This window comes from Enterobacter sp. R-1.6.2, assembly GCF_035064085.1.
GTDB classification, from domain to species: domain Bacteria; phylum Pseudomonadota; class Gammaproteobacteria; order Enterobacterales; family Enterobacteriaceae; genus Enterobacter; species Enterobacter asburiae_B.
Genome location: NZ_JASEYI010000027.1, coordinates 1 through 57671 on the forward strand (window position 1 = coordinate 1; position 57671 = coordinate 57671).

At 56.4% G+C, this 57671-nt stretch carries 43 protein-coding genes (1 of these 43 running past the window's edge); 28 read left to right on the top strand and 15 right to left on the bottom strand.

Annotation, left to right across the window (positions count from 1 at the left end; genetic code table 11):
* Nucleotides 1–443: 443 nt before the first annotated feature.
* Together QMN93_RS21835 and QMN93_RS21840 are read left to right on the top strand one after the other, a co-directional pair.
* On the top strand, nucleotides 444–7061 hold the full coding sequence (locus QMN93_RS21835) for a hemagglutinin repeat-containing protein (protein ID WP_323630731.1): 6618 nt from the start codon (nucleotides 444–446) through the stop codon (nucleotides 7059–7061).
* The gene (locus QMN93_RS21840; protein ID WP_033146464.1) at nucleotides 7061–7513 is read left to right on the top strand and encodes a hypothetical protein; all 453 of its coding nucleotides are present in this window, start codon (nucleotides 7061–7063) and stop codon (nucleotides 7511–7513) included. The genes QMN93_RS21835 and QMN93_RS21840 overlap by 1 nt, the downstream gene beginning before the upstream one ends.
* Before the next feature lie 209 nt (nucleotides 7514–7722).
* On the opposite strand, the gene QMN93_RS21845 is transcribed toward QMN93_RS21840, so the two are convergent.
* The 5 genes from QMN93_RS21845 to QMN93_RS21865 form a co-directional block, all read right to left on the bottom strand.
* Nucleotides 7723–8793, bottom strand: a complete 1071-nt coding sequence (locus tag QMN93_RS21845; protein WP_023333294.1) for an ABC transporter ATP-binding protein — start codon at nucleotides 8791–8793, stop codon at nucleotides 7723–7725.
* Nucleotides 8786–10555: an iron ABC transporter permease gene (locus QMN93_RS21850; RefSeq protein WP_064673492.1), complete on the bottom strand. Its 1770-nt coding sequence runs from the start codon at nucleotides 10553–10555 to the stop codon at nucleotides 8786–8788. The genes QMN93_RS21845 and QMN93_RS21850 overlap by 8 nt, the downstream gene beginning before the upstream one ends.
* 80 nt (nucleotides 10556–10635) lie before the next feature.
* Complete coding sequence (locus QMN93_RS21855) at nucleotides 10636–11724, bottom strand: ABC transporter substrate-binding protein (RefSeq protein ID WP_023309072.1); 1089 nt, start codon at nucleotides 11722–11724, stop codon at nucleotides 10636–10638.
* 168 nt (nucleotides 11725–11892) lie between these two features.
* Complete coding sequence (locus tag QMN93_RS21860; RefSeq protein ID WP_075202213.1) at nucleotides 11893–12588, bottom strand: response regulator; 696 nt, start codon at nucleotides 12586–12588, stop codon at nucleotides 11893–11895.
* On the bottom strand, nucleotides 12572–14212 hold the full coding sequence (locus tag QMN93_RS21865; RefSeq protein ID WP_167819074.1) for a sensor histidine kinase: 1641 nt from the start codon (nucleotides 14210–14212) through the stop codon (nucleotides 12572–12574). Before QMN93_RS21865 ends, QMN93_RS21860 begins: the two co-directional genes overlap by 17 nt.
* 176 nt (nucleotides 14213–14388) lie before the next feature.
* Here QMN93_RS21865 and yjdI point away from each other — a divergent pair, with 176 nt between their 5' ends.
* A complete protein-coding gene (gene yjdI / locus QMN93_RS21870; RefSeq protein WP_008499689.1) occupies nucleotides 14389–14619 on the top strand; it encodes a 4Fe-4S mono-cluster protein YjdI in 231 nt (76 codons plus the stop codon).
* Between the two features lie 10 nt (nucleotides 14620–14629).
* Nucleotides 14630–14902, top strand: a complete 273-nt coding sequence (locus QMN93_RS21875; RefSeq protein WP_008499687.1) for a GNAT family N-acetyltransferase — start codon at nucleotides 14630–14632, stop codon at nucleotides 14900–14902.
* A 27-nt stretch (nucleotides 14903–14929) separates the two neighbouring features.
* Here the strand turns inward: QMN93_RS21875 and QMN93_RS21880 are convergent, their stop codons facing one another.
* Nucleotides 14930–15541, bottom strand: coding sequence for a LysE family translocator (locus tag QMN93_RS21880; protein ID WP_064673494.1), 612 nt, complete (start codon nucleotides 15539–15541; stop codon nucleotides 14930–14932).
* A gap of 115 nt (nucleotides 15542–15656) precedes the next feature.
* Between QMN93_RS21880 and QMN93_RS21885 the strand changes: the two genes are divergently transcribed.
* Nucleotides 15657–16127 carry an Lrp/AsnC family transcriptional regulator gene (locus QMN93_RS21885; protein ID WP_064673495.1) on the top strand — a complete coding sequence of 157 codons (471 nt, stop codon included), beginning with the start codon at nucleotides 15657–15659 and terminating at the stop codon, nucleotides 16125–16127.
* A 37-nt stretch (nucleotides 16128–16164) separates the two neighbouring features.
* On the opposite strand, the gene QMN93_RS21890 is transcribed toward QMN93_RS21885, so the two are convergent.
* Both QMN93_RS21890 and QMN93_RS21895 read right to left on the bottom strand, forming a co-directional pair.
* Entirely contained in the window at nucleotides 16165–17394 is a 1230-nt protein-coding gene (locus QMN93_RS21890) for an amino acid permease (protein ID WP_193139916.1), read from the bottom strand.
* Nucleotides 17395–17513: 119 nt separating this feature from the next.
* A complete protein-coding gene (locus QMN93_RS21895) occupies nucleotides 17514–17975 on the bottom strand; it encodes a multidrug/biocide efflux PACE transporter (RefSeq protein WP_032660189.1) in 462 nt (153 codons plus the stop codon).
* A 105-nt stretch (nucleotides 17976–18080) separates the two neighbouring features.
* Here QMN93_RS21895 and QMN93_RS21900 point away from each other — a divergent pair, with 105 nt between their 5' ends.
* From QMN93_RS21900 to QMN93_RS21925, 6 genes are all read left to right on the top strand, one after another.
* On the top strand, nucleotides 18081–18947 hold the full coding sequence (locus tag QMN93_RS21900) for a LysR family transcriptional regulator (protein ID WP_047650217.1): 867 nt from the start codon (nucleotides 18081–18083) through the stop codon (nucleotides 18945–18947).
* A 93-nt stretch (nucleotides 18948–19040) separates the two neighbouring features.
* Nucleotides 19041–20219 (top strand): acetyl-CoA C-acetyltransferase, encoded by a 1179-nt coding sequence (locus QMN93_RS21905; protein ID WP_038417283.1) that lies wholly within the window; start codon nucleotides 19041–19043, stop codon nucleotides 20217–20219.
* Between the two features lie 235 nt (nucleotides 20220–20454).
* A complete protein-coding gene (kduI, locus tag QMN93_RS21910) occupies nucleotides 20455–21291 on the top strand; it encodes a 5-dehydro-4-deoxy-D-glucuronate isomerase (protein ID WP_193139914.1) in 837 nt (278 codons plus the stop codon).
* 63 nt (nucleotides 21292–21354) lie between these two features.
* Nucleotides 21355–22116, top strand: coding sequence for a 2-dehydro-3-deoxy-D-gluconate 5-dehydrogenase KduD (gene kduD / locus QMN93_RS21915; protein ID WP_064673498.1), 762 nt, complete (start codon nucleotides 21355–21357; stop codon nucleotides 22114–22116).
* A gap of 313 nt (nucleotides 22117–22429) precedes the next feature.
* Entirely contained in the window at nucleotides 22430–23845 is a 1416-nt protein-coding gene (locus QMN93_RS21920) for a sugar porter family MFS transporter (RefSeq protein ID WP_032660200.1), read from the top strand.
* 131 nt (nucleotides 23846–23976) lie between these two features.
* Complete coding sequence (locus tag QMN93_RS21925; protein WP_096150338.1) at nucleotides 23977–24669, top strand: aspartate/glutamate racemase; 693 nt, start codon at nucleotides 23977–23979, stop codon at nucleotides 24667–24669.
* Here the strand turns inward: QMN93_RS21925 and QMN93_RS21930 are convergent.
* Nucleotides 24664–25590 (bottom strand): LysR family transcriptional regulator, encoded by a 927-nt coding sequence (locus tag QMN93_RS21930; RefSeq protein WP_033146451.1) that lies wholly within the window; start codon nucleotides 25588–25590, stop codon nucleotides 24664–24666. The genes QMN93_RS21925 and QMN93_RS21930 overlap by 6 nt on opposite strands.
* 121 nt (nucleotides 25591–25711) lie before the next feature.
* On the opposite strand from QMN93_RS21930, the gene lysA reads away from it, so the two are divergent.
* Entirely contained in the window at nucleotides 25712–26974 is a 1263-nt protein-coding gene (gene lysA / locus QMN93_RS21935) for a diaminopimelate decarboxylase (RefSeq protein WP_182382648.1), read from the top strand.
* On the opposite strand, the gene QMN93_RS21940 is transcribed toward lysA, so the two are convergent.
* Complete coding sequence (locus QMN93_RS21940) at nucleotides 26944–27981, bottom strand: LacI family DNA-binding transcriptional regulator (protein ID WP_033146449.1); 1038 nt, start codon at nucleotides 27979–27981, stop codon at nucleotides 26944–26946. The genes lysA and QMN93_RS21940 overlap by 31 nt on opposite strands.
* Nucleotides 27982–28210: 229 nt before the next feature.
* On the opposite strand from QMN93_RS21940, the gene QMN93_RS21945 reads away from it, so the two are divergent.
* A complete protein-coding gene (locus QMN93_RS21945) occupies nucleotides 28211–28687 on the top strand; it encodes a GNAT family N-acetyltransferase (protein ID WP_069303922.1) in 477 nt (158 codons plus the stop codon).
* Here QMN93_RS21945 and galR read toward each other — a convergent pair.
* The gene (galR, locus tag QMN93_RS21950; protein WP_023309052.1) at nucleotides 28648–29664 is read right to left on the bottom strand and encodes an HTH-type transcriptional regulator GalR; all 1017 of its coding nucleotides are present in this window, start codon (nucleotides 29662–29664) and stop codon (nucleotides 28648–28650) included. The two genes, QMN93_RS21945 and galR, sit on opposite strands and share 40 nt — an antisense overlap.
* Before the next feature lie 623 nt (nucleotides 29665–30287).
* Between galR and aas the strand changes: the two genes are divergently transcribed.
* Together aas and lplT are read left to right on the top strand one after the other, a co-directional pair.
* Nucleotides 30288–32447, top strand: coding sequence for a bifunctional acyl-ACP--phospholipid O-acyltransferase/long-chain-fatty-acid--ACP ligase (aas, locus tag QMN93_RS21955; RefSeq protein WP_048979860.1), 2160 nt, complete (start codon nucleotides 30288–30290; stop codon nucleotides 32445–32447).
* Nucleotides 32440–33633, top strand: coding sequence for a lysophospholipid transporter LplT (gene lplT, locus QMN93_RS21960; RefSeq protein WP_047060028.1), 1194 nt, complete (start codon nucleotides 32440–32442; stop codon nucleotides 33631–33633). Before aas ends, lplT begins: the two co-directional genes overlap by 8 nt.
* A gap of 93 nt (nucleotides 33634–33726) precedes the next feature.
* Here the strand turns inward: lplT and QMN93_RS21965 are convergent, their stop codons facing one another.
* The 3 genes from QMN93_RS21965 to mutH form a co-directional block, all read right to left on the bottom strand.
* A complete protein-coding gene (locus QMN93_RS21965; protein WP_023309049.1) occupies nucleotides 33727–34767 on the bottom strand; it encodes an NADP(H)-dependent aldo-keto reductase in 1041 nt (346 codons plus the stop codon).
* A gap of 131 nt (nucleotides 34768–34898) precedes the next feature.
* Nucleotides 34899–35117, bottom strand: a complete 219-nt coding sequence (locus QMN93_RS21970) for a YgdI/YgdR family lipoprotein (RefSeq protein WP_008499668.1) — start codon at nucleotides 35115–35117, stop codon at nucleotides 34899–34901.
* 128 nt (nucleotides 35118–35245) lie between these two features.
* Nucleotides 35246–35938 (bottom strand): DNA mismatch repair endonuclease MutH, encoded by a 693-nt coding sequence (gene mutH, locus QMN93_RS21975; RefSeq protein ID WP_033146444.1) that lies wholly within the window; start codon nucleotides 35936–35938, stop codon nucleotides 35246–35248.
* A 683-nt stretch (nucleotides 35939–36621) separates the two neighbouring features.
* On the opposite strand from mutH, the gene rppH reads away from it, so the two are divergent.
* The 12 genes from rppH (at nucleotide 36622) to recD (ending at nucleotide 54938) form a co-directional block, all read left to right on the top strand.
* A complete protein-coding gene (gene rppH / locus QMN93_RS21980; protein WP_013098553.1) occupies nucleotides 36622–37152 on the top strand; it encodes an RNA pyrophosphohydrolase in 531 nt (176 codons plus the stop codon).
* Between the two features lie 12 nt (nucleotides 37153–37164).
* Nucleotides 37165–39411 (top strand): phosphoenolpyruvate--protein phosphotransferase, encoded by a 2247-nt coding sequence (gene ptsP, locus QMN93_RS21985; RefSeq protein WP_023309047.1) that lies wholly within the window; start codon nucleotides 37165–37167, stop codon nucleotides 39409–39411.
* Between the two features lie 193 nt (nucleotides 39412–39604).
* Nucleotides 39605–40480: a prolipoprotein diacylglyceryl transferase gene (gene lgt, locus QMN93_RS21990; RefSeq protein ID WP_048979864.1), complete on the top strand. Its 876-nt coding sequence runs from the start codon at nucleotides 39605–39607 to the stop codon at nucleotides 40478–40480.
* 6 nt (nucleotides 40481–40486) lie between these two features.
* Nucleotides 40487–41281 carry a thymidylate synthase gene (thyA, locus tag QMN93_RS21995; RefSeq protein WP_014885081.1) on the top strand — a complete coding sequence of 265 codons (795 nt, stop codon included), beginning with the start codon at nucleotides 40487–40489 and terminating at the stop codon, nucleotides 41279–41281.
* A gap of 184 nt (nucleotides 41282–41465) precedes the next feature.
* Complete coding sequence (locus QMN93_RS22000) at nucleotides 41466–41930, top strand: prepilin peptidase-dependent protein (protein ID WP_182383921.1); 465 nt, start codon at nucleotides 41466–41468, stop codon at nucleotides 41928–41930.
* A complete protein-coding gene (locus QMN93_RS22005) occupies nucleotides 41921–42481 on the top strand; it encodes a prepilin peptidase-dependent protein (RefSeq protein ID WP_182382647.1) in 561 nt (186 codons plus the stop codon). The genes QMN93_RS22000 and QMN93_RS22005 overlap by 10 nt, the downstream gene beginning before the upstream one ends.
* Nucleotides 42478–42879 (top strand): DUF2509 family protein, encoded by a 402-nt coding sequence (locus tag QMN93_RS22010; RefSeq protein WP_182382646.1) that lies wholly within the window; start codon nucleotides 42478–42480, stop codon nucleotides 42877–42879. Before QMN93_RS22005 ends, QMN93_RS22010 begins: the two co-directional genes overlap by 4 nt.
* Nucleotides 42864–43187: a prepilin-type N-terminal cleavage/methylation domain-containing protein gene (locus tag QMN93_RS22015; RefSeq protein WP_023309042.1), complete on the top strand. Its 324-nt coding sequence runs from the start codon at nucleotides 42864–42866 to the stop codon at nucleotides 43185–43187. Before QMN93_RS22010 ends, QMN93_RS22015 begins: the two co-directional genes overlap by 16 nt.
* 12 nt (nucleotides 43188–43199) lie before the next feature.
* On the top strand, nucleotides 43200–46574 hold the full coding sequence (recC, locus tag QMN93_RS22020; RefSeq protein WP_182382645.1) for an exodeoxyribonuclease V subunit gamma: 3375 nt from the start codon (nucleotides 43200–43202) through the stop codon (nucleotides 46572–46574).
* Between the two features lie 140 nt (nucleotides 46575–46714).
* Nucleotides 46715–49582 carry a pitrilysin gene (gene ptrA / locus QMN93_RS22025; protein WP_182382644.1) on the top strand — a complete coding sequence of 956 codons (2868 nt, stop codon included), beginning with the start codon at nucleotides 46715–46717 and terminating at the stop codon, nucleotides 49580–49582.
* Nucleotides 49579–53121 (top strand): exodeoxyribonuclease V subunit beta, encoded by a 3543-nt coding sequence (gene recB / locus QMN93_RS22030; RefSeq protein ID WP_182382643.1) that lies wholly within the window; start codon nucleotides 49579–49581, stop codon nucleotides 53119–53121. Before ptrA ends, recB begins: the two co-directional genes overlap by 4 nt.
* Nucleotides 53118–54938, top strand: coding sequence for an exodeoxyribonuclease V subunit alpha (gene recD / locus QMN93_RS22035; RefSeq protein ID WP_182382642.1), 1821 nt, complete (start codon nucleotides 53118–53120; stop codon nucleotides 54936–54938). Before recB ends, recD begins: the two co-directional genes overlap by 4 nt.
* A gap of 54 nt (nucleotides 54939–54992) precedes the next feature.
* Here the strand turns inward: recD and argA are convergent, their stop codons facing one another.
* Complete coding sequence (gene argA, locus QMN93_RS22040; RefSeq protein WP_023309037.1) at nucleotides 54993–56324, bottom strand: amino-acid N-acetyltransferase; 1332 nt, start codon at nucleotides 56322–56324, stop codon at nucleotides 54993–54995.
* A 227-nt stretch (nucleotides 56325–56551) separates the two neighbouring features.
* On the opposite strand from argA, the gene amiC reads away from it, so the two are divergent.
* A protein-coding gene (gene amiC, locus QMN93_RS22045; RefSeq protein ID WP_029740496.1) for an N-acetylmuramoyl-L-alanine amidase AmiC crosses the window boundary here: on the top strand, nucleotides 56552–57671 show its 5' portion. 134 nt of this gene lie beyond the right edge of the window; 1120 of the gene's 1254 nt are visible here — the first part of the coding sequence; it begins with the start codon at nucleotides 56552–56554; its stop codon lies beyond the right edge, outside the window.

A 57671-nucleotide genomic window follows, 5' to 3' on the forward strand; every position in this document is an offset into this window, starting at 1 on the left:
ACCTGTGGATGCAGCGGGATGCGGCGGGGAATGCCAACAGCCAGGTGGTGAACACGTCGGGGAATATTGAGACGCAGGGTGGGGATATTACGGTTAAGACTGCCAGCCTGTTAAATCAGCGTGATGGATTAACGTCAACCACAACAACAAGTGCGTCGCCAGCGTATGGTTGGGTTGGGCAGGCAACTGTTGACATACCTGTGTCGGTTCTCGGAATCGATACGCTTGTTCGGGATAAATACAGCACTTATACCCATGACGGTTCAGGTACATGTGGGGGAGTTCCCTGTTTCTTGTATGAGGATACCCATTACTATTACAAACCAATTACAGGCTATGAAACACGTAAATATGCACTAAATCAGATAGCGCAGGTTGTAAATGCTGAGGGTGGAAGCGCTCGTATTTCTTCCGGGCGTAACCTGACTATCACTGCCGCAGAGTTGAACAATCAGGCGAGTGCAATCCTGGCGAATAGCAATATTACGCTTGCAGGAAACACGCTGAATAATCAGAGCTATCAGAGCGGAACTTATACAGAATATGCTGTATATAAATATGTAAGCCCCTCATATGGCGGGGGTTCTCCTGGCTCCTACTCTCCAACCCATCGCAATACTTACTACGACAATGACGTAACCTATGTATTAGATGGGCATGTCACAGAAAGTGAAAATGGTGAAACATACCGCGCCGTCATCCAGGCGGGCGGTAACGTCACCGCGAACTTCACCAGCAACATCAGTAACACCAGTACCACCGCCAATGCGGGCGGCGTCAGTAACGTTATCTCCACCCCGTCGCTGAACACACTCAGCAACCAGACCATCGGCAGCGGTGTGCAAAAACAGGGGCTGAGCGCTACCGGCACCGTGGCGGTGAACTCACCGCAGTGGAACGATCGGCTCCAGGGGGCGCTGCAGCAGCTTAACGGCGGTGGCGCGCTGGAAAACGGCGGCGCGTCCGGCACGCCTCTCAGCAACATTGGCACCACGCAGAAAGGCAACGCGAACCTCGGCCAGCTGGGCACGCTGGCGAACGCCGGGGTCACCACCGCCGATCTCCGAACCGCGCAGGGCGGCGCCGTCGGGCACTATCAGGGCCAGCGCGTCGACACCAGCGCTTACCCGCTGCCGTCGGGCAACAACGGCTATTTTGTCTTCTCCGACAACCCGAAAAGCCCGTACCTGATCGGCATCAACCCGAAACTGAACGGTCTCGGACAGCTTGATCCCGCCCTGTTTGCCGATCTAAACGCGATGCTCGGGATCAAACCGTCGTCCACGGCGCCGCAGGAGACGCGGCTGGCGTTTACCGACGAGAAGCAGTTCCTCGGCTCGTCCTATATGCTCGGGCGCCTCAACCTGAACCCGGACTACGATTACCGCTTCCTCGGCGATGCGGCGTTCGATACCCGCTACGTTTCCAATGTGGTACTCAACCAGACCGGTAACCGCTACCTGAACGGCATCGGCTCCGATCTGGATCAGATGCGCTATCTGATGGACAACGCCGCGGCGGCGCAGCAGTCGCTGGGCCTGCAGTTTGGCGTCTCGCTGACCGCCGATCAGATTGCCGCGCTCGACCACAGCCTGCTGTGGTGGGAGAAAGCTACCGTCAACGGCGAAACGGTGATGGTGCCGAAACTCTACCTGTCGCCGAAGGACGTCACCGTCAACAACGGCAGCGTGATCGCGGGCAAGAACGTCACCCTGAAGGGCGGCAGCATCACCAACGGCGGCAGCTCGCTGCTGGCGAAAAACAGCCTGACGCTCGACAGCCAGAACAGCATCAGCAACCTCAGCAACGGCCTGATGAAAGCGGGCGGCGACCTGAACCTGAGCGCCATCGGCGATATCAATAACATCAGCTCCACCATCAGCGGCAAAACGGTCGCGCTGGAGAGCCTGGACGGCAGCATCAACAACCTGACGCAGGTTGAGCAGATTGATATCAACGCCGGCGGGAAGTACGGCAACATCGGCCTGAAGGACACCCTGCTGGGCAACACGGCGTCGATTACCGCGCAGGATGGCCTGTCGCTTGAGGCGGGAAAAAACATCACCGTCACCGGGGCGAACCTGGCCTCCGGCGGCGATATGCTGCTGAACGCGTGGGGCGATATTGCCGTCAACGCGAATCAGATCAACGACGCATTCAGCTCCAGCCGGGAGAAAACCAGCCGTTCCTCCGTCACGTATCAGGGAAGTAACGTCAGTGCGGGCGGCAACCTGCTGGTGAATGCCGGGCATAACCTTGACGTGACCGCCAGCGACCTGAAGGCGGGCGGCAGCGCGGGGCTGAGTGCAGGCAACGATCTGAACCTGAACGCGGCACAGACAAGCGAAAGCAGCCGGAAAGGGAAAAGCGAGTCCCACAGCACCGGGCTCGACCGCACCACGATTTCCGCAGGCGATAACCTGGTCCTGAAGGCCGGGCAGGATATCAACGCCCGGGCCGCCGCGCTGGCAGCGGAGAAAAGCGTCGGGCTGCAGGCGGATCGCGACGTGAATCTGGCAGCGGAAGAGACCACGCAGGGCGACAGTTATAAATCAGGCCGTAAAAAAGTGATTAACGAGTCGGTTCGCCAGTCGGGAACCGACATCACTGCGGGCGGGAATGTGACTGTTATCGCCGGACGGGATGTAACGGCACAGGCTGCAGATGTCTATGCCGCAGGCAATACAGCCGTGGCCGCCGGGCGGGATATCACCCTTTCCACTGAGACGGAAAGTGACTATGCGTACCGGGAGGAGAAAAAGACGTCCGGTGGGTTCCTCAGCAAGAAAACCACTCACACCATCCACGAAGAGACGCATACGCGTGAGAAAGGTACGCAGCTTTCCGGCGACAACGTTGCTCTCCGGGCTGGTAACAACCTGACGGTGCAGGGCTCATCAGTTGCCGCTGAGCGCGATGTGGCCCTGAAGGCTGGAAATGATCTGACCGTGGAGGCAGCAACCAACACCGACACGTACTACGACATGAAGAAGACGAAGAAATCCGGCGTTTTCTCCAGCGGGTCGGGATTGGGTATCACCATCGGGTCGCAGTCTTCAAAAAGCACCCGACAGGGGGCAAATACGACGCAGAGCGATGCCCGCAGCACGGTGGGCACTGCTGGCGGTAATGTCATCATCAGCGCCGGAAATGACGTCCAGTTGAGCGCGGCAGATGTGGTTGCCGGAAGAGCGAAGGATGATTCCTCCCGCAAAACCGGCCATATCGATATCACTGGCGACAGCATTGCCATCCTTCCTGGACGGGATACGACCACTGAGTCCATGAAGCAGGAGTCCAAATCGTCTGGCGTCACGGTCAGTGTGAAAGCGCCATTTGAAGACACTGTGCGTAACGTGCGCGATATCGTTCGTGGTAAGGGCAACAGTGGCAACAGCACCGTCGATAAAGTGAAGGGGCTGGGGGCGGAAGGCGGTGCGCTCGCGCTTGACGGACCAGGCCAGATGATGGCTATTTCCGCAGGAAGCACCCGGTCTTCCTCTGAGTCGCACTACGAGGGCGAGTTTAACAGCGGCAGCCATCTTGCCGCCGCAGGCAATATCCAGATGACTGCCACCGGTAAACAGGGAGGCAGCAACAGCGGCAATATCCTGATTGCCGGGAGCCAGGCTAAGGCCGGTGAAACGGTGATCCTCGATGCGAAACGCGACGTTGATATCACCACCTCCACAGACAGCGAGAAATACGGCAGCAGCACTAAAAATAGCGGCTGGAATCTTTCGAGCGACCTGAGCGCCGGAAGTGCTGTTCGCGCCATCTCGGGTGGGGGTTCCCACGGCAATCAACTCCTGCCGGGTGGGATGAGCAAGGCGGAGAGCAACAGTAGCGGCACCCGGACCACACAAAACGCGTCGGTCATTCAGGGCTCAGATATTTACGTTAACAGTCGTGACGGCAGCGTGAATATCAGCGGCAGCCTGATGACCGCCACGGACGATCTTCTGCTGTCAGCCACAAATGGAGATATCTCCGTTTCTGCCGGACGCGATACATCGCGCAGTGAGAGCAGCGGCAGCAGCAAATTGCTGGGGACTCTGGGAGGCGATGGTTACAGCGCCACGGCAGGCTACCGCCATGAAAAAAACAGCAGTCGGGAAGATAGCAGCCTCGAAAACGGATTGCGCAGCCAGCTAAGCAGCAAAAACGGTAGCGTTGTCGCGCAGGCCGGTAACGATCTCTCCCTGTCAGGTACGGATATCCGTGCTGGTAAATCGGTCTCACTCAGTGGCGAAAATGTCCTCATGGGGGTGAGCCGGGATACCCGTGACGGTGAAAACCACAGCAGCAGCGCCCAGTATGGTGTGACGGCATCTGCTGGGGGCTGGGCTGTTGAGGCTGCTAAAGCCGCAGAGACGGCTGCCCGCAGCGCAGAAAACGGCGATGATCCACGGCTGACCGCCATCAGAACAGGCCAGTCGGCGGCAACCGCGGCGCAGGGCGCTATGTCGGACTCGTCGCTCATCAAGGCTAAAGTGTCTTTAACGGCGGGGACGTCATCTCAGGACAGTCGTTACCACAGTACCGACACGCAGGGCACCACCATTAATGCCGGCGAGAATGTCTCTGTTCGTGCCGGAAATGACATTGCCGGTATGGGGGTACAGATCGCGGGTAAACACGTGGCGCTGGATGCGGGGCGGGATATTCTGCTGTCTGCCTCCCAGAACACAACCCACTCTGAGAGTAAAAACAGCGGCAGCCAGTTCAGCGTCGGTGTCGGTGTGAGCCTGATTGGTGCGCAAAACGGCATCTCGGTGGAACTGGGAGCGTCACAGCATAAGGGCAAGGAAAACAGCCAGTCGCAGCGCAATACGAACAGCGTTGTCCATGCTGATGAACAGCTTACGGTGAACAGCGGACGCGACACCACCCTGAAAGGTGCGGAGCTGGAAGGTAACCGTGTGGTGGTCAACACCGGGCGCGATCTCACCATCAGCAGCGTGCAGGATACGGCCAGTTATGACAGCAAGCAGTCTTCGTCAGGCGCGTCCCTCAGCCTGTGCATACCGCCGCTGTGTTATGGTGCGTCTTCCGGTAGCGTCAGTGCATCGGGTGAGAATATCACCCAGAATGGTAAGAGCGTCGCTGAACAGAGCGGGATATTCGCAGGCAAGGGCGGCTTTGCTGTCACCACCGGAAATCATACCCAGCTTGACGGCGCGGTGATTGCATCCACGGCGTCTGCAGATAAAAATAGCCTCGACACGGGTACGCTGGGTTTCAGTAATCTCCACAACGAGAGCCAGACCAGCGGCAACGGCTATACGGTGGCGCTTTCCGGCAGCGCGGGCGGCAGCGGAAACGGTGAAAACCGCAACCTGGCACCGGCCATCGGTACGGGCCAGGCAGAAGAGAGCCACACCGGCACGACCTCATCAGCGGTGAGTGGCGGTAGCATTGTCATTCGCAACCCGGCGGGACAGAAACAGGATATTGCTGACCTGAGCCGTGATACGGCTGACGCCCACCACGGCGTGGACGTGAACGGTGATGTGCAGAAGGTCAGGGATAACCTGGCGGTCCAGAGCGAAGGCGCGGCCCTGGCTACCTCTGCGCTGGATGCTTACGGCAAGTATGCGGAGCAGAAAGCGCGGGAATCCAATGCGGCGCTGGGCGCGAAGCTGGCGTCAGAAGGAAAACTGCAGGGCGATACGCCGCAGGAGCAGGAAGCGTTCCTGAAGACGCAGCCCGGATATCAGAATACCGAATACGGTCCGGGGAGTGCCTTCTGGACGAAGGGCAGCGCAGCGGCAGGATTACTGGCAGGTGCGCTTGGCGGTAACCTGAAGGCAGGCGCGGCAGCGGGGGCGGCCCCTCTGCTGGCGACCCTGGTCAAGGAGCAGAAAGACCCGACAGCCCGTGCCGCGCTGCACGGTATTGTGGCTGCGGCGCTGACGCAGCTGAGTGGCGGGAGCACTGCGGATGGCCTGAAGGCCGGTGCTATAGGGGCCATTACGGCCTCGGCGATGACCGACCATCTGGTCAGTGCGCTGTATGGAGATAAAAAATCCAGTGACCTGACGCCAGAGGAGAAACGGCTGGTCAGTAGTCTCGTGAGTATCGCGGGTGGTCTGGCGGGCGCTGCGGTGACGGATGGTAGCGTCTCCATGGCGGCGATGGCGTCGGAAACGGCGAAGGTGGAGGTTGAGAATAACTCGCTGAGTGTCGTTATACAGGGCGGTAAACTGGCTGCACGGGGATGTCTGAAAATTTCTGCTTGCCGTGATCGCCTGGTTGCCAGTGGTCTGGGTGCTTTACTGGGGATTGGTGCATCCACATCAGCAATGGATACATTGTCACAAGATGAGCAGTTGCATCTGATCTATGTGGCCTCGCTCAATGATCCTTCCCAGCTCAGTCAGTTAAATGATGCTCAGAAAGCGGCCTATGAGTCCCTGACAGGTAAGACGATCACCAGTACTGGTGGTACGCAGGTCATCAACCCGGGACCATCAAACACTGGTGGAGACCAGACTGTAACCGGAAATACGCCCTCCAACACAGGGAATGATAGTGTAGCAACCGGAGGGATAAATCATACTGGTAATACCAACGGTGATGGAGCGTCAAACAATAATGGCTGGACGACAACTACGCCGGTTCCGGATTCTCCTTCAATGGATGATCTTTTCTATCAGAACGAGAAGATCCCCGGCCTTGAAAATGTTCGCCCTGAAAATCCCGGTTATCCAGCCAATCAGAGTGTTATTGAAAAAATGAACGAACCTAAGTTTATTGCCTGGATAGGCAATACAGATTGTACGGATTGCTCAGATATCGCACCTAAGCTTCTCGATGCAGCTGGCGGGCACGGGAAAATTATTGAAGCAAGGCCGACGACTCCGTACAATTTAAATGTGTATGAAAATGGAAAAATTGTACATGAACAAGCTTTCCATCAGGTTTATACCGATGGTCAGTATGTTTACGATCCAAGAGTGTCCTTAAAACCGATTCCTAAAGGAGATTGGGAAAAACATATCAAATCTATAAATCAGGGAAGTGTTACGATCTCTGATAAATTACAGGGGTTAAAATAATGTTTCCGATAGGTAAGAAAGAAACTATCTTGTTGGACTTCATTGGTTCTCTTGGAAAACTGGAGTGGTTACATTATCAGAGCCGTATCGAAGATGAATGGATAAATGACCATTTTGAAAAAATTGATCGCTCTAAGTACCCTCCTTATACCAGTTTTCGATTTGAAAAAGAGGTTCCAGAAGTTATTACCTTACTGGAAGATGCGATTCAATCATATAAAGGTAAAGTTGAGTGGTGTATGACCCATCATCCGAAAGAATATGGTACTGGTGTTAATCATCGTATTTTGCCTACATTTGTTAAGAATCTCAGAGTCAGTGAAGGTATGGAAGATGTTAACGAGTATATTGAAAACCATTATCCTGATTTTGGCCCAATCGCCTATGAAGATCTTGTTGGACTGACGGAGCATGTTCAATCAGTTTTCAAAAATGCTGGATATGATGCATAAATTTTCTTTATATGCTCTGTAATAACATTTTGATATGGAGCCTTAACCCGTTATGCGTAGGAATGGAAAGAAGGGTCAGGTGAATATTTAAGTCGGAATGCATTAACAATAATAACTGGCGCCACCAATCCTGGCATCTGTGCATTTCTTTGTTTTGTAGACCCGGTAAGCGAAGCGCCACCGGGCCATGGCAGATTAATATTGACTCATCACCCTTTCGGGAACACCCAAACATGCTTCTCAGGCAACGAAAGATGGCAGTGCTGCGGATCCCGAACCTCATGTCCATACGCGCGGATCACAAAATCATCTCCCACCGTGCGGAACAGGTACTCCCAGCGGTCGCCGAGATACATGCTGGTGAGCAGCGGCAGCTCAAGCTGATTTTCCCCTGGTCCCTCGACCACCGCCACGCGCTCGACGCGGATCACAGCCGTCGCTTCTTCACCGCTCTGCACCCCTTCACCGGCCTGGCCCCACAGCACCCAACCTTTTCCTTCGATACGCGCTTTGCCGTCGCGCACTTCGGTGACTTTGCCGTGCAGGCGGTTGTTGCTGCCCATAAACTCGGCGGTAAAAAGCGTTTTCGGCGAGCCGTACATCTCCTGCGGCGTGCCCTGTTGCTCAATTTTGCCGTTGTTAAGCAGCAGGATGCGGTCGGAAATCGACATCGCTTCGTTCTGGTCGTGCGTCACCATCAGCGCGGATAACCCGAGCTTGATAATCAGCTCGCGCAGGAACACGCGGGCCTCTTCGCGCAGCTTGGCGTCGAGGTTGGAAAGCGGCTCGTCCAGCAAAATTACCGGCGGGTTGTACACCAGCGCCCGGCCAATCGCCACGCGCTGCTGCTGCCCGCCGGAGAGCTGGTGCGGGTGACGTTTGCCAAGATGGCCCAGACCAAGCTGGTCCAGCACGTCCTGCACGCGCTGCTGGATCTCTTTGGCCGGGACTTTGCGAAGCTTGAGCGGATAGGCCACGTTCTCAAACACGGTCTTGTGCGGCCACAGGGCATAGGACTGGAACACCAGCCCAAGGTTACGCTCTTCCGCCGGGACCTCGCTGCGCGGCGTGCCGTCGTAAACTTTATTATTGCCAATGACAATGGACCCCTGCGTCGGTTTTTCCAGACCCGCAACGGCGCGCAGGAGGGTGGTTTTACCGCTGCCGGAGGGGCCTAACAGTGAGACCACTTCGCCGCGCTTCAGGTTCATGGAGACACCTTTTAAAACAGGATTGTCGCCGTAGGTTAAGTGCAGATCGTCAACCGCTAATTCAATCATGTATTTTCACTCCGAAACGAAGGGCAATGCCCAGACCTACCACGACCAGCAGGATGTTAATGAAAGAGAGCGCCGCCACGATATCGATGGCACCCGCGGCCCAGAGGGAAACCAGCATCGAGCCGATGGTCTCCGTGCCGGGTGAAAGCAGGTACACACCCGTTGAATATTCGCGCTCAAAGATCAGGAACATCAGCAGCCACGAACCGATAAGACCGTAGCGGGAGAGCGGGATGGTGACGTGGCGGGTGATCTGCCCGCGCGTCGCCCCGGTGCTGCGCGCCGCTTCCTCAAGCTCTGGCCCTACCTGCAGCAGCGTGGAAGAGATCAGCCTCAGCCCGTAAGCCATCCACACCACGGTATAGGCCAGCCAGACGCTGAAAATGGTGCTGCGCAGCGAACGCAGCCAGACGATGACGTTTTCACGCATCCAGTCGGTCCAGGCGAACCCGGAAAGCCAGCCGGATTTCAGCGAGTTATCCAGCCACATCGGCAGGAACAGGAACACCCACAGGAACGCCAGACCCGCCAGCAGGCCAGGCACGGCGCGCGGCACCAGCACGCTGTAGTCCAGAAAACGCGTGGTGTTGTCCGGTTTACGGTGCATGGCAATGCCGACAAACAGGTAGCACGCCACGGCCAGCGCGCCGCCAATCACGCCAATCGCCATGGAGTTGACGATGGCGCGCAGCAGGTTGGGCTGTGCCCAGATGGTGCGGAAGGTGTTCAGAGAAAGCTCGTCCCACAGCGAAACGCCCACGCCCCAGTTGGAGATAAACGCGCGCAATACCACGCCGAGCAGCGGAACGCCGATGGTGACGGTGAGCCAGAAGGCAATCACTCCGCCAGCCACCCAGCGCCATTTACCCAGCGGCAGCGCGCGGGCCTGCGAAGCCTTGCCCTTCATGGTGACGAAGCGGTTGGCGGTGCGCATCAGGCGACGCTGGAGCATCACCAGCGGGATGGTGATGCAGATCAGCACCACGGCAACCGCCGCCATCAGGTTATAGGATGGGGTGCCCATCTTGTTCGTCAGCTTATAGAGATAGGTCGCCAGCACCATGTTGCCTTCCGGGTCGCCGAGGACCAGCATCAGGCCGAACACTTCCAGCCCGAGGAAGAACAGCAGTACGGTAGCGTACAGAATGGACGGGCGCACCATCGGCAGGCTGACGGAGGTCATCACCTGCCAGGGCGACGCGCCCGCGGTGCGCGCGGCTTCTTCCACATCGGAGCCCACGCTGCGCAGCGCAGACGAGATATACAGATAGGCGTGCGGGACGTGCGTCAGGCCGGCGATGACCACAATGCTCGACATGTCGTAGATATTCCACGGCACAAAGCCAATCAGCGCCTGAGCCCACTGGGAGAGAAAGCCCACCGGACCGGCGGCCACCACGTAGCCGAAGCCCAGCACCATCGGTGAAACGAAAATCGGGACCAGGATCAGCGGCTCAATCAGCCGGCGGCCGGGCAGGTCGGTACGCACCATCAGAAACGCCAGCACGCCACCCAGCGGAATGGAGATAAAGACCAGCCCGAAAGCAAGAATAAAGCCGCTTTTCAGGGCCTTATAAAAATCAGGGTCGGTGAAAATAAACTCAAATGATTCAAAGCTCCATTCTTTTGACGGCGAAAAGAACGGGGCGGACAGGAAGCTCTGTATCACGATAAACGACAGCGGCGTATAGATAACCAGGGCGGTTATCAGCACGACGATGCCTCGCGGCAGGCTTTGCCACTTTCTGCGTAATGTATTCATGGGGTATCCCTGGTGTTGCGGCCCAGAAAAACGAACTCAGTCGATAAGGGAGCGCGGCGACCTGCGCCGCGCTCAGACGCTTATTTACCGGCGGCGGTACGCCACTCTTTGATGTACTCCAGGCGTTTTTTCGGCTGCAGGTATTCCAGCAGCGTTTCATCAACCGGAATTGGCTTCAGCGCGTTGCCGAGGATTTTGGTCAGGCCGTCGATATCGTTTTTCCCTTCGATATCGTTACGAATGGAGGGAATATCCGCCTGATTGGCCAGAATGTTTTGCCCTTGTTCAGACAGCACATAGTCCAGCCACAGCTTCGCGGCGTTGCTGTTTTGCGATTGCTGGCTGATGAACGACACGCGCGACAGCACCAGGGTGTAATCTTTTGGATAGGAAATGCCGAGCGAAGGATCGTTCTTCGCGCGCGCTTCCGCGTAGGAACCGAGGATGTTGAAGCCGATCAGGTTTTCACCGGAGGAGACGCGCTCCATCATGGTGCCGGTAGACGACTGCACTGATAAGCCACCTTTGGCGACGTCGGCCAGGGTTTTGAAGTAATTAGGATCGGCGTTGTGATCCTGAACCGAGAGCATAAAGCCCAGACCCGATTTTTCGATGTCGTAGGTGGTGACTTTGCCCTTGAATTTGTCCGTCTGGCTGGCAATCAGTTTCGCCAGCGCGGCGTGAGAATCCGGCACGTCGCCAGCCGGGATCAGGCGCTTGTTGTAGATAAAGACCACCGGCTCATAGGTAGTGCCATAAGCCTTATCCTTCCAGACCGCCCATTTCGGCAGCTGGCTTTGCTCCGGCGATTTATACTCCATGGCGTAGTCGGTGGCGAGCTTCAGGCCGGTGTCCATAGAGGAGCTCCAGACCACGTCGCCGCTCACGCCACCGGAGGCCTGTTCGCTGATGAAGCGGTTGTACAGCTCGGTGCTGTTCATGTCGTTGTATTCGACTTTAATGCCCGGGTAGGTTTTTTCGAAGCCCTGGATCAGCGGTCCCGCGGCCTTGATGTCGGTGGTGGAGTAAATAACAACCTTGCCCTCTTTCGTTGCGGCATCAACAACTTTTTGATACTCAGCAGGATAGCCCTGCGGCAGGGCAGAGAGTGCAGAAGCAGAGAACAGTACAGTAGCGGTAAGCAGAGAAATTCGGAACGTGTTCGACATTATAGTTAACCTTTTAGTTACATTTGAGGAACTAATTGTCAACATAGCGTATCGGGCTCCACCCACAAGAGGGTGAAGCGGGCAATGATTCCGAAGTGTGATTGTCGCCGTCGTTTCAGCAATTAACACCATAAAATCCGCGAACGTTAGCCTGTGAACGATTCTGGATTACGGTTTATCGGGCGCTTTGCGGTATAACCTTCGCGGATGACCTATATTGCCATACAGCATTTCGACGCTGATTAACCCGCTCTCCACGCAGTATTCAAGGTAGCGACGCCCCGTGGTTTTGCTGATCCCCACGTTTTCCACCACCTCTTCAACCGACATCGCGGTATCGGGATGCTCGGCGAACAGGTTTTTAATCCGTTCCAGCGTCTGGGGTTCAATGCCCTTCGTCGACGGCGTAATGGAGGCTTCCGCGGCGGGAAGATTAAACAGGCGATCCAGCGCATGCTGGTCGACCACCTTCACCTGCTGCACGGTGTGGATGAAACGCATAAACCGTTCCAGCGAGGCGTGCAGGCGCTGGAAAAAGACAGGCTTAATCAGGTAGTCAAACGCGCCGCTGCGCATGGCGTGGCTGCAGGTCTGCATATCGCTGGCGGCGGTGATGAAAATCACCGAGCATTCGTAGCTTTTCAGAAGGGGATTATCAATTAACTCCACGCCTTTACCGTCCGGGAGATAGTTGTCCAGCAGGATAAGTCGCGGCTGGTGCTGACGAATCAGGCTGCATGCCTGCTCAATCGACGCGGCGATGCCCACCACGCGCAGATGGAAATTCTGCTCGATATACTCGCGATGCAGCTCCGCCAGGTGCGGCTCATCTTCAACTATCACAACGTCAAGTGGTCGGGTCATGCTGTTGCCCATTCGGAATAAACACAGAAAAAATAGTGCCCTGCGGCGTGTTGTCGGCAATCTCAATGCTGCCGCCGGCCTTGTCGATATATCCTGCCACCAGGAACAGGCCAATACCGTGCTCGGTACCCACAATGTCGTTTTCGCTGTCCGGCTTGCTGCTGAATCCCTGGCGGAAAATGTGCGGCTTCAACGCATCGTCCACCCCGCAGCCCCGGTCAGCCACCTCGATCAGCAGCTCCTGGTTACGGTCAGAAATGTAGAGTTCTACCGGCGCGTGGACCGGCGCGTTGAGTGTCGCCTCCACGGCGTTGTCCAGCAGATTACCAATAATGGACATCAGCTCCGTTTCACTCAGCGCGGCAGGCATGCGGGTGAGCTGGCAGGCGGGGTCAAACAGCAGCTCGATGCCTTTTTCGCGCGCGCTGACGTATTTTCCGAGCAGCAGCCCGCACAGCGCCGGGGAGACAAAATGGGCTGAGACAAAGTCCAGCACGCGCTGCGCGCCTTCTGACTGCACCTGGATGTAACGGATGGCCTCGTCATAATGTTTCATCTGCAGTAGCCCGACGAGAGTGGCGGTCCAGTTCAGCTGTTCGTGGCGCATAATGCGCAGGTTATCCGCATAGCGTTTGATCTGACTGAGCTGGCTGCTGAGCGTGTTGATGTCATTTTTGTCGCGAAAGCTGTATACCCAACCGCTTTCAACGCCCGGTTCGACCTCAATGGCTACCCGGTTGACGATCACCTCGCGCTGGTTCAGCACCGCAATCTGGTCGTGGCTGCCAGCGCTCACCGAGGCGTAGCGCTGGGATAAAAACCCCGGCGCCGTCTGCAGAATGTCTTCCAGCGGTTTACCGATAAGTTCTTTCTCACTTTGCCGAATATCCAGCATTTCGCGTGCCGCGCGGTTAATTAAAATCAGCTGCTTCTCGCCATTAACGGCAAATACCCCTTCGTACATGGCTTCTAATAGCGCGCGCTGCTGCAAAACCAGCTGAGCGATATCTTTCGGCTCCAGCCGGAACATCTGTTTTTTTAAATTGCGGGTAAACAGCCAGGAGAAAATAAACAGCAGGAGCAGAAGCGCAGCGCCGTATAGCCCGGACTGCCAGAGAATGCGGGCGTTAATATTGGCAATATACGAGGTCAGATAGCCGACCGAGACAATACCAATTACCTGATGCTGCGCGTTGAAGATGGGCGCTTTGCTGCGTAGCGACACGCCAATTCCGCCCTGACGCACGGAAATAATGGTTTTGCCCTTTAACACCTCGGCATTATCCCCGCCGATCATCGGTAAATTAATACGCTCCGGGGATTCCGAATGATAAAGGTGCTGCTCCTCGGTATCGCCAATCACAATGTAGCTGGCATCGCTTTCGGCGCGCAGCGGCTGAATTAACCGGGCTATTCCCGGAATATCTCTGGCCGCTACCATTGTCGCCAGACCCGGCATCAGCGCGATCTGGCTGGCCTGAACCCGGGCGCGCTGGCCGAGATCGTGATGGAGCTGTCGGTCAATAAAATGGAACAGGATTGTTCCCAGCAGAACTAACAGCAGGCAGGAGAAGCACACCAGCGCTAAAAACAGCTTTACCTGAAAAGAGAGTCTGCGTTTCATTCAACCTGCGGAAGTTATGTAAAAGTGACATTTGCCGAGCCTGACATGGGCCAATAGCGGACGCAATCTGGCGAGAAAAGAGTTGTGACCTGGCTTTTCGTTTTCGGCGTTATAGCCATCATGATCCCGTAAGGCTATGCTTCATTCAGCACGATAATAATTACAGAGGCAATGTCATGGACAAAGAACTACTGGATGCGGGTTACCGGGCCTATACCGGCGAGAAAATTGACGTTTACTTCAATACCGGGATCTGCAAACACTCAGGTAACTGCGTGCGTGGGAGCGCAAAGCTGTTTAATCTGAAACGTAAGCCGTGGATCATTCCCGATGAAGTGGACGTTGAAACGGTTGTACGCGTGATTGATACCTGCCCGAGCGGTGCGCTGAAGTATCGCCAAAAATAAGCGAGGAACCATGGATATTCTGGAAGGCCATAACAAGTTTTACGTCAATGATGCGAACGGCAACCAGGTTGCGGAGATTGTCTTTGTACCGACCGGCGAGCACCTGAGCATTATCGAGCACACCGATGTGGATGAGAGCCTGAAAGGGCAGGGCGTCGGTAAACAGCTGGTGGCGAAAGTGGTGGAGAAGATGCGCGGTGAGAACCGTAAAATTATCCCGCTGTGCCCGTTCGCGAAGCATGAGTTTGATAAAACGCGGGAATATGACGATATTCGGGCGTAAATAACACCGGCGATGGCCGGTGTTTTTTTATCTTACCTGCTCAAACAGCAATACCATCGCGATCAGCACCATTATCCCTCCTGACGCCATGCTCACCATACGCGCCGCCTGTGGCCGGGTCGCCAGTACCGCTTTCGAACCATACCCCACCAGCAGATAGACCAGCGTACAGGTAATAAGGTGCATCACGCCAAGCGCGGACATCTGCATCGCTAGCGACCAGCTTCCGGTCGGGTCGGTAAACTGCGGAAGCAGCGCCAGGAAAAGTAAAAAAACTTTCGGGTTAAGGCCGCTAATGCAGAGTCCTTTCACCGCCCACTGTCTCCAGTTTCCCGCATGGTGGGTGGCCTTTTCCGGTGCGGCCGGGTGACGCAACAGCCCGATGCCAAGCCAGAGGAGATACACGGCCCCCGCAACGGTCAGCCCGGTTAACGCCAGCGGATGCTGAGCAATCACTACGCCCACGCCAGCCACCACAATCAGCGTAGCTAACAGATGCCCGGACATTAACCCCATCACCGCCGGTACCACGCGTCGCCCGTTAATCCCGGCGCTAATGGCGTAGGCCCAGTCGGCGCCCGGCGTCATGATGAGCAGAAAAGAAACCACCCAAAAGCCGGCCACAATACTCATTTCCATCGTTCTGAAAACTCCCGCAGTGCGTCAAACGTTGAGAAAAAGAATATCGCTAACCCTGCGAAATAGGCTTTCAATGTTATGCTCATAACACCGTGAAAATGAGAAAATCTTCCACATGGATAGCATCGATCGAAAAATTCTTGCTGAGCTACAGTCTGATGGCCGTTTATCCCTGACCGAGCTGGCAGAAAGAGTGAATCTGAGCCTCTCGCCGTGCCATCGTCGCGTGCGGGCGCTGGAGCAAAGCGGGGCCATAACGGGATACCGTGCCAGCCTCGACCCCGCCAAAATGGGGTTCAACTTCCTGGCGATAGTGTTTGCGACGCTGAAGGAGGGTGACAGAAAGGCGGTTAGCGCGTTTGAAGCGGCGGTTGAGGAAATCCCGCAGATCGTGCTGGCACAGCGTCTGTTTGGCGATCCCGATTATCTGATGCACGTCGTGACCCGCGACCTGTCCGCTTTCCAGAAACTCTACGACGAGAAGCTCTCCGCCATGCCCGGCGTGCAGCACCTTCGCTCTACGCTTGTCATGAAAACGGTCGTGCAGGACAGACCTTTTCCGCTGGAATCAGCAGGGCGAGCCTGAGAGGCATGCCCGGCAGAACGCCGGGCATGCAGGGCGTTTAGCCGACAAACATCACCGACACGCACAGCACGCCGACGATCAGCGTCAGCAGGTTGCCAATGGAGCGGTACTGTTTCAGTGACGGGATCAGATACGTCGACAGCGTCGGCATGATAAACAGGATCATGGCGATAAGCGGGCCGCTGATGGCGTAAATCATCGAAATGGCGTTCGGGTTAATGCAGCAGACGGCAAAGGTGATTAACGACACCCCCATAATGGAAATCGCGCGGTTAAAGGCGCGGCTCTTTTTCACGCCCACCTGATTGAGCGACGACTTCACGATCTCCGTCGCCCCTTCAATCACCCCAAAATAGGTGCCGAGGAACGATTTCGACATCGAAATAATCGCCACGATAATCCCGGAAATGCCCAGCCACGCCGGAGAAGAAGGCATCATCGACAGCGCGGACAGGATCGTTACCCCTTGCTCTTTGGCGGCCACAATGTACGACGGCGGAATTGAGAGCAGGCAGCTGAAGACAAAAAACAGCACGCTCAGGCAGATGATCAGGTACGCCACCTTCATGATTTTCTTACATTTATCCATGGCGCCGTCGGCAAACTTCTCGCGACGGTCAACGGCAAACGTTGAGATAATCGGGGTATGGCTGAAAGCAAACACCATCACCGGAATCGAAATCCATACCTGATGCAGCGTATGGCGATCGACGGCCATCTGGCTGGTCAACAGCGAGGGTTGCCAGCTTCCGGTCAGATAGAGCGAGACAAACAGGAAATAGGCAATCAGCGGAAACACCAGGAAGCCCATCACTTTTATCGTGATATGGCGCCCCATCAGGAAGATCAGATTCAGAACCAGCACCACGCCCAGGCTGACCAGAACGCGAACGGCGGTATCCACCGTCAGGTGTTTCGCCAGCTGCTCCGTGAGCGAGTTGGTGATGGCCACCGCATAAATCTGCACCACCACAAAGAAGGCGATGAAATAGAGCGTGGTGATCAGGTTGCCAATCTTCCTGCCGTAATAGTGCGAGACGGCGCCGGTGATCCCTTCGTTGCCTTTTGTTTTCGACGACAGGATAAATTGCGCCAGCGCCCGGTGCGGCCAGTAGGTTAAGGGATAGGCCACGAGGGCGGTAATAAACAGGACGATAGCGCCTGCGGAGCCCAGCTGAATGGGCAAGAACAGCGTTCCTGCGCCCACGGCCGTGCCATAGAGAGCGAAACTCCATAGAGTCTCATCTTTTGACCAAATTTTCGACATTAGAGCAACGTATCAACTATCAAACCATCGGAATGGCGTGCAATTTACCATAGTTATGCCTGAAGAGCGCAGTTGCTTCGACGGAGTTTGGCCGGAACGGGCGTCCGGCCAGAGGCGGTTTAGCCTGCCAGAGCGCGCCGTTGCTGGCGACGCTTAAGAAATTTCTCGCGCAGGCAATCGTATGCCCAGTTATAGAACATGGTGTAGGGCAGGAAGAACAGGAAGAAACCTATTTCCAGCGTGAATGCCTGAAGTAGGGTAACGCCCAGCACGGCGGCGACAATCGACACACCAATCACAATAAACCCGCATTCGAACCCCAGCGCATGCAGCGCACGTACTTTTGCGGTACGTTTGACGCGCTGAACGGGCCAGAAACGGTCGAAGCCGAAGTTATAAAGAATGTTCCACAGCATGGCGGTGGTGGCCAGAATAATGGTCAACCCCCCCATCTCCACCACGGAACGCTGCATCAGCCACGCCGCCGTAGGGGCGAGGATCGCAGTAGCAATCCCTTCGAAACAGACAGCATGAAAGATCCGCTCCGGCAGTTTACGTTGGAGTGCATCCTGATGTTGCATAGTCATAGACCTCATTAATTCGCCGGTATGGGCGTTGATGCAGCCTATTTTTATCGCTAAAGCTGATATATTAAAGATGGTATCCATCGCTAAAGTAGATAGGTTATGCGCTATTCACCCGAAGCCCTTAAGGCGTTTGTCGAGACCGTTGCGGCGGGCTCTTTTTCTGCTGCCGCACGCCGGCTGCGTAAAAGCCAGTCGACGATCAGCACGTCGATTGCCAATCTTGAAGCCGATCTCGGTTTCGAGCTGTTTGACCGCTCGGCGCGCCAGCCGGTGTTAACGGTCCAGGGAGAACAGGTGCTGGGTTACGTGCAGGCGATCCTGGCCGCCAGCACGCGGCTGGATGAGCTGGCGGTGTCGCTAACGGCGCAAACGGAGGCGCGTCTGACGTTTGTCCTTTCCGATACCCTCAACCCGGACGTGCTGGAAGAGATGATGAAGCAGTTTGACGCGCGTTTTCCCCATACGGAATTCGAATGTCTGATTGGCGAGGAAGAAGACGTGATCGATCTGCTGCAAAAGGAGCGAGCGCAGATTGGCCTGACGGAAGCGCGCGACAGTTACCCTACGGATATTGGCGTCACCCGCCTGCCGATGCAGACCCGCATGGCGATCTATGTCGCGACCACGCATCCGCTGGCCGGACAACATGACGTTCAGCATGACGAGCTGCACGGCTGGCGAGAGCTGCGGCTCAGCACCTATCTTGAGCGCGAGGCTGAGATCGCGCGCGGGCCCGTCTGGTCAGCCCCGAATTACCTGTTACTCTTGAGTATGGCGGTACAGGGATTTGGCTGGTGCGTGCTGCCGTGCGCGCTGGTGGATGAATTTGCCGCCGCGAAATCCCTGGTACAGCTCAATGTTCCCGGCTGGCCGCGGGCGATCGGCATCGATCTGCTGTGGAATAAACGATCCCCTCCCGGCGTTGCCGGCAGCTGGCTGCGGCAGTATCTGCAGGATGCGCGCTGATCCTTGTGATTAAACTCACTATTTTTAAACAATTAAGATAATTGCCAGTAACAATCCTCTACTATCGTCATGTCATTTAACACAGAGGTCGTGATGAAAGATGTCGTAATAGTGGGTGCGTTGCGTACAGCTATCGGCTGTTTTCAGGGAGCGCTCGCGCGTCACTCGGCGGTTGACCTGGGCAGCGTGGTGGTAAAAGCGCTGGTGGAACGCAGCGGGATCGCAGCACATGAAGTTGATGAGGTGATCCTGGGACAGGTTCTCACGGCCGGTGCCGGGCAAAACCCTGCGCGTCAGGCGGCGCTGAAGGGCGGGCTGCCCAATACCGTTTCGGCCATCACCATCAACGACGTCTGTGGTTCAGGATTAAAAGCGCTGCATCTCGCGACGCAAGCCATTCAGTGTGGTGAAGCGGACGTGATCATAGCGGGCGGGCAGGAGAATATGAGCCGCGCGCCGCACGTGTTGACCGACAGCCGGACCGGCGCACAGCTTGGCAACAGTCAGCTGCTCGACAGCCTGGTGCATGACGGGCTTTGGGATGCGTTCAATGACTATCATATGGGCGTGACGGCGGAAAACCTGGCGCGCGAGTATGGCATCAGCCGTGAGGTGCAGGATGCCTATGCGCTAAGCTCGCAGCAAAAAGCGCGTGCGGCAATTGATTCCGGTCGCTTTCGCGACGAGATTGTCCCGGTCAGCACGCAGCGTCAGAGCGGCGAGCGTATCCTCGTGGATACCGATGAACAGCCGCGCACTGACGCCAGCGCAGAAGGCCTGGCGAGGCTGAATCCCGCGTTTGAAATGCAGGGCTCGGTGACGGCGGGAAATGCCTCTTCCATTAACGACGGCGCTGCCGCCGTTATGATGATGAGCGAAAGCAAAGCCCTTGAACTCGATCTTCCCGTCCTGGCCCGCATTAAGGCGTTCGCCAGCGTAGGGGTTGATCCTGCGTTAATGGGGATCGCACCGGTCTACGCGACCCGCCGCTGCCTGGAGCGCGCGGGGTGGCAGCTTTCGGATGTGGATCTGATCGAGGTGAACGAAGCCTATGCCGCGCAGGCGATCTCCGTCGGAAAAATGCTTGAGTGGGATCCTCTGCGGGTCAACGTTAACGGTGGCGCGATCGCGCTGGGCCATCCTATCGGTGCGTCCGGCTGCCGAATCCTGGTTTCGCTGGTCCACGAAATGAAAAAGCGCAATGCCCGCAAAGGGATTGCCACACTCTGTATAGGCGGCGGGCAAGGGGTGGCGCTGGCTATCGAACGCTAACCTCTTCTCATTAAAAATGACCTCCTCCGGGAGGTTTTTTTTCGCGTCCTTTTTCTCCCGGCGGCTTAATTGTGATCCGAACATCATTTTCGCTATAAACAAAAATAAAAATGAAACGTTGTTTTAAATATAATTGAAAAGCCCGCTTTATGCCGATAGTATGTGCTCATTATGAAAAACGGAACGCTGTTTCGTTTATTTCCGCCTTCGGGCATGATCACATCTGGAGGTTACCGTGGACGTCAGAGAAAGCATCCACAGTGCGCACGCCAAAACGCTGGATACTCAGGGGCTGCGCAATGCATTTTTAGTCGAGCAGGTATTCGAGGCCGACAGGTACACCATGGTTTACAGCCATATCGACCGCATCATTGTGGGCGGGATTCTGCCCGTCACGAAAAGTGTCTCCGTGGGCGGTGAGGTCGGTAAACAGCTGGGCGTGAGCTACTTCCTCGAGCGTCGCGAGCTGGGGGTGATTAACATCGGCGGGCCGGGCACCATCACCGTAGACGGAAAATGCTATGAGATTGGCCATCGCGAGGCGCTGTACGTGGGTAAAGGGGCGAAAGACGTGGTCTTTGCCAGCATCGACGGCAGCAGGCCTGCGAAGTTTTACTACAACTGCGCGCCGGCTCACTCCACCTACCCAACCAAAAAAGTGACCACCGCAGACGTCGCACCCGTGACGCTGGATGACAACCTCACCAGCAACCGCCGCACCATCAATAAATACTTCGTGCCGGACGTGCTGGAGACCTGCCAGCTCAGCATGGGATTGACCGAGCTGGCACCGGGCAACCTGTGGAACACCATGCCGTGCCATACCCACGAGCGCCGCATGGAAGTCTACTTCTACTTCAATATGGATGAGGACGCCTGCGTGTTTCACATGATGGGACAGCCGCAGGAAACGCGCCATATCGTGATGCACAACGAGCAGGCGGTGATTTCACCGAGCTGGTCCATTCACTCCGGCGTAGGGACGAAAGCCTACACCTTTATCTGGGGAATGGTGGGGGAAAACCAGGTCTTTGATGATATGGACCACGTTGCGGTCAGCGATCTGCGCTAGTCGCGGGCGGTGAAGCATAAACCTGCCTGTGAGTGACAGGCTCTGAAAGAGTAAGGAATAAACATGATTCTGGATGCATTCTCTCTGCAGGGGAAAGTGGCTGTGGTTTCCGGGTGTGACACCGGGCTGGGTCAGGGAATGGCGTTAGGCCTGGCGGAAGCGGGCTGCGATATCGTCGGAATTAATATCGTTGAACCGACTGAGACCATCGAACGCGTGACGGCCCTGGGCCGCCGTTTCCTGAGCCTGACCGCTGACCTGCGTAAAATCGATGCCATTCCTGAACTGCTGGACCGCGCGGTGGCTGAATTCGGTCATATCGACATTCTGGTGAACAACGCCGGGCTGATCCGCCGCGAAGACGCGATCGGCTTCAGCGAGCGCGACTGGGATGACGTGATGGATTTGAACATCAAGAGCGTATTTTTCATGTCCCAGGCGGCGGCGAAGCATTTTATTGCCCAGGGGAAAGGCGGCAAGATCATTAACATTGCCTCTATGCTCTCGTTCCAGGGCGGCATCCGCGTGCCGTCTTACACCGCGTCCAAAAGCGCCGTAATGGGCGTGACCCGCCTGCTGGCAAACGAATGGGCGAAACATAACATCAACGTGAATGCGATTGCGCCGGGCTACATGGCGACCAACAACACGCAGCAGCTGCGTGCTGACGAAGAGCGCAGCGCGGCGATCCTGGAGCGTATCCCTGCGGGACGCTGGGGTCTGCCGAGCGATCTGATGGGGCCGATTGTCTTCCTGGCCTCCTCCGCATCGGATTACATCAACGGTTACACCGTGGCTGTAGACGGCGGCTGGCTGGCGCGTTAATTCCACCTGTACTAAGAACCTCTGCCTGTGGGCGGAGGTTTTTTTTGAGCAATAATTGGCTTAGTCCATATCGATAAAGATGAAAAATCCATACTAAAAAATCGAAAATGACGGCAATCACACTTTTATTGCTTAAATATTAACTGATTAGTAAAAATACGTGATTATTCGCCACCAGTTGAAATTGTAATGTCCATCACAGAACCGTATGCCGTAGCGGAATAATCCATAACTTCGCGATTTCCTGCCTGACACTTTTCCTCGCTTTCTCGTAATTTCAGTTAACGAATTTTGCTGTTGAGGCAGGAAAAATATGACATCGATAAATGACTCTACCCTAATGCCCGCTGCGCTGCGTGATACTCGCCGCATGAACCAGTTTGTCTCCATTGCCGCCGCCGTGGCGGGCCTGTTATTTGGACTGGATATCGGCGTCATTGCCGGCGCACTACCGTTTATTACCGATCACTTTACCCTCAGCAGTCGCCTGCAGGAGTGGGTGGTGAGCAGCATGATGCTCGGCGCGGCCATCGGCGCGCTGTTCAACGGCTGGCTGTCGTTCCGCCTGGGGCGCAAATACAGCCTGATGGTCGGGGCGATTCTGTTCGTTGCCGGCTCCATTGGCTCGGCGTTTGCCGCAAATGTTGAAATCCTCCTGCTCTCCCGCGTGCTGCTGGGCGTGGCGGTGGGGATTGCCTCCTACACCGCGCCGCTTTATCTCTCCGAAATGGCAAGCGAAAACGTGCGCGGCAAGATGATCAGCATGTATCAGCTGATGGTCACGCTGGGTATTGTGCTGGCGTTCCTGTCTGACACCTACTTCAGCTACAGCGGCAACTGGCGCGCGATGCTGGGCGTGCTGGCCTTACCGGCGCTGGTGCTGATCGTCCTGGTGATTTTCCTGCCAAACAGCCCGCGCTGGCTGGCGCAAAAAGGGCGTCACGTGGAGGCAGAAGAGGTTCTGCGCATGCTGCGCGATACCTCGGAAAAAGCGCGCGAAGAGCTGAATGAAATCCGCGAAAGCCTGAAGCTAAAGCAGGGCGGCTGGGCGCTGTTTAAGATCAACCGCAACGTGCGCCGCGCGGTCTTCCTCGGCATGTTGCTGCAGGCAATGCAGCAGTTCACCGGCATGAACATCATCATGTATTACGCGCCGCGCATTTTCAAAATGGCCGGATTCACCACCACGGAACAGCAGATGATTGCAACCCTGGTGGTCGGGCTGACCTTCATGTTCGCCACCTTTATTGCGGTATTCACCGTGGACAAAGCCGGGCGTAAACCGGCGCTGAAAATTGGCTTCAGCGTGATGGCGCTCGGTACGCTGATTCTGGGCTACTGCCTGATGCAGTTTGATAACGGCACGGCCTCAAGCGGGCTTTCCTGGCTTTCTGTCGGTATGACCATGATGTGTATCGCAGGTTACGCGATGAGCGCCGCGCCGGTGGTGTGGATCCTGTGCTCCGAAATTCAGCCGCTCAAATGCCGTGACTTTGGCATCACCTGTTCCACGACCACCAACTGGGTGTCGAACATGATCATCGGCGCGACGTTCCTGACGCTGCTGGACGCGATTGGTGCAGCGGGAACCTTCTGGCTCTATACGGTGCTGAACGTGGCGTTTATTGGCGTTACGTTCTGGCTGATCCCGGAAACCAAAGGCGTGACGCTGGAACATATCGAGCGCAAGCTGATGGCAGGAGAGAAACTGCGAAACATCGGCGTGTGATTGTTTTGCATGTTTACGTATCCCAACGTATGCAGGAGCTAACCAATATTTGTTTTAAAAGGCGCTTAATACAGCGCCTTTTTTTATGTACTTCGGTTGTGTTAAAAAAGAAACAAAGAAAAGGAGGGATGATGAAAACGATCGGCCTGTTAGGTGGAATGAGCTGGGAATCGACAATCCCTTATTACCGCCTGATTAATGAAGGGGTAAAGCAGCGTCTGGGCGGTCTGCACTCCGCCAGCCTGCTGCTGCACAGCGTTGATTTCCATGAAATCGAAGCCTGCCAGTCGAGCGGTGAGTGGGATAAAGCCGGGGAAATCCTGGCCCAGGCGGCGCTGGGACTGGAGCGTGCCGGCGCCGAGGGTATTGTGCTTTGTACCAATACCATGCACAAAGTGGCGTCGCATATTGAGGACCGCTGCTCGCTGCCGTTTCTGCATATCGCGGACGCGACCGGTCGTGCGATTGCCGCATCCGGTATGCGCCGCGTAGCGCTTTTGGGCACACGCTACACCATGGAACAGGATTTTTATCGCGGGCGTTTGCACAGTGAATTTGGGATCGAGAGCCTTATCCCGGATGAAGACGATCGGGCGCGCATCAATCAGATTATCTTTGACGAGCTCTGCCTTGGCACCTTCAGCGAATCTTCCCGGGCGTATTACGTCAGCGTGATTGAAAAGCTGGCGCAGCAGGGGGCAGAAGGGGTGATCTTCGGCTGCACCGAGATCGGCCTGCTGGTGCCGGCCGATCGAAGCCCCGTCCCGGTATTTGATACCACCGCCATTCACGCGGCAGATGCCGTGGCGTTTATGCTGTCATAAGGGGTTTTGCAGGTCAGGTAAACGAAGCGCCACCTGACGCGCGTGCTCCATTAAGTGTTCGGTGAAAGCGTCCACCAGCGCGGAAGCCGGACGGTGCAGCGGGCGGATCAGACTCACGGTGAACGGGACGGAGACGCTAAAGCGGCGGATGACGATCCCGCTTCCGGCATAGTCCAGCGCCGTGAGCGGATTCACCACCGCGACGCCGACGCCCGCACGCACCATCGCGCAAATCGAAGCCGCACTGTGCGTTTCCACCACCATTCGCCGTTTGACCTGATGCTCGGCAAACAGCGTATCCAGCAGCTGTCTGTAGCTGTCTGTCTGCGAAAGGCTAATGTAGTTTTCCCCGTGGAAATCCTCCGGCGTGAGCACTGCCTTACCGGCAAGCCGATGTCCGGCGGGCAGAACGCACACTTCATCTAACGAGATCAGCTCCGTGCGTGCCGTTCCCGCTGGCGTGGAAAGGGTTTCGGTCAGGCCTAAATCATGGCGCTGGGCCGAAAGCCACTCTTCAAGCAGAGGGGATTCCTGAGGCACGATGGTGAGGCTGACCTCCGGGTATCGGGCCAGAAAGGGCTGCAGCAGCATCGGCAAAAACGATTGCGAAAAGACGGGCAGACAGACGATCGACAGCTCGCCCTGGCGAAACTCGCGCAGGCTTTCCGCAGCACTCACTATTCTGTCCAGTCCGTACCAGGAGCGCTGAACTTCCTCGAACAGGCGTAACCCCTGCACCGTAGGGTGAAGCCTGCCCCGGGTACGCTCGAACAGCTTCAGCCCCAGCACTTTCTCGAAGCGGGCCAGCTCGCGGCTCACCGTCGGCTGTGAGGTATGCAGCATCTGTGCGGCTTCGGTGAGATTGCCGGTAGTCATCACGGCGTGAAAAATCTCGATGTGGCGTAAATTGACGGCGGGCATAGGGCACCTGAAAGCAGATAACTGTCCATATCATTTTTGCATAGACTCGCGATAAAACGATATTTTTTATTCTCTTTGCGCTGTGGCGTAATCATCAAAACGCATTTACCCGGAGAAGACCATGCCACGCCCGCTGAACCAGACTGATACCGATTTGAACGCCGACAACCTGCTGCGCCTGCCTGCCGAGTTTGGCTGCCCGGTGTGGGTCTACGACGCGCAGATCGTTCGCGAGAAGATCGCCGCCCTGCATCAGTTTGACGTGGTGCGTTTTGCCCAGAAGGCATGCTCCAATATTCATATTCTGCGCCTGATGCGTGAGCAGGGCGTGAAGGTCGACTCCGTTTCGCTTGGCGAAATCGAGCGCGCGCTGGTGGCCGGATTCGATCCGAAAGCCGACGGCGACGCGATCGTCTTTACCGCCGACGTGATCGACGATGCGACGCTTGCGCGCGTCCACGAACTGCAGATCCCGGTGAATGCCGGTTCTGTGGATATGCTGGAGCAGCTGGGTAAGGTTTCTCCCGGCCATCGCGTCTGGCTACGCGTGAATCCGGGCTTTGGTCATGGTCACAGCCAAAAAACTAATACCGGCGGCGAAAACAGCAAGCACGGGATCTGGTATGCCGATATGCCTGCCGCGCTGGAGGTATTACAGCGCTATGGCCTGAAGCTGGTGGGGATTCATATGCACATTGGCTCTGGCGTCGATTACGGCCACCTGGAGCAGGTGTGCGGCGCGATGGTGCGCCAGGTTGTCGACTTCGGTCAGGATCTGGAGGCGATCTCAGCCGGTGGCGGCCTCTCCATTCCTTATCGCGAAGGCGAAGAGGCGATCGATACCGATCACTATTACGGTCTGTGGAGCGCCGCGCGTGACCAAATCGCCGCGCATCTTGGTCACGCGGTGAAGCTGGAAATTGAGCCGGGTCGTTTCCTGGTGGCGGAAGCCGGCGTGCTGGTTTCGCAGGTGCGCAGCGTCAAAGAGATGGGGTCTCGCCACTTCGTCTTGATTGACGCAGGCTTTAACGATCTGATGCGTCCGTCCATGTACGGCAGCTATCACCACATTACCGCCCTGGCTGCCGACGGCCGTGATTTAACGCAGGCGCCGCGCGTTGAGACGGTCGTTGCGGGCCCGCTGTGCGAATCGGGTGACGTGTTTACCCAGCAGGAAGGTGGCAAAGTGGAGACTCGCGCGCTGCCAGAGGTAAAACCGGGTGATTATCTTGTGCTGCATGATACCGGTGCCTACGGGGCGTCGATGTCATCTAACTACAACAGCCGCCCGCTGCTGCCGGAAGTGCTGTTTGATAACGGCAAAGCTCGGCTGATCCGTCGTCGCCAGACCATTCAGGAACTGCTGGCTTTAGAACTCATCTGATGAAAGTACGGCCCCGTTGTAACCGAATCGCGTAACACCAGCGTGCCGGTAAACGGCGGGATAGCATCGACCGGCTGGTTTTTTGCCAGCCGGATTGCCTGATCGATGGCCGTGACAATCATATTGTCGATGGGCAGATAAACCGATGAGAGCGCAGGCTCCAGCCATTTCGCGCTTGGGGCATCGTCAAAGCCGAACAGTGAAATATCCTGCGGAATTTTAAGCCCCGCCTGGTGTAACGCTTTGGACGCCCCCAGGGCCATATCGTCGTTACAGGCAAACAGGGCGCTAAACGGCACACCGTCGGCAATCAACTCCTTGCACAGCTCGTATCCCCGCGTCATTCCCGCATCGCCGTACTTTATCCGACGCTCGTCCAGACGAATGCCGTGCTTTTCCAGCGCTTTACGGTAGCCCATCAGCCGCGCTTTCCCGGTTGGGGTATGGATCGGAACGGTGATACAGGCGATCTCCCGATGGCCCTGGGCGATCAGGTAATCCACGGCCTTAAATGCGGCATCCTGCTGTTCGAAAAACACGCAGCGATCCGGCGCCTGGCTCACTTCACGGTTAATGACCACCAGCGGCGTTTTCACGGTGTTCATCAGTTTGACGATCGCTTTTTCGCTCATGTAGCGCGTGTAAAGCACGATGGCATCGCACTGGCGATCGGCCAGCATCTGCACCGCCTGTTCTTCCTGTTCCGGCGCGTCGTGACCGTCGGTGACGATCAGCTGTTTCCCGTGAGTTTCCGTCTGCCGCGACGCCTGCTGGAGAAGACGACCAAAGTAAAAGCCGTCGAAGGTCGAGACGACCAGGCCAATGCTGTTGCTGGTCTGGTTAGCCAGCGAACGCGCGAGAAAGTTCGGGCGATATCCCAGCTCTTCCATCGCAGCAAAGACCTGCTGACGCGTACTCTCTTTAACCTGACCTGTGCCGTTCAGCACGCGCGAGACGGTAGCCTTCGACACGCCCGCACGCAGTGAGACATCCAGCATTGTTGCCATTCTACATTCCTGCTTCCACGTAATGATTTGCAGTTTAACACAGACCTCACGGCGTATAAGCGATGCGGGAAGCGCAAAACTTCTGCCACGATCACGCTTTTTGGTCACGATTCGTCTGGCCTGCGTGAAGTAAAACTAAATAGTCTGACTCTGGTAAAATAATCGCCGAACCGAACTGGGGCGACAGGCCAGCAAATACATGAGAAAACGCAGGTGAAACGTGAAAAACATAGCCATCCTCCCGCTTTACCAGGCACCGCACTATGCGGAGCAGGTCACCGACTGGCTCTGGCAGGCCTTTGGCGAAGGGCTTTCTCGGGAATTTTTCCACAGCATTGTTGAGCACAGCCAGACGCCGGGAGCATTACCGCTGACCTTTATCGCCGTAGAAGACGAACAGCTTGTTGGTACGGTAGGGCTATGGCGCTGCGATTTGATCACCCGTCAGGATCTCTTTCCGTGGCTGGCGGCGCTCTACGTTGACGACGCGGCGCGAGGCAAGGGACTGGCAGGAAAGCTACAGCAGCACGTTATTACCTGGGCCGCGCAGGCGGGATATGAAGAACTGCACCTCTGGTCTGCCTGCCGCGACTTCTACGAACGTTACGGCTGGCAGTATATCGGTGATGGGCTGGAATACCCCAACACGCGGGTTCACCTCTATCGCTATTCGCTCTGCGCTTCCGCAGGTGAAGCAACGGAGTGACGGCGAACCAGCGTCGGGCTAAACAGATGCGTAATATCCGGCGGCTGGCGCTGTTCAGCCAGCGCTAGCGCCAGCTCGGCGGCCTGCGTTGCCATGGTGATTATCGGGTAGCGTACGGTGGTCAGACGCGGGCGCACGTAGCGAGAGACCAGCACGTCATCGAATCCAATCAGCGAAATTTCTGCCGGTACCTCAATCCCGTTGTCATTCAGCACCCCCATTGCCCCTGCGGCCATCGAGTCGTTATAGCTGGCAACCGCCGTGAAATTTCGTCCGCGACCCAGCAGCTCGGTCATGGCCTGTTCACCGCCGCTCTCATCCGGTTCACCGTAGGCCACCAGACGGTCATTACACGGCAGGCCGTTTTCGCGCAGAGCGTCGTAGTAGCCCTGCAGGCGGTCTTCCGCATCAGAAATCGGGTGATTGGAACAGAGATAGCCAATCCGGGTATGGCCCTGTTGAATCAGATGACGGGTCGCAAGCCAGGCACCGTAGCGGTCGTCGAGGGCCACACAGCGTTTTTCAAACCCGGGAATAATGCGGTTGATTATCACCATTCCGGGCATCTGCTTCATCAGGTGAATCAGTTCGGCATCAGGGATCATTTTGGCGTGAACCACCAGCGCCGCGCAGCGGTGGCGGATCAGCTGCTCGATGGCCTGGCGTTCTTTTTGCTCATTATGATAGCCGTTGCCGATCAGCAAAAAATTGCCTGTCTGATAAGAGACCTGTTCAACCGCTTTCACCATGGCGCCGAAAAAGGGGTCGGAAACATCACCCACTACCAGCCCAATGGTTTCTGTGGACTGCTGGGCGAGCGCGCGGGCATTAGCATTGGGATGATAATTCAGGGATTCCATGGCGGTTTGTACCGCCTGGCGCGATGCGTCACTGGCTTTTGGGGAGTCGTTAATCACACGAGAGACGGTTGCCACCGACACACCTGCCAGACGGGCCACATCCTTTATTGTCGCCATTCATTACCTTCTTATTGGGGGTAAGCGTTTACACACCAAATAGTGTTGCGGAAAAGCGGCGCGCATTCAAGGGGAGCGGATTTCCGCGCTCCACAAACGTGACGCAGGACAACCCTGGTAGTGTAATCGTTACACGCGCATTCATGTCTGAAGAATGTCAATCTGAACCTTTGGTTACACTTTGCGTCAGGCTGTTGCGATTGGCCGATGGCGAGGTGGTCAAAGAGGTTGATACAGTCAAAGTCCCAGAGGTATTGATAGGTGGAATCAACTCCGGTTGATTAACACGCTTTACACCAACCTGCGTTTTTACGCAGGTTTTTTTTGCCTGATAGTTCAATCTGTAACAGCAACAGAGAATATTCACACCTGGTTGCACTTAGGCTCATTCCCTTGCGTTTTCCTGCTGGCGAAGCGCAGGACGAACGGCCACAATCAAGATCCCAGAGGTATTGATTGGTGAGAATTCTTAGTACGGTTTCGTACTCATCTCTTGCACCAACCTGCGCGGATGCGCAGGTTTTTTTTCGCCTCCACTTTTGCTGTCGCTCCCGTATCACTTCTCGTGTAATCTGCCACCATTTACTATCAACCCTCCACACTGGCTGGCAAAGGGAGTTGAGATGCTATTTGGGTTCTTCCGTACACTGTTCCGTATTCTTTTTCGCATCCGCGTCACTGGCGATGCCCAGGCGCTTCGCGGTGAACGCGTTCTTATCACACCAAATCATGTTTCCTTTATAGACGGCATTCTGCTGGCGCTATTTTTACCCGTGCGCCCGGTGTTTGCGGTCTATACCTCTATCAGCCAGCAGTGGTACATGCGCTGGCTCACGCCGCTGATTGATTTTGTGCCGCTCGACCCGACAAAGCCGATGATGATTAAGCATCTGGTGCGTCTGGTTGAGCAGGGGCGTCCGGTGGTTATTTTCCCGGAAGGGCGTATTTCAGTGACCGGTTCGCTGATGAAAATCTACGACGGGGCGGGGTTTGTTGCCGCGAAATCAAAAGCGACCGTGGTGCCGCTGCGCATTGAAGGCGCAGAACTGACCCATTTCAGCCGCCTGAAGGGGCTGGTGAAGCAGCGTCTGTTCCCAAAAATCACGCTGCATATTCTGCCGCCCACGTCGTTACCGATGCCGGACGCGCCGCGTGCCCGCGATCGCCGTAAAATCGCCGGGGAAATGCTGCACCAGATTATGATGGAAGCGCGCATGGCCGTGCGCCCGCGCGAAACGCTGTACGAGTCCCTGCTTTCCGCGCAGCACCGCTATGGCGCGAAGAAAAACTGCATCGAAGACATCAACTTTACCCCGGATACCTATCGCAAGCTGCTGACCAAGACCCTGTTTGTGGGCCGTATTCTGGAGAAGTACAGCAAGAAGGGCGAAAAGATTGGCCTGATGCTGCCTAACGCGGGCATCAGCGCGGCGGTGATTTTTGGTGCGGTTTCCCGGGGGCGCATCCCGGCAATGATGAACTACACGGCGGGGGTGAAAGGACTGACCAGCGCCATCACCGCTGCCCAGATTAATACCGTCTTTACCTCTCGTCAGTTCCTGGACAAAGGCAAGCTCTGGCATCTTCCGGAGCAGCTCACCCAGGTGCGCTGGGTCTTCCTGGAGGATCTGAAAGCGGACGTAACCACCGGCGACAAGCTGTGGATTTTTGCTCACCTGATGATGCCGCGTCTGGCGCAGGTCAAACAGCAGCCGGAAGATGACGCGATTATCCTCTTCACGTCGGGTTCGGAGGGCAACCCGAAAGGCGTTGTCCACAGCCACAAGAGCATTCTGGCGAACGTTGAGCAGATCAAAAGCATTGCCGACTTTACCGCGAATGACCGTTTTATGTCGGCGCTGCCGCTGTTCCACTCCTTTGGCCTGACGGTGGGGCTGTTTACGCCGCTGCTGACCGGCGCAGAAGTGTTCCTCTACCCAAGTCCGCTGCATTATCGCATTGTGCCGGAGCTGGTGTATGACCGTAACTGCACCGTCCTGTTCGGCACTTCAACCTTCCTCGGCAACTACGCGCGCTTCGCCAATCCGTATGACTTCTATCGCGTGCGGTATGTGGTGGCCGGTGCGGAAAAACTGCAGGAGAGCACGCGTCAGATCTGGCAGGACAAGTTTGGCCTGCGCATTCTCGAAGGCTATGGCGTTACCGAGTGTGCTCCAGTGGTCTCGATTAACGTTCCGATGGCGGCGAAGCCGGGTACGGTGGGCCGAATTCTGCCGGGGATGGACGCGCGTCTGCTGGCCGTGCCGGGCATTGAAGACGGTGGCCGTCTGCAGCTGAAAGGGCCAAACGTGATGAACGGTTATCTGCGCGTGGAAAACCCAGGCGTGCTTGAGGTGCCGACGGCTGAAAACGTCAACGGCGAGGTTGAAACCGGCTGGTACGACACCGGTGATATTGTCCGTTTTGATGAACAAGGCTTTGTACAGATTCAGGGACGCGCGAAGCGCTTCGCCAAAATCGCCGGTGAAATGGTCTCGCTGGAAATGGTTGAGCAACTGGCGACGGCCGTCTCCGCGGATAAGATGCATGCGACGGTAGTGAAGAGCGATGCCAGCAAAGGCGAGGCGCTGGTGCTGTTTACGACCGACGCTGAGCTTAAGCGCGACAGGTTACTAAGCTATGCGCGTGAACACGGTATTCCTGAACTGGCGGTGCCGCGCGATATTCGCTACCTGAAGCAGCTCCCGGTGCTGGGTAGCGGGAAGCCCGATTTCGTGACCCTGAAAGGCATGGTTGAAGAGGCGGAACAGCAAAATGCGTGAGTCAGTACACACTAACACATCGCTCAGGTCGAAAGGCATGATGGCCGTTATCGCCGCACAGTTTCTCTCTGCGTTCGGTGATAACGCGCTGCTGTTTGCCACGCTGGCGCTGCTGAAGGCCGAGTTTTACCCCGACTGGAGCCAGCCGATCCTGCAGATGGTGTTTGTGGGCGCTTACATTATCTTTGCTCCGTTCGTCGGGCAGGTGGCGGACAGTTTCCCGAAAGGCCGGGTGATGATGTTTGCCAACGGCCTCAAGCTGCTGGGTGCCGCCAGCATTTGCTTTGGCTTCAATCCGTTTATTGGTTACACGCTGGTGGGCATTGGCGCTGCCGCCTACTCCCCGGCGAAGTATGGCATTCTCGGAGAACTGACCACGGGCGATAAGCTGGTGAAAGCCAACGGCCTGATGGAGTCGTCAACCATTGCCGCAATCCTGCTCGGATCCGTCGCGGGCGGCGTACTGGCCGACTGGCATGTCCTGGCGGCACTGGGCATCTGCGCGGTGGTGTATGGCGGGGCGGTTGTGGCGAACCTGTTTATTCCCAAATTGCCTGTGGCTCGCCCGGGGCAATCCTGGCGCTTTAAACCAATGACCGGCAGTTTCTTTACCGCCTGTCGCGTGCTGTGGCGTAACGGAGAAACGCGTTTCTCCCTGATGGGAACAAGTATGTTCTGGGGTGCGGGCGTCACGCTGCGCTTCCTGCTGGTGCTGTGGGTGCCGGTGGCGCTGGGAATTACCGACAACGCGACGCCGACCTATCTTAACGCGATGGTGGCCATCGGCATTGTGGTGGGGGCAGGTGCGGCGGCGAAGCTGGTGACGCTCGAGACGGTAGCACGCTGCATGCCCGCAGGGATCCTGATTGGCGTCGTGGTACTTATTTTCTCGCTGCAACATGCATTATTGCCTGCGTATGTCCTCCTCATCCTGATTGGTATTCTGGGCGGTTTCTTCGTGGTGCCGCTGAACGCGTTGCTGCAGGAACGTGGCAAGCAGACCGTCGGGGCGGGGAACGCCATCGCGGTACAAAACCTGGGTGAAAACCTGGCGATGCTGCTAATGCTGGGGCTCTACTCGCTGGCGGTAAAAGTCGGTGTGCCGGTGGTGGGGATCGGCGTCGGGTTTGGCGGGCTGTTTGCGCTGGCGATTGCGGGATTGTGGATCTGGCAACGTCGGCGCTGATAAGTGCGGCCTGATGCCCTCACCCCGGCCCTCTCCCACAGGGAGAGGGAGCAAACCCTAAAAACGGCAACGTGCGTTGCCGTTTTGCTTTTATTACGGCGCAGGATACGTATAAACCTGATGCACCGCTTCAATCTCCGCTAACACCTCTTCACTCAGGTTCAGATGGAAACTCTCAATATTGGTTTTCAACTGTTCCATTGTGGTCGCGCCCAGCAGGGTGCTGGCAACAAACGGCTGACGACGCACGAAGGCCAGCGCCATCTGTGCAGGGTCAAGACCGTGACGCTTTGCGATATCCACATAGGCTGCAACGGCTTTCTGTGTCTGCTCGCCGCTGTAGCGGGTAAAGCGGCTAAAGAGGGTATTTCTCGCCCCGGCCGGTTTCGCGCCGTTCAGGTATTTCCCCGTCAGCGTGCCAAAGCCGAGACAAGAATAGGCGAGCAGTTCCACTTCTTCATATTGCGTCACTTCGGCCAGACCCACCTCATAGCTACGGTTAAGAAGGCTGTACGGGTTCTGGATGGTGACGATACGCGGCAGATCGTGTTTATCTGCCAGGTGCAGATAGCGCATTACGCCAAAGGCCGTTTCGTTAGAGACGCCAATGTAGCGGATTTTTCCCGCGCGCTGGCACTCGGTCAGCGCTTCCAGCGTTTCCAGCAGCGTTACGGCGGGGGCGCTCTCATTCCAGCTGTAGCCGAGCTTACCAAAGCAGTTGGTTGGACGCTGCGGCCAGTGCACCTGATACAGGTCGAGGTAGTCGGTTTGCAGGCGCTTCAGGCTGGCGTCCAGTGCGGCGCGGATATTCTTGCGATCGAGGATCTGATTCGGGCGGATCCCGGTATCGTTGTTGCGCGCGGGGCCACTGACTTTTGAGGCAATCACCAGCTTTTCGCGGTTGCCGCGTTTTGCCAGCCAGTTACCGACGTAGGTTTCGGTAAGTCCCTGCGTTTCAGGACGTGGCGGAACAGGGTACATCTCCGCGACATCAATCAGGTTAATCCCCTGGCTGACGGCGTAATCGAGTTGTGCATGGGCATCGGCTTCGCTGTTTTGTTCACCAAATGTCATCGTGCCCAACCCCAGTTGGCTTATTTCCAGAGCGCTGTGGGGGATACGGTGATAATGCATAGCCGGCTTCCTCAGTAGACTTATAGACCGCGTCAGGGCGTGCCCGACAAAGGAATATAAACATGGCAGAGGGGAAGCAAAAGGGGAAGAAAAAAATCAAAAAGGCCAGCAAGCTACTGACCTTTATCTGTTTATCGCTCGATAATTTGCGATACTTCGTCGCGATTGATCTGCATTTTATTGCCTTCCTGGTCGCGGTAGCTGACCAGACCGGTATCATCGTCGACTTCGGGTTTGCCGTCGGTCAGGATCATTCGACCATCTTTTGTCGCCATGACGTAATCGCTGCTACAGCCCGATACGGCAAACGCTAAACCGACTGCTGAAACTAACACTGCCCATTTTTTCATCGTTATCGTCCTCATCTGGCGCGTATCAAATCATAATCTAGTATTAACCCGATATGGCGACTTGAGGAAGCGGTAAAATCTTAAAAAGCAGTCGATTATGTTTGAGAGCTCGCAAAATAAGTAAAAAACTATGTTTTTAACAGGAAATGACGGGCAAGGAGTGCGCCGGTGAAATTCTTTTTGAGATAAAAACCGCGCGGTAACGTCAGTATCGGCTCACCCTTCGCGCCGATTGCCTCGGTAAGCGCTTTGCTGTTGGCCGCTTTCGGGCGCAATTGTAAAACTTCTCCGTGTCGGGCGGTGATGCGCTCTACCTGCCCAAGCACAATCATGTCCATCAGCTCCTCCCAGTCCAGACGCAGCTGTTGCTCCTCATCGTCGTTCGGGCTCCAGAGCAGCGGCGCGCCAACGCGACGGTCAGCCAGGGGGATCTGACGTTCACCTTCGACCGGTACCCACAACACGCGCTTCAGCTTGTGGCGAACGTGGCTGGTTTCCCACGTTACGCCGGTGTTGCCGGTTAATGGCGCAACGCAGACGAAGGTGGTCTCAAGGGGCTTGCCCTGGCTGTCTATAGGGATGGTTTTTAACTCCACGCCAAGCGCTGCAAAATCCTGCTCGGGTTTGCTTCCTGCGCTGGCACCCAGCCACAGCTCAAGCAGCATGCCGATCCAGCCTTTATCCCGTTTCAGATCCTTCGGGATCTGAAGCCCTGCCATTGCCGCCAGCTCGCCAAGCGAAAAGCCTGCAAGACGCCGTGCCTGCTGTAGCAACTGACCTTCGCTGGATGGCGGTGAGAGCAAGGGTGTAAGCGGATGCATGAAGGTAACCTTTTGATTAAAAAATAAACTAAGAAATTGTCCCCTGTGGATAGAGTTTAACTATTTCTGTACCAATATTCCATGTGTATGATTTATAGGTTTTTTTATTGGTTTGAAATCGTTTTGCCAGACTCAGAAAACCGGTTGTTCAAATCTGGTCACTGACAATGAACAGGATCTTACACCATGTTATCCACAGAAAAATGGGATAACTGGGCATAACCCTGACTACTGTTTCAATTTACAGCCTTGACGTGCGATGAAAATCGAATTTTCAAACAAATTGTGACTAACTTATTGGCACAATCTGTGGATAAAACCGACGCTGTTCGATCTTTCATCAGCATGACGATCCCTGATGTGACGATCGTCACGATATTCTGTTTTGTGCTCATGGAAATACATTTAACTATTTGAAAATAATTGCATTATCTAATTAAGGTGAAAAAGGGGAGACTGCATCGTTTGAGGTTGTTCATCGGTAATCAGACACTTCTTCACAACTATATCCACAGAAAAGGTGAATAAAATTCCCTTCACCACCTCTCATCTGTTTATAACTCAGCACTTATTTGTGAGTTATTCAAATGTTATTAGGTTGCAGCCCTGTAAGAGAGTGGTTTACCGCCTCCCTGTAGTGTGAAACAATCATTCATATATAAGGTTTAGTTTGGGGTAGTCCGGTGATTGATGACGATGGCTACCGCCCGAACGTAGGAATAGTAATTTGTAATCGTCAGGGCCAGGTAATGTGGGCCCGGCGATATGGTCAGCACTCCTGGCAGTTCCCGCAAGGCGGGATCAATCCGGGAGAGTCCCCAGAACAAGCGATGTACCGGGAGCTTTTTGAAGAGGTCGGTTTAAGCCGAAAAGATGTTCGCATCCTGGCTTCGACCCGCAACTGGTTGCGTTACAAGTTACCGAAACGTTTGGTGCGTTGGGACACAAAGCCGGTTTGTATCGGCCAGAAACAGAAGTGGTTTCTGTTGCAGTTGGTGGGCAACGATTCAGACATCAATATGCAAACCAGCAGTACGCCGGAGTTCGATGGCTGGCGCTGGGTGAGCTATTGGTATCCTGTTCGTCAGGTCGTGTCATTTAAACGCGATGTTTACCGTAGGGTGATGAAAGAGTTTGCAAGTGTGGTAATGCAGCTTCAGGAGATCCCGCCTAAGCCGCAGAGCGCACCTGCCTGGCGACGTAAAAGAGGTTAAGCTACGCAAATCATGCTCACCCGCTTGCGAGAAATAGTCGAGAAGGTGGCCAGTGCTCCGCGTCTGAACGAGGCGCTGAATATTCTGGTCACTGACATCTGTCTTGCGATGGAGACCGAAGTCTGTTCGGTGTATCTGGCCGACCACGATCGGCGCTGCTATTACCTGATGGCGACCCGTGGTTTGAAAAAACCACGTGGACGCACCGTCACGCTCGCATTTGATGAAGGTATCGTGGGCCTGGTTGGGCGGCTGGCTGAACCCATCAACCTTGCTGACGCGCAAAAACACCCCAGCTTTAAATACATCCCTTCCGTAAAAGAAGAGCGCTTCCGCGCTTTCCTTGGCGTGCCGATTATCCAGCGTCGCCAGCTGCTCGGCGTGCTGGTCGTCCAGCAGCGCGAGCTACGTCAGTACGATGAAAGCGAAGAGTCTTTCCTCGTCACGCTGGCCACGCAGATGGCGGCGATCCTCTCCCAGTCCCAGCTTGCCGCGCTCTTTGGTCAGTATCGCCATACGCGCATTCGTGCCCTTCCGGCATCACCAGGCGTAGCGATTGCGGAAGGCTGGATGGACGCCACGCTGCCGCTGATGGAGCAGGTTTACGAAGCCTCAACGCTAGATGAAGCGCTTGAGCGCGAGCGTCTTACCGCCGCGCTGGAAGAGGCGGCGAATGAATTTCGTCGTTACAGCAAGCGCTTTGCCGCAGGTGCACAAAAAGAGACGGCGGCCATCTTCGACCTCTATTCGCACCTGCTCTCCGACGCGCGTCTGCGTCGTGAGCTGTTTGCGGAAGTGGATAAAGGCTCGGTCGCAGAGTGGGCGGTTAAGAAGGTCATCGAAAAATTTGCCGACCAATTTGCGGCATTGACTGACGGTTACCTGAAAGAACGGGCTGGCGATCTCCGCGCCCTGGGACAGCGTCTGCTGTTCCATCTTGATGACACCATTCAGGGGCCGAATGCCTGGCCAAAACGGTTTGTTCTGGTCGCCGATGAGCTCTCGGCAACGACGCTGGCTGAACTGCCTCAGGACAGGCTGGCCGGTGTGGTGGTGCGCGATGGCGCAGCCAACTCGCATGCCGCCATTATGGTGCGCGCGCTGGGTATTCCAACCGTTATGGGCGCGGATATCCAGCCGTCGGTACTGCACCGCCGTACGCTGGTAGTGGACGGCTATCGCGGTGAGCTGCTGGTCGATCCTGAGCCGGTTCTGCTCCAGGAATACCAGCGCCTTATCAGCGAAGAGAATGAATTAAGCAAGCTGGCGGAGGATGACGTTAACCTGCCCGCACAGCTTAAGAGCGGAGAGCGGATCAAAGTCATGCTCAACGCCGGTTTAAGCCCTGAGCATGAAGAAAAGCTTGGCAGCCGCATCGACGGTATTGGCCTGTACCGTACTGAAATCCCGTTCATGCTGCAGAGCGGTTTCCCCTCCGAAGAGGAGCAGGTGGCGCAGTATCAGGGGATGCTGCAGATGTTTAACGACAAACCTGTCACCCTGCGAACCCTCGATGTCGGCGCGGATAAACAGCTGCCCTATATGCCGATCAGCGAAGAAAACCCTTGCCTGGGCTGGCGTGGGATCCGCATTACGCTCGATCAGCCGGAGATCTTCCTGATCCAGGTGCGTGCAATGCTGCGCGCCAACGCGGCGACGGGCAATCTCAGTATCTTACTCCCGATGGTCACCAGCATTGATGAGATCGACGAGTCCCGGCGACTGATCGAGCGCGCAGGCCGTGAAGTGGAAGAGATGATCGGCTATGCGATCCCTAAACCGCGGATCGGGGTGATGCTTGAAGTGCCGTCTATGGTCTTTATGCTGCCGCAGCTGGCAAACCGTGTTGATTTTATCTCTGTCGGCACGAACGACCTGACGCAATATATTCTGGCCGTCGACCGTAACAATACCCGCGTCGCCAGTATCTACGACAGCCTGCATCCGGCGATCATTCGCGCGTTAGCGATGATTGCCCGTGAAGCGGAACAGTACGGCATTGATTTACGCCTGTGCGGTGAAATGGCCGGGGATTCAATGTGCGTTGCGATCCTGATTGGTCTGGGATACCGCCATCTGTCGATGAACGGTCGCGCTGTCGCCCGCGTGAAGTACCTGCTGCGGCATATCGACATCAACGATGCCCGCGAGCTGGCTGAACGCAGCCTTGACGCGCAGCTGGCCGCTGAGGTTCGTCATCAGGTCGCCGCGTTTATGGAACGGCGCGGTATGGGCGGCCTGATCCGCGGCGGCCGCTAATCATCTTTCTGCCTCTCCCTCCGGGAGAGGGCTCCAGCGCGCATAAAACCCTATACACATCTTTTACATCTCTGGCGCATCCTCCGCGCCCGCCTTGTGCTATGATTCGCAACTTTGGAGCCTCTGCTTACGGCAGAATCGCATTTCTACCGCTGTCCACTTTCAGCGGAATAACAACATCTTGTGGTGACAGATGAACAGTGGTTATCTGCATTTTCCGGAATTTGATCCGGTCATTTTCTCAGTAGGACCTGTTTCGCTTCACTGGTACGGTCTGATGTACCTGGTGGGCTTCATTTTTGCCATGTGGCTCGCTGGCCGTCGCGCCAGTCGTCCGGGCAGCGGCTGGACGAAAAACGAAGTTGAAAACCTGCTCTATGCGGGCTTCCTCGGCGTGTTCCTCGGTGGCCGTATTGGGTACGTGCTGTTCTATAACTTCCCGGTATTCCTGAACGATCCGCTCTATCTGTTCCGCGTGTGGGACGGCGGCATGTCCTTCCACGGCGGCCTGATTGGGGTGATCCTGGTGATGGTGATTTTTGCCAAACGCACCAAACGCAATTTCTTCCAGGTTGCAGATTTTATCGCACCGCTGATCCCGTTTGGTCTCGGCGCTGGCCGTCTGGGTAACTTTATCAACGGTGAGCTGTGGGGCCGCGTCGACCCGAGCGTGCCGTACACGATGCTCTTCCCGGGCTCCCGCGCAGAAGATATCGCGCTACTGCCATCACACCCGGAGTGGCAGTCCATTTTCGATACCTACGGCGTTCTGCCGCGCCATATGTCTCAGCTGTACGAACTGGCGCTGGAAGGCGTGGTGCTGTTTATCATCCTCAACCTGTTTATCCGCAAACCGCGTCCGATGGGCGCTGTCTCCGGCCTGTTCCTGATTGGCTACGGCGCATTCCGTATTATCGTCGAGTTCTTCCGTCAGCCAGACGCACAGTTTACCGGCGAATGGGTACAGTACATCAGCATGGGGCAGATCCTCTCCATTCCGATGATTGTCGCGGGTGCCATTATGATGATTTGGGCGTATCGTCGTCGTCCACAGCAACAAATTTCCTGAGGAACCATGAAACAGTATCTTGAATTGATGAAAAAAGTGCTCGACGAGGGCACGCCGAAAAACGACCGCACCGGCACCGGTACGCTCTCTATTTTTGGCCACCAGATGCGCTTCAACCTGCAAGAAGGCTTCCCACTGGTGACGACAAAGCGCTGCCATCTGCGCTCGATCATTCATGAACTGCTCTGGTTCCTGCAAGGCGATACCAACGTTGCGTATCTGCACGAAAATAACGTCTCAATCTGGGACGAATGGGCAGATGAAAATGGCAACCTGGGCCCGGTTTACGGCAAGCAGTGGCGCGCCTGGCCAACGCCTGATGGCCGCCATATTGACCAGATCACCACCGTGATGAACCAGCTGAAAAACGATCCGGACTCGCGCCGAATCATCGTTTCCGCCTGGAACGTCGGCGAGCTGGATAAAATGGCGCTGGCACCTTGCCACGCGTTCTTCCAGTTCTATGTGGCGGATGGAAAGCTTTCCTGCCAGCTCTATCAGCGCTCCTGTGACGTGTTCCTCGGCCTGCCGTTTAACATTGCCAGCTATGCGCTATTGGTCCACATGATGGCGCAGCAGTGCGACCTGGAAGTGGGTGATTTTGTCTGGACCGGTGGGGACACCCATCTTTACAGCAACCATATGGAACAGACGCATCTCCAGCTGACCCGCGAACCGCGTGCGCTGCCGAAGCTGATTATCAAACGCAAACCGGCATCAATCTTCGACTATCGCTTTGATGATTTCGAGATTGAGGGCTATGACCCGCATCCGGGCATCAAAGCGCCCGTCGCTATCTGATGCGATAAAGCGTGACACAACCGGTGCTCTTTAGCGCCGGTTTTTTTTCGCCTTTATCCCGTTTCCCGAAGCGCTATCCAGAAAGCGTGCAACGCGCTGCAACACTCCTGATTCTCCGGATAACGCCTCGTAAAACGAGGATCCGTCGCTCGTCATGTTCACCGCGCTTCGCCACACTCCCGATATGAAAAAAGAGAACGGTTTTACGCTTATCGAAACGCTGGTCGCGATTTCGCTTGTCGTTATCCTCAGCGCCTCGGGTCTGTACGGCTGGGACAGCTGGCAGCGGCAGCAGCGGCTGTGGCAAACCGCCAGTCAGGTACGAGATTACCTGCTGTTTCTACGCAATCATGCCAACCGCTACAACCGCGACCATCAAATTACCCATCAGCGGGTGGGAGGCATGGATTGTCTGCTGAGCTCTGCCGCGCAAGGCTGTGAGAAGGGCAATCCCTTTGTGCTGATTCCGCTCTGGCCTGAGGTCGCGATCGGCGAGGTAACGCCGTCGCTCGCGTTCTATGGATTAAAGGATACGGCTTGGGCTGGGCGGATATGCGTTCAAAGCCGCGCAGGAGAATGGCTGATTATTGTCTCAAATGGAGGACGCATCAGGATGTGTAAGGTCTCTGCGGGAGGTTCATGTCGATGAAGCAGCGAGGTTTCTCACTGACCGAAGTTCTGATTGCCACGGCGATTAGCAGCCTCCTGCTGATAAGCGCATCGCGTTTTTTACCCGGCTTGCAGCGGGCGGTCTTAGCGCAATCCGGCCAGAGACAACTGGAGGAAGAAGTCTGGCACCATCTGTTCGCCCTGGGCAAACAGCTCCAGCGTGCGGGATACTGCGCGGGAAACTGTCAGGGACAGGCGCTGGTGACCGCGAGGCTTGGAAGTTGCGTCATTGTGCGGTGGGATGCCAACAGTAACGGCAGCTGGGATAACAGCGCATCAGAAAATGACAGCACCGGTTTTCGTCTGGAGTCTGGCGCGCTGGAAACCCAGCGGGGGGCGACGTCGTGTGAAGGAAAAGGATGGGAAAAGCTCACGGACCCGGACAGGCTTACTATCGCGCATTTTGTGGTGAGGACAGTGGAACATGCCGGTTTTGCGCCCGAGGTGAAAATCGAACTGGCGGCGATTCGTAAAGGCGAGCAGGGGGAGCCCTTGCAGGCGTTGTATACGGTCACGGGGTACAACCTGTGAATCGTCAACGCGGAATGTCTTCGATGGCGATGGTTCTGCTTTTACTGGTGCTCGGTACTCTGATCCTCACCGGTCTCAATCAGCAGCTCACAACGTTTAGCGCGCTCGTCGGCGGTGAGAGCCGTTCGCTTCAGCAGCAGGCGGCGGTGCAGTCCGCGCTTGAGTGGGGACGGGTTCAGAGCTGGTCGTCAGAGCCACAGGTTCAGTGCAAGAAGACTCCTGCGTGGCGAGCGTGTTTGCGCCAGCTGAGTGGGGCGCGTGTGCTGCTGATTGCCGGAGACAGCGACCTGCTGCTCTGGCGCTCAGGAGAGATTGTCGACGGGAACGTTCGCTTTTCGCCTCACGGCTGGAGTGATTTTTGTCCCCTTAAGGAGAGCGCGTTATGCCAGCTGCCGTGAACAGAGAAAAAGGGTTTAGCATGGTTGAGGTACTGCTGGCGATGATGCTGCTGGTGATCGTCGTGACGGCTTTGTCCGGCTATCATCGGGCGTTGGCGGCTCGGTTTACCCTGTTTAACCAGTATCGACAGCTCTGGCATCATGCCTGGAATCAGTCTCAGCTCTCAACAAATGTTCTCCCGGCTGGCTGGCAGGCCAGTCGGGGGCAGACAACGCACGCAGGATGTGTCAGCATCACGGTCACACTTATTTCTCCTCTGGGGCGGCGCGGTGAGATTACGCGCCTGCATTGCCCGGTTAGCCAGTAGTCGGGAGCGTCTATGTTAAGGGTCTACCACTCAAATCGTCTGGATGTGCTGGAAGCGCTGATGGAATTTATCGTTGAGCGCGAGCGGCTTGACGATCCTTTTGAGCCTGAAATGGTGCTGGTGCAGAGCACCGGTATGGCACAGTGGCTGCAAATGTCGCTTTCCCGTAAATTTGGCATAGCCGCAAATATTGATTTCCCGCTGCCCGCGAGCTTTATCTGGGAGATGTTTGTGCGCGTGTTGCCGGACATCCCGGAGCAGAGCGCCTTCAACAAGCAAGGCATGAGCTGGAAGCTCATGGCGCTGCTGCCGGAAATGCTGCAGCACGATGAATTCGCCATGCTGCGCCACTACCTCAATGACGATACCGATAAGCGCAAGCTGTTCCAGCTGGCGTCGCGCACCGCCGATCTCTACGACCAATACCTTGTTTACCGTTCTGACTGGTTAATTCGTTGGGAAGCGGGCGAGTTGGTTGAAGGGCTACCGGAGGCGCAAATATGGCAGGCACCGCTGTGGAAAGCACTGGTAGAGCATACGGAGAAACTTGGGCAGCCTCAGTGGCACCGTGCCAACCTGTACGATCGGTTTATCTCCATACTCGAGAATGCGTCGGAGCGCCCGGCCCGACTGCCGTCACGCGTTTTTATCTGCGGGATATCCGCATTACCGCCTGTTTATCTGAAGGCGTTGAACGCGCTGGGTAAACATATTGATATTCATATTTTGTTCACCAACCCTTGCCGACAGTATTGGGGGGATATCCTCGACGAACGTTGGCTTGCGCGGCTGGTGACTCGCCAACGAAAGCGCCTTTTTGAAGAACGTTCCGTCCCGCTGTTTAAAGACGGCTCGACTGCCGGGCAGCTTTTTGATGAAGACGGTATCCAGAACCTGCCCAATCCACTGCTTGCCTCGTGGGGGAAGCTGGGGCGTGACTACATTCACATGCTTTCAGACATCACCTCATCAGGTGAAGGCGACGTAGATGCCTTTGTCGATATTGCCCCGGATAGCCTGCTGCATCATATTCAGCTGGATATCCTCGATCTGGAAAACCGTGCCGTGATGGGCGTGACGGCGAAAGAATTCGAACGCAGCGACAGCAAGCGCAAGCTGGATGCTGACGATCGCAGCGTCACGATCCATGTTTGCCATAGCCCTCAGCGTGAGGTCGAAGTGCTTCACGACCAGCTGCTGGCGATGCTGCAGGACGATCCCGAACTGACGCCACGCGATATTGTGGTGATGGTGGCGGATATCGACAGCTACAGTCCCTTCATCCAGGCCGTTTTTGGCAGTGCGACGGGCGAGCGATATCTGCCTTACGCTATCTCTGACCGTCGTGCCCGTCAGTCGCATCCGGCACTGCAGGCCTTTATCACTCTGCTTTCACTGCCGGATAGCCGCTTTATCTCCGAAGATGTCCTGGCGTTACTGGATGTTCCCGTGCTGGCTGCACGCTTCAACATCAATGAAGAGGGGCTGCGCTACCTTCGCCAGTGGGTGAATGAATCTGGCGTACGCTGGGGGATCGATGACGATAACGTTCAGGAGTTCGAACTTCCTCCAACCGGGCAGCACACGTGGCGTTTTGGCCTGACGCGTATGCTGCTGGGCTACGCCATGGAGAGCAGCCAGGGCGAGTGGAATGAGGTGCTGCCTTACGATGAGTCCAGCGGGTTAATTGCTGAACTGGTGGGGCATTTAGCATCACTCCTGATGCAGCTTAACCGCTGGCGACACGAGCTGATGCAGCCGCGTCCGCTTGAAGCGTGGCTCCCGGTTTGCAGGGCATTGCTTAATGATTTCTTCCTGCCAGACAGTGACACCGAAGCGGCAATGGCACTGATTGAAACGCAGTGGCAGGCGATCGTCGATGAAGGCGTGAATTCCCATTATCAGGAGGCAATCCCACTGTCGCTGTTGAGGGATGAGCTAACGCAGCGGCTTGACCAGGAGCGAATCAGCCAGCGTTTCCTGGCAGGCCCCATCAATATCTGCACCCTGATGCCAATGCGTTCTATCCCGTTTAAAGTGGTCTGTCTGCTTGGCATGAACGACGGCGTTTATCCGCGCGCGCTGGCGCCGCTGGGGTTCGATTTGATGAGCGCAAATCCAAAGCGGGGAGACCGTAGCCGCCGCGATGATGACCGCTACCTCTTCCTTGAGGCGCTCATTTCCGCCCAGAGTAAGCTCTATATCAGCTATATCGGCCGTTCCATTCAGGACAACAGCGAGCGTTTTCCCTCCGTTCTGGTGCAGGAGCTGGTGGACTATATCGGCCAGAGTCACTATCTGACGGGGGATGATGAGCGCAACTGCGATGAAAGCGAGAAGAGGGTGAAAGCCCATATCACCTGTTTCCACAGCCGCATGCCGTTTGACCCGGTGAACTACACGCCCAGCGAGCGCCAGAGCTATGCCCAGGAGTGGCTACCGGCGGCGAAAAAGGAGGGGAGTGCGCATACCGATTTCATTCAGGAGCTTGACCCGCGCCCTGTCGACACCCTGACCTTCGAACAGCTTCAGCGGTTTTGGGCGCATCCGGTGCGCGCCTTCTTCCAGCAGCGATTGCAGGTCAACTTCCGTTCTGAAGAGAGTGAAATTCCTGATGCAGAGCCTTTTACGCTGGAAGGGCTGGAGCGCTACCAGTTAAACCTGCAGCTATTGAATGCGCTGGTTGACGAGGAAGATGCGGACAAACTTTATCGCCGCTACCGTGCTGCAGGGCAGCTGCCCTATGGGGCATTCGGGGAAATTGTCTGGGAGGCGCAGTGTCAGGAGATGACCGCCCTGGCAGAGCGCGTAAGAGCGTGCCGACAGCCAGGGAAAAGCATTGAAATCGATCTCAACTGCAATGGTGTACAGCTTACGGGCTGGTTAACCCAGGTTCAGCCGGACGGGCTGCTGCGCTGGCGGCCTTCTATGCTGAGCGTTTCACAGGGTTTGCAACTCTGGCTGGAACATCTTGTCTACAGTGCGGATGGTCATAAAGGTGAAAGTCGGATTTTCGTGCGCAAAGAGGGCGAATGGCGCTTCCCGCCGATGGAGTCTGAGCAGGCGTTACGGTATCTGTCTTTGTACATTGAGGGCTACCGTCAGGGAATGAACAAACCGCTCCTGCTGTTGCCGGAAAGTGGCGGGGCCTGGATAAAAGCCTGTTATGACGCACAGAATGATGCGATGTTAACGGATGAGGCGTCACTGCAGAAAGCGCGCAGTAAATTTATGCAGGCCTACGAAGGAAACATGATGGTGCGGGGCGAAGGTGAAGATGTCTGGTATCAGCGCTTATGGCGAACGCTTGAGCCAGAGTACTTTGAGGCCATCACGGAAGAGGCGCAGCGCTACCTGCTGCCGTTGTTTAAATTTAATCAGTCCTGAGCGCTGTATAAAAATTGCGCAGCATGGGGTGTTCAATTATGATGCACTTCTTATCACGGACTGATGTACCCAATAAAGAGATGTTGGCGTGTCCAGCACGCAATGTATTAATGATGTAGCCGTGATAAAGAGGTAGCACCTTGTTTAAAGCGTTTGTTTTGTTTTTCGCCCTCTGGGTACCTGTCACTCAGGCAGACTCCGGTTGGCAACCCGTTCAGGAAACTATTCGTAAAAGCGAAAAAGATACCCGTCAATATCAGGCTATTCGTCTTGATAACGGCATGACCGTGCTGCTGGTTTCCGATCCGCAGGCGGTGAAGTCCCTCTCGGCATTAGTGGTGCCGATTGGATCGCTGGAAGATCCTGACGCGCATCCTGGGCTTGCACATTATCTGGAACATATGACGCTGATGGGGTCAAAAAAATACCCGCAGCCGGATAGCCTGTCCGAATTTTTGAAAATGCATGGCGGCAGCCACAATGCCAGTACGGCACCGTACCGCACGGCCTTTTATCTTGAAGTCGAAAATGATGCGCTGGAAGGCGCGGTCGATCGCCTTGCTGATTCCATCGCCGCCCCCCTGCTGGATAAAAAATATGCCGACCGTGAACGCAATGCCGTCAATGCTGAGTTGACCCTTGCCCGCACGCGAGACGGTATGCGCATGGCCCAGGTCAGCGCCGAAACCATCAACCCTGCGCACCCGGGTTCGCGCTTCTCCGGCGGTAACCTTGAGACGTTAAGCGACAAACCGAACAGCCCGGTGCTTGATGCCCTGCACGCGTTTCGCGATAAATACTACTCCGCCAACCTGATGAAAGCGGTCATCTACAGCAATAAACCGTTGCCAGAACTGGCAGGCATGGCGGCTAAAACGTTTGGCCGGGTGCCGAATAAAAATATCGACCTGCCGCAGATAGACGTACCGGTGGTCACGGATGCGCAAAAGGGCATCGTGATCCACTACGTGCCTGCGCTGCCGCGCAAAGTGCTGCGCGTGGAATTCCGCATCGATAACAACACCGCACAGTTTCGCAGTAAAACCGATGAGCTGGTGACCTATCTGATAGGTAACCGTAGCCCGGGTACGCTTTCTGACTGGCTGCAAAAACAGGGGCTGGTGGAAGGTATTCGCGCCGACTCCGATCCGGTTGTGAACGGCAATAGCGGCGTGCTGGCGATCTCCGCCACCCTGACCGACAAGGGCCTGGCAAACCGTGACGAAGTGGTGGCGGCGATCTTCAGCTACCTCTCTTTACTGCGTGAGAAAGGCGTCGATAAGCGCTACTTTGATGAGCTCGCCCACGTGCTGGATCTCGATTTCCGTTACCCGTCCATTACCCGCGATATGGATTACGTTGAGTGGCTGGCGGATACCATGATCCGCGTGCCGGTGGAACACACCCTCGATGCGGTCAATATTGCCGACCGCTATGATGCCGATGCGGTAAAAGCCCGCCTGGCGATGATGACGCCGGAGAATGCCCGCATCTGGTACATCAGCCCGAACGAACCGCATAACAAGACGGCGTATTTTGTCGATGCTCCTTATCAGGTGGACAAAATCAGCGCGCAGACCTTCGCCGACTGGCAGAAGAAGGCCGGGGAGATTGCGTTAAAGCTGCCGGAGCTGAACCCCTATATTCCGGATGACTTCTCGCTGACCAAAACGACTAAAGATTACCCGCACCCGGCGCTCATCGTTGATGAACCGACGCTGCGCGTGGTGTACACCCCCAGCCGCTACTTCGCAAGCGAGCCAAAGGCCGATGTCAGCGTGGTGCTGCGTAACCCGAAAGCGATGAACAGCGCCAAAAATCAGGTGATGTTCGCGCTCAATGACTATCTCGCCGGGATTGCGCTCGATCAGCTCAGCAACCAGGCGGCCGTGGGCGGGATCAGCTTCTCCACCAACGCCAACAACGGTTTGATGCTCAATGCAAACGGCTATACCCAGCGTTTGCCTCAGCTGTTCCAGGCACTGCTGGAGGGCTATTTCAGCTATACGCCGACGGAAGAGCAGCTTGAACAGGCTAAATCGTGGTATGCGCAGATGATGGATTCTGCGGAGAAGGGCAAAGCTTACGATATGGCGCTTATGCCGGCGCAAATGCTGTCGCAAGTTCCTTATTTCCAGCGAGAGGATCGCCGCGCGCTGTTGCCTTCGATCACCTTAAAAGACGTGCTGGTTTACCGTGATGCGCTGAAAACCAACACGCGTCCGGAGTTCCTGATCGTCGGCAACATGAGTGAGGATCAGGCCAAAACCCTGGCAGAGAATGTACGCACTCAGCTCGGTTCGAAAGGCGACGAGTGGTGCCGCAACCAGGACGTGCTGGTTGAGAAAAAACAGAATGTGATTTTTGAAAAGGCGGGTAACAGCACGGATTCCGCGCTGGCCGCGGTATTTGTGCCAACGGGCTACGATGAATTCGCCAGCTCAGCGCAGAGTGCCGTTCTGGGGCAAATTATTCAGCCGTGGTTCTACAACCAGTTACGCACAGAGGAGCAGCTTGGCTACGCTGTGTTTGCCTTCTCCATGAACGTAGGCCGACAGTGGGGGCTGGGTTTCCTGCTGCAAAGCAGCGATAAACAGCCGGCGTATCTCTGGAAGCGTTACCAGGCCTTCTTCCCGCAGGTGGAAGCGAAACTGCGCGCCATGAAGCCGGAAGAGTTTGCGCAGATCCAGCAGGCCGTCATCGCACAGGTGATGCAGCCGCCGCAGACGCTGGGTGAAGAAGCCTCGCAGCTGAGCAAAGATTTCGATCGCGGTAATCTGAAATTTGATTCGCGTGATAAAGTAGTGGCCGAGATAAAACAGCTGACGCCGCAGAAGGTTGCAGACTTCTTCCATCAGGCGGTCATTAAGCCGCAGGGAATCACTATCCTGTCTCAGGTTTCCGGTAGCCAGAACGGGAAAACGGAATACGTGAACCCGAAAGGCTGGAAAGTCTGGAAGAGCGTCAGCGCGCTGCAGCAATCTATGCCCTGGAGTAAGAAAGAATGACCGATACCGCTGAGTCCCTTGATCCCTTACGTTTACCTCTGCAGGGTGAACGATTGATTGAAGCCTCAGCGGGAACGGGAAAAACCTTCACCATTGCCGCGCTGTACCTGCGTCTGCTGCTGGGGCTTGGCGGCAACGCCGCTTTTCCACGTCCTTTGAGCGTGGAGGAACTGCTGGTGGTGACCTTCACCGAGGCTGCCACCGCTGAGCTGCGGGGCCGTATTCGCAGCAATATCCACGAGCTGCGCATCGCCTGTCTGCGTCAGAGCACGGATAACCCTCTCTACGCGAGCCTTCTGGAAGAAATTGCCGATAAGCAACAGGCAGCCCAGTGGCTATTGCTCGCTGAACGGCAGATGGATGAAGCGTCCGTCTTCACCATTCACGGTTTTTGCCAGCGTATGCTGAGCCTGAATGCGTTTGAATCCGGAATGCTATTTGAACAGCAGCTCATTGAAGATGAATCCGTGCTTCGCTATCAGGCCTGCGCGGATTTCTGGCGTCGCCACTGCTACCCGTTACAGCGCGATATCGCCGAAGCGGTACATGCGCTGTGGAAGGGCCCGGAGGCGCTGCTGCGCGCTATCGATCGTTATCTGCAGGGTGAAGCACCGGTCATCAAATCCCCGCCGCCTGCGGATGAAACCCTGGCCTCACGCCATGAAAAAATCATCGCGAGAATTGCCGACATCAAGCAAAAATGGATTGAGTCCGTTGGCGAGATTGACGCAATCATCGAAAATTCCGGGATTGACCGACGCAAGTTTAACCGTGGCAATCAGGGGAAATGGATCGACAAGATCAGCGCCTGGGCGCAGGAGGAGACGCGAGGCTACCAGCTCCCGGATGCGCTGGAGAAATTCTCCCAACGTTTCCTGGCTGAGCGGACCAAAGCCGACGGCATTGTGCCTGAGCATCCTCTGTTTGTGGCGATTGAAACCCTGCTGGCTGAGCCCTTAACGCTCAACGATCTGATGATTACCCGCGCCATGACGGAAATTCGCGACGCCGTCGCGCGTGAGAAACGCCGCCGGGGTGAGCTGGGGTTTGACGACATGCTGAGCCGCCTCGATGCGGCGCTGTGCAGTGAAAATGGCGAAGCGCTTGCCGCCGCGATCCGCACCCGCTTCCCGGTGGCGATGATTGACGAATTTCAGGATACCGACCCTCAGCAATACCGCATTTTCCGCCGTATCTGGCGCCAGCAGCCCGGCACCGCGCTGTTGTTAATCGGCGATCCGAAACAGGCCATCTACGCCTTCCGCGGTGCGGATATTTTCACCTACATGAAAGCCCGTAGCGAAGTTGACGCGCACTACACGCTTGATACTAACTGGCGCTCCTCTCCCGGCATGGTGGAAAGCGTCAACGCGCTCTTCAGCCGCATGGATACGGCGTTTATGTTCCGGGAGATCCCGTTTCAGCCGGTAAAGTTCGCCGAGAAAAATGCCTCGTTGCGCTTCGAGTTCAACGGCGAGACGCAGCCTGCCATGAACTTCTGGCTGCTGGACGGGGAAGGCTGCGGCGTTGCCGACTATCAAAATGCCATGGCCCAGCACAGTGCCGCACAAATCCGCGACTGGCTCAGTGCGGGCGCGCACGGTAAAGCGCTGCTGTGGAAGGGGGATAAACCAACCCCGGTAAAGGCATCCGATATCACGGTGCTGGTGCGCAGCCGTCAGGAGGCCGCGCTCATCCGCGACGCTCTGACGTTACTGAATATTCCCTCCGTCTATCTCTCGAACCGCGATAGCGTCTTTGAAACGCTGGAAGCGCAGGAGATGCTATGGCTGCTGCAGGCCGTGCTGGCTCCGGAGCGGGAAAGCACGCTGCGTAGCGCATTAGCGAGCGCGATGCTCGGGCTGAACGCGCGGGATATTGATGCGCTGAACAATGACGAAGCCGCGTGGGATTCTGTCGTAGAAGAGTTTGTTCGCTACCGCGAAAAATGGCAGAAGCGTGGAGTCATGGCGATGGTGCGTGAGCTCATGGCGCAGCGCCACATTGCGGAGAATATGCTGGCGACAGCAGGCGGCGAGCGCCGTTTGACCGATATTTTACATATCAGCGAACTGCTGCAGGAAGCCGGTACGCAGCTGGAGAGCGAACACGCCCTGGTACGCTGGCTGGCGCAGCAGATTGCCGATCCGAACAGTAATTCGTCCAGCCAGCAGATGCGACTAGAGAGTGATAAACATCTGGTGCAGATCGTCACCATTCACAAGTCGAAAGGCCTGGAATATCCGCTGGTCTGGCTGCCGTTTATCGCCAATTATCGCGTGCAGGATCAGGCCTTTTACCACGATCGCGAGTCTTTTGAGGCGGTGCTCGATCTCAGCAACGCGGAGTCCAGCGTTGAGCTGGCCGAAGCCGAGCGTCTGGCGGAAGACCTGCGCCTGCTTTACGTGGCGCTGACCCGTTCGGTCTGGCACTGCAGCCTGGGCGTTGCACCTCTGTTCCGTCGCCGTGGCGAAAAGACCGGGGAGAGTGATTTTCATCTGAGCGCGCTGGGGCGGCTTATTCAGCACGGCGAACCCAAAGACGCGGCGGGCCTGCGCCAGTGCATCGAATCGCTTTGCACGGAGCATGTTGCCTTGCATATTCCGTCTCAGCCCGACAACAGCCGCTGGCAGATGCCGGAGCTGCGTGAGTCAGAGCTCCATGCCCGCCAGGTTGTGCGTACCATTGCCGACGACTGGCGCGTCACCAGCTACTCCGGTTTACAGCAGCACGGGCAGAGTATTGCGCAGGATCTGATGCCAAAACTGGACGTGGACGCCGCAGGAGCCGGTAGCGTACCCGCTGAGCCGGTGCTCACGCCGCACCAGTTCCCGCGCGGCGCCTCGCCGGGCACGTTTTTGCACAGCCTGTTTGAAGAGCTGGATTTTACCCAGCCGGTTTCCGAAGAGTGGGTGCTGAAAATGTTACAGAGTGGCGGCTACGACGCGCAGTGGCAGCCGGTTCTCACCGACTGGATCCGCGCGGTACTGCACGCGCCGCTCACGACGCAGGGGATCTCCCTGAACCAGTTGACTGCCAAAGATAAGCAGGTGGAGATGGAGTTTTATCTCCCCATCGCCAGCCCGCTCAGGGCCGAGGCGCTTGATGCGCTGATCCGCGAGTACGATCCGTTATCCGCCGGGTGCCCGCCGCTGAACTTCCGCCAGGTGCAGGGGATGCTCAAAGGCTTTATCGACCTGGTTTTCCGCCACGAAGGGCGCTACTACCTGCTGGATTACAAATCGAACTGGCTGGGTGAAAGCAGCGAAGCCTACACCCAGGACGCGATGGCATCGGCAATGCAAATGCATCGCTACGATCTGCAGTACCAGCTTTACACCCTTGCGCTGCACCGTTACCTCCGCCATCGCATGGCCGATTACCGCTACGAAGATCATTTTGGTGGCGTCATTTACCTGTTCCTGCGCGGAGTGGATGCTAACGACCCGCGTTCCGGCGTCTTTAGCACGCGTCCGGCTGTGGAACTGATTGAAAAAATGGATAACCTGTTTGCTGCAAGCACGGAGGAGGTGGCATGACGATGCAGGCGCTACTGCTGGACGCGGTTGAACAACGGTTACTGCGTCACCTGGATGTGCAGTTCGCCATGATGGTGGCAGGCGAGGAGCCTGCCGTCATGCTGGCCGCAGCCATTCTGAGCAAAGACGCGGGGGAAGGGCACGTATGTCTGCCGCTGTCGCGTCTGGCGGTGGATGAGAAAATGCCTCCGGCTTTACAGGCGTGTTTCGCGCTGCTGGGTGACGAAGTGGACTGGCAGGAGATATTACTCGGCTCGCCTGCCGTAAGCGGAGCCGATACCGGGACGCCGATGATCCTTGTCGGCGAGCGTTTGTATCTTAACCGGCTGTGGCGTAACGAACTGACGGTAGCGCGCTTCTTCAGCGAGACCAACGCCCCGCTTCCCTGCGATGAAGCGCAGCTCCGGCAAACGCTGGATACGCTGTTTACCTCTGACGACGCGACAGACTGGCAGAAAGTGGCGGCAGCCGTGGCCTTAACGCGACGGATCTCGGTGATTTCTGGTGGCCCGGGCACCGGGAAAACGACTACTGTGGCAAAACTGCTTGCCGCGCTGATTCAGCTATCGGGTGAGAAAAAGTGCCGTATTCGCCTGGCCGCCCCCACCGGTAAAGCGGCGGCACGTCTGACGGAGTCGTTAGGCGGCGCGCTGCAAAAACTGCCGCTAACCGGGGAGCAGCTTGCGCTTTTCCCCAATGAAGCGAGCACGCTGCACCGTTTGCTTGGCGCACAGCCGGGTAGCCAGCGTCTGCGCTATCATGCCGGTAACCCACTGCACCTTGACGTGCTGGTCGTGGATGAAGCGTCGATGATTGACCTGACGATGATGTCGCGTTTGATCGATGCGCTACCGCCGCACGCGCGCGTCATTTTCCTCGGCGATCGCGATCAGCTTGCCTCCGTAGAGGCGGGAGCCGTATTGGGGGATATCTGCACCTATGCCAGCCTGGGATATACCGCGGAACGCGCGCAGGAGCTGGCCCGTCTCACCGGATGTTCGCTCACGTCTGAAAACCATTCGCTTGCAGGGGCGCTGCGCGACAGCCTGTGTCTGCTGCAAAAAAGCTACCGTTTCGGCAGCGACTCCGGCATCGGCCAGCTTGCGGCGGCGGTGAACCGGGGCGACCGGCGCACCACCACAGCGGTATTTGACGGTACCTTTACGGATATTGAGAAAAAATCGCTGCAAAGTGGGGAAGAGTATCAGGCGATGCTGGACGACGCCCTGCAGGGGTATCAGCACTTTCTGACGAGCGTACAACAGCAAAGTACGCCGGAGCAGGTCATTGCCGCGTTTGGCGAATACCAGCTGCTCTGTGCGCTGAGGGAAGGCCCCTTTGGCGTCCGGGGTTTGAACGACAGGCTGGAACAGCTGCTGGCGCAAAAACGCAAAATTAACCGTACCCAGCACTCGCGCTGGTATGAAGGGCGACCGGTAATGATCTCCCGCAACGACAGCGCGCTGGGATTGTTTAACGGGGATATCGGGATTGCGCTCGATTGTGGTCAGGGCCTGCGCGTCTGGTTCCAGATGCCGGACGGGAGCGTGAAGTCCTTCCAGCCCAGCCGTTTGCCCGAGCATGAAACCGCCTGGGCGATGACGGTGCATAAATCCCAGGGCTCCGAGTTTAACCATGCGGCGCTGATCCTGCCCACGCAGCTTTCACCCGTCGTTACCCGCGAGCTGATCTATACCGCCATTACGCGCGCGCGTCAGCGTCTTTCGCTCTATACCGATGAGCGGGTGCTGGTGCAGGCGATCGCCACCCGAACGGAACGCCGAAGCGGGCTGGGCGCGATATTTGAGTCACTCTGAACAACGCCAGATATCCAGGCCGGGTACGCGCAGCGCGACCCGGCAAGCGTTGTATTATCCCAGGTCAGCCATCAGCACTTTTGAACGACGCTGATAGTTGTACATCTCTTTCTTCGTTTCCGGCAGAGAATCGATATCCACCGGCGTGAATCCGCGCTCCTGGAACCAGTGAATGCTGCGCGTCGTCAGGACGAACAGTTTGCTCAGTCCCATCTGGCGCGCCTGTGCCGCCACGCGTTCAAGCAGCATTTCGCCGCGTGAAGAGCTACGGTAATCAGGATGCACCGCCACGCAGGCCATTTCACCGATCTTCTCTTCCGGGAACGGATAGAGCGCGGCGCAGGCAATGGTCAGGTTATCGCGCTGAATAATGGTGAATTTGTCGATCTCCATCTCCAGCTGTTCGCGTGACCGGCGTACCAGAATGCCCTGCTGTTCCAGCGGGCGGATCAGCTCCAGAATGCCGCCGATGTCATTGATGGTGGCGCGGCGGATCTGCTCCGCACTCTCCATCACAATCTGTGTACCAATACCGTCGCGGGAGAACAGCTCCTGCAGCAGGGCCCCGTCTTCCTGATAGCTGATCAGGTGGCTGCGGCGCACGCCGCTGCGGCAGGCCTTCACGGCGCCACGCAGGAAGCGCACGGTGCCGGAGTGGTAATCGCCTTCGGCTTCCAGCGCCTCCACGCGAGCCTGGGCTTCATTCGGGAAGAGTTCCGGTACGATTGTTCCTTCAGCGTCCACGACGCCCTGGGAGGAGCAGAACCCAATCATTTTTTCCGCCTTCAGCTTGATCGCCAGCTGCGTGGCGATCTCTTCGGACGTCAGGTTAAAGCTTTCGCCGGTCACGGAAACAGCGACCGGGCCCATCAGCACGATGGCACCGCTGTCCAGCTGGCGGTGAATAGCTTCTTCATCAATACGACGGATACGGCCGCTGTGGCAGTAATCCACGCCATCGTCCACGCCGAGCGGCTGGGCAATGATAAAGTTGCCGCTCACGACGTTGATATGCGCGCCCTGCAGCGGCGTATTGTTCAGGCTCATGGAGAGACGCGCGGTAATATCCAGCTGCAGCAGACCCGCCGCCTGTTTCACCAGCTCCAGGGTTTTGGCATCGGTGACGCGGGTATGTTTATGGTAAATCGGCTCGTGGTGGTGAGCGGCCAGGTTGGCGTCGATCTGCGGACGCGCGCCATAAACCACCACCAGGCGGATCCCGAGGCTGTGCAGCAGGCCAATGTCATTGACGATGCTGGAAAAATTTTCATGCTCAATGGCTTCGCCGCCAAGCATGATGACAAACGTTTTTCCCCGATGGGCGTTGATATAGGGAACAGAATGGCGGAATCCCTGGACCAGTTCGGTTCTACGTTCCTTCACCATGGCACAACCCTTAATGAATGTTTATTCGTAATTTCTGTATTTTTATTCGATTGTGGCCGCGTGTGCAAGCGCAAATTTTCCGCGACCCACAGAAATTGGTAAGTAATCCGTGCGTTAGCGTATGATTGTTTACCCTTTTATAGATGACAGTTTATGCGTCATTCGTTAAAGTTTTCGGTCAATTTGGACATTTTGTATATCAGTCAGTGTTCTTGCTCGGGAGAAGCATGTCGGGATCCAATTCAGCAATAAGCCGCCGCCGTTTGTTAAAAGGGGCCGGGGCAATGTGGTTGCTTAGCGTCAGTCAGGTCGGTCTTGCCGCCACGAGTCAGGTGGTGGCGGTGCGCGTATGGCCGTCGTCGACCTATACGCGCGTGACGGTCGAATCCAATCGCGTGCTGAAATATAAGCAATTTGCCCTCAGCAACCCGGAACGCGTGGTGGTGGATCTCGAAGGCGTTAACCTCAACTCCGTGCTGAAAGGGATGGCGGCGCAGATCCGCGGCGACGATCCGTTTATTAAATCGGCGCGCGTCGGGCAGTTTGATCCGCAAACCGTGCGCATGGTGTTTGAGCTTAAACAGAACGTTAAGCCGCAGCTGTTCGCCCTGGCGCCCGTCGCGACGTTTAAAGAGCGCCTGGTGATGGATCTCTACCCGGCCAACGCAACGGATATCCAGGATCCGCTTCTCGCTCTGCTGGAAGACTACAACAAGGGCGATCTTCAGCGTCAGGTGCCGCCTGCGCAAAGCGGTCCGCAGCCCGGAAAAGCAGGGCGCGATCGTCCGATTGTGATCATGCTCGATCCCGGCCACGGCGGCGAAGACTCCGGCGCGGTGGGTAAATACCGCACGCGTGAAAAAGACGTGGTGCTGCAAATTGCCCGCCGCCTGAAGGCGTTGATTGATAAAGAAGGCAATATGCGCGCCTATATGACGCGCAATGAAGATATCTTTATCCCGCTGAAGGTCCGGGTGGCGAAAGCGCAGAAGCAGCGCGCCGATTTGTTCGTGTCGATCCATGCGGATGCCTTTACCAGCCGCCAGCCAAGCGGCTCGTCGGTGTTCGCGCTCTCAACCAAAGGCGCGACCAGTACCGCAGCAAGATTCCTGGCTGACAGCCAGAACGCCTCTGACCTGATTGGTGGCGTGAGCAAAAGCGGCGACCGCTACGTCGACCATACTATGTTCGATATGGTGCAGTCGCTGACCATTAACGACAGCCTGAAGTTTGGTAAAGCGGTGCTGGGCAAGCTGGGCAACATCAATAAGCTGCATAAAAACAGCGTTGAACAGGCCGGGTTTGCGGTACTCAAGGCACCGGATATCCCGTCCATCCTGGTCGAAA

Excerpts from the sequence above, each read along its gene's own strand:
- QMN93_RS21840 (WP_033146464.1), top strand. The coding sequence starts at position 7,061 with ATGTTTCCGATAGGTAAGAAAGAAACTATCTTGTTGGACTTCATTGGT.
- QMN93_RS21845 (WP_023333294.1), bottom strand. The coding sequence starts at position 8,793 with ATGATTGAATTAGCGGTTGACGATCTGCACTTAACCTACGGCGACAAT.
- QMN93_RS21850 (WP_064673492.1), bottom strand. The coding sequence starts at position 10,555 with ATGAATACATTACGCAGAAAGTGGCAAAGCCTGCCGCGAGGCATCGTC.
- QMN93_RS21855 (WP_023309072.1), bottom strand. The coding sequence starts at position 11,724 with ATGTCGAACACGTTCCGAATTTCTCTGCTTACCGCTACTGTACTGTTC.
- QMN93_RS21860 (WP_075202213.1), bottom strand. The coding sequence starts at position 12,588 with ATGACCCGACCACTTGACGTTGTGATAGTTGAAGATGAGCCGCACCTG.
- QMN93_RS21865 (WP_167819074.1), bottom strand. The coding sequence starts at position 14,212 with ATGAAACGCAGACTCTCTTTTCAGGTAAAGCTGTTTTTAGCGCTGGTG.
- yjdI (WP_008499689.1), top strand. The coding sequence starts at position 14,389 with ATGGACAAAGAACTACTGGATGCGGGTTACCGGGCCTATACCGGCGAG.
- QMN93_RS21875 (WP_008499687.1), top strand. The coding sequence starts at position 14,630 with ATGGATATTCTGGAAGGCCATAACAAGTTTTACGTCAATGATGCGAAC.
- QMN93_RS21880 (WP_064673494.1), bottom strand. The coding sequence starts at position 15,541 with ATGGAAATGAGTATTGTGGCCGGCTTTTGGGTGGTTTCTTTTCTGCTC.
- QMN93_RS21885 (WP_064673495.1), top strand. The coding sequence starts at position 15,657 with ATGGATAGCATCGATCGAAAAATTCTTGCTGAGCTACAGTCTGATGGC.
- QMN93_RS21890 (WP_193139916.1), bottom strand. The coding sequence starts at position 17,394 with ATGTCGAAAATTTGGTCAAAAGATGAGACTCTATGGAGTTTCGCTCTC.
- QMN93_RS21895 (WP_032660189.1), bottom strand. The coding sequence starts at position 17,975 with ATGCAACATCAGGATGCACTCCAACGTAAACTGCCGGAGCGGATCTTT.
- QMN93_RS21900 (WP_047650217.1), top strand. The coding sequence starts at position 18,081 with ATGCGCTATTCACCCGAAGCCCTTAAGGCGTTTGTCGAGACCGTTGCG.
- QMN93_RS21905 (WP_038417283.1), top strand. The coding sequence starts at position 19,041 with ATGAAAGATGTCGTAATAGTGGGTGCGTTGCGTACAGCTATCGGCTGT.
- kduD (WP_064673498.1), top strand. The coding sequence starts at position 21,355 with ATGATTCTGGATGCATTCTCTCTGCAGGGGAAAGTGGCTGTGGTTTCC.
- QMN93_RS21920 (WP_032660200.1), top strand. The coding sequence starts at position 22,430 with ATGACATCGATAAATGACTCTACCCTAATGCCCGCTGCGCTGCGTGAT.
- QMN93_RS21925 (WP_096150338.1), top strand. The coding sequence starts at position 23,977 with ATGAAAACGATCGGCCTGTTAGGTGGAATGAGCTGGGAATCGACAATC.
- QMN93_RS21930 (WP_033146451.1), bottom strand. The coding sequence starts at position 25,590 with ATGCCCGCCGTCAATTTACGCCACATCGAGATTTTTCACGCCGTGATG.
- lysA (WP_182382648.1), top strand. The coding sequence starts at position 25,712 with ATGCCACGCCCGCTGAACCAGACTGATACCGATTTGAACGCCGACAAC.
- QMN93_RS21940 (WP_033146449.1), bottom strand. The coding sequence starts at position 27,981 with ATGGCAACAATGCTGGATGTCTCACTGCGTGCGGGCGTGTCGAAGGCT.
- galR (WP_023309052.1), bottom strand. The coding sequence starts at position 29,664 with ATGGCGACAATAAAGGATGTGGCCCGTCTGGCAGGTGTGTCGGTGGCA.
- aas (WP_048979860.1), top strand. The coding sequence starts at position 30,288 with ATGCTATTTGGGTTCTTCCGTACACTGTTCCGTATTCTTTTTCGCATC.
- lplT (WP_047060028.1), top strand. The coding sequence starts at position 32,440 with ATGCGTGAGTCAGTACACACTAACACATCGCTCAGGTCGAAAGGCATG.
- QMN93_RS21965 (WP_023309049.1), bottom strand. The coding sequence starts at position 34,767 with ATGCATTATCACCGTATCCCCCACAGCGCTCTGGAAATAAGCCAACTG.
- QMN93_RS21970 (WP_008499668.1), bottom strand. The coding sequence starts at position 35,117 with ATGAAAAAATGGGCAGTGTTAGTTTCAGCAGTCGGTTTAGCGTTTGCC.
- mutH (WP_033146444.1), bottom strand. The coding sequence starts at position 35,938 with ATGCATCCGCTTACACCCTTGCTCTCACCGCCATCCAGCGAAGGTCAG.
- ptsP (WP_023309047.1), top strand. The coding sequence starts at position 37,165 with ATGCTCACCCGCTTGCGAGAAATAGTCGAGAAGGTGGCCAGTGCTCCG.
- lgt (WP_048979864.1), top strand. The coding sequence starts at position 39,605 with ATGAACAGTGGTTATCTGCATTTTCCGGAATTTGATCCGGTCATTTTC.
- thyA (WP_014885081.1), top strand. The coding sequence starts at position 40,487 with ATGAAACAGTATCTTGAATTGATGAAAAAAGTGCTCGACGAGGGCACG.
- QMN93_RS22000 (WP_182383921.1), top strand. The coding sequence starts at position 41,466 with ATGAAAAAAGAGAACGGTTTTACGCTTATCGAAACGCTGGTCGCGATT.
- QMN93_RS22005 (WP_182382647.1), top strand. The coding sequence starts at position 41,921 with ATGTCGATGAAGCAGCGAGGTTTCTCACTGACCGAAGTTCTGATTGCC.
- QMN93_RS22015 (WP_023309042.1), top strand. The coding sequence starts at position 42,864 with ATGCCAGCTGCCGTGAACAGAGAAAAAGGGTTTAGCATGGTTGAGGTA.
- recC (WP_182382645.1), top strand. The coding sequence starts at position 43,200 with ATGTTAAGGGTCTACCACTCAAATCGTCTGGATGTGCTGGAAGCGCTG.
- recB (WP_182382643.1), top strand. The coding sequence starts at position 49,579 with ATGACCGATACCGCTGAGTCCCTTGATCCCTTACGTTTACCTCTGCAG.
- recD (WP_182382642.1), top strand. The coding sequence starts at position 53,118 with ATGACGATGCAGGCGCTACTGCTGGACGCGGTTGAACAACGGTTACTG.
- argA (WP_023309037.1), bottom strand. The coding sequence starts at position 56,324 with ATGGTGAAGGAACGTAGAACCGAACTGGTCCAGGGATTCCGCCATTCT.